The organism is Kitasatospora sp. NPDC033851 (assembly GCF_055576085.1).
This window is the reverse complement of record NZ_JBVIRL010000030.1, coordinates 1-55,884: the sequence shown is the minus strand read 5'-3', so window position 1 is coordinate 55,884 and position 55,884 is coordinate 1. Positions and strand designations below refer to the sequence as shown.

The following is a 55,884-nucleotide window of genomic DNA, read 5'->3' as shown; positions in this document are numbered from 1 at the left end:
GACCTCCCGCCGCCGGTTGTACCACTGCCCCGGGACTTCCATCCTGCGCCGGGAGGGACCGCGGCGCGCGGCGAGCCTCCGCGCACGCCCGCCGAGACGAAAGGGACAAACGGGGGTGACCCGATCAACCGGCACCAGGGCCGTGCCCTGGGCTGCAGGCTGTGCGCCGGCAAGGCCGCGAGTAGATCATCAGACCCTTGCGGGCAGCGGTTCCGGGCGAGGCTTCCGGGGGCCACCCGCCGAGCTGCAGGCGGCTGCCGCCGGGTGGCGGCCGGAGAGGTGGACGATGCCGTCACGGGCGGGGGCGAGGCACCCGAGGAAATGGCGGGTCTTTCGCCTGCCGGTCGGTGCTCCCGTAGGGTGCGCGGGTCGTGGTCGCGGGGAGGGCGGTTCGGAACGCGGTGGCACCGGGGGCGGTCGGGCGGCAGCGGTTGGCGGGGGCGGCGCGGGCCGCACTGGGTGGCGGGCGGCGGCTGGAGACCGTCGAGCGGCTTGCGGGTGGCAGCAAGAAGGGCGCGTACCGCCTGGTGATGGACGATGCGGCGACGGTGGTCGCCTACCTGTGGGATGACGCCGAGAACTACTGGCCGGCGGCCGAGGGCGACAGCGACCTCACCAACCCGTTCTCCCCCGGCCTCGGGCTCGACCTGTTCGAGGCCGCGCACGCGCGGCTGGACGCGCTCGGCGTCCGGGTCCCGGCGATCCGGCTCCTGGACCGCGACGGCGTCCACGGCCCGTCGGACCTCGCGATCGTCGAGGACCTCCCGGGCGGGAACCTGGAGGACCTGCTCGCGCGCGACCCACGCTCGGCCGCCCCGGTGGTCGCCCGGCTCGGGGAAGCGCTGGAGGCGATGCGAGGTCATCGGGCGTCCGGGTACGGCAAGGTGGCCGTGGTCGACGGAGGGGGAACCTCGCGCGGTACGTCCTGCGAGGCGGTCGTCCTGGACCGTGCGCTGCGCGACCTCGCCGAGGCTGCATCGCGCGACCGGCGGATCGCGCACACCCAAGGTCGGCTGGAGCAACGGCTGCTGGGCCTGACGGCGGCGGTGCGGCCGCGCGCGGAGTACGCGGTCGTGCACGGCGAACTCGGGCCCGACCACGTCCTGGTGGACGCGGACGGGCACCCGGTGCTGATCGACATCGAAGGCACGATGTACTTCGACGTCGAGTGGGAGCACGTCTTCCTGCGGATCCGCTTCCACGACGCCTACCGGCCGCCGGCGGTGGACGGGCTGGACGAGGCCCGGCTCGCCCTCTACACGCTGGCGCAGCGGCTGTCGCTGACGGCGGGCCCGCTGCGGCTGCTCGACGGCGACTTCCCCGACCGGTCGGCCATGGCCGGCATCGCCGAGTACAACCTCCGGCAGGCGCTGGCCCTGCTGTGACGTGGGCTCGGATCGGCTGGACGAGCAGCTCCGAAACCGGTCAGTGGTCGTAGGTGATCAGTGAGGTGATCAGTGAGCGGTCCGGCCCCCTGGTGATCATGTCGCCAGGTTCATCAGGTACGTCACGACCCCAACAGGGCCATCCGGCCCGGGGTGAGGACGGCGTTGTCACCGGGTCCGCCGGGTCCGCCGCGTTCGTCGGGTCCTCCGCGCTCGTCGGCTTCATCGGCTTCATCTGCTCCGTCGAGCAGGAGCGCGGCGACTGCCTGCGGCGCCTCGCGCATCGGGTTGTGGCCGGTCGGCACGTCGTGGACGGTCCATCCCGGGTCGGCGAGCAGCCGGGTGCGCTGGTCGGCAAACGGTGTGCGGTCCTCCCATCCCGAGCAGTAGACGAACTCGCGGCGGGTGACCTCGGCGAGGGCGCCCGTGAGGTGGACCGTCTGCAGGAAGGCGGCGAGCGGGTGCGGGCGGCGGCGCGGGTCGCCGTCCGGCCGCCACGGGGGTTGGACGGCGTAGCCGGTGGTGGCGGCGCCGGCGACGAACGACTGCCGGTAGCCCTCGTTCATGATGGACCAGCACGACTCGCCGTCGCGCGGCACGCAGGCGTCCAGGTACACCAGGCGGGAGACCCGGCCGCCGGCGCGGTCGGCGGCGGCGGTGATCACCATCCCGCCGTAGCTGTGACCGACGAGCGTCACGTCGCCGAGGTGGGCGCGCTCCAGCAGGCGCAGCACGTCCTCGGCGTGGGTGTCGAGGTTGGCGGCGGCGATCGTGGCGGGGTCGTCGTGGGGGCGCAGGCCGGTCAGGGTCAGGGTGTGGACGGTGTGGCCGGCCCGCTCCAGCAGCGGGACCACCGCCTCGAACGCCCAGGAGCCGTGCCAACCGCCGGGTACGAGAACGAACGTCGCCATGGGACTTCCCCTTTTCGTGCTCGGCCGTGGCACCGGGGGCCACGGCTCATGACGGAAAGTCTCGTCGGCGCGCACCGTGGCGTGCCACCGATAGGTTGCCAACCGATGCCCGTTCGCCGCCAAGCCCGCCCCGGACACCGGCACCTCACCGCGACGCTAGAGGCGTTCGTTCAGGAAGTCGTCGACGAGGGCGATGAAGCGCTCGGGCTCCTCGGCCCAGGGCCGGTGGCCGGAGCGATTCGCCGGATCGTGGGCGAATGGAACGACCGGACGGGAAATGCCGCTCCGGGTACACCCGTCGAGTGCGCACGTCGGCGCGTGCACCCGGAGCGGGGTCACCCGAGAGTCAGAGACCGACCTGGATCTCCGCGCGGTGCCGAATGTACTCGTCGGGGTGCGAGCGGGCGATCGCGACCGCCGCCTCGACCAGGCCGTGCAGTTCCGCCGGGTAGGCGCGCGGCACGAGCGGGAGGCCGGGGAGGATGCAGCGGCGGACGTCCAGGTCCTCGTTGGCGACGAACTCCCGCAGCGCGGTCTCGTACCAGGCGTCCCGGACGCTCGCACCCTCGTCGGCGGCGGCGCCGTTGCGCCCGTCCCCGATCGACAGGGCCGTCCAGTACCAGGCCCGCGCGGCGCCCGCCCGCTCCGGGCCGGTGCCGGTGCGCAGGTAGCCGAGCAGGGCGAGGCGGACCCGGCGCTGCCCGAAGGCGAGCAGGGCCGGCTCGACGAAGCGCCGGTTGAAGCTCGGGTTGGGGTCGTGGACCGCCGCCTCCAGCAGCGCCTCGAAGTACTCCTCGGGCAGCTCGGACCTTCCGGCGACCACCTTGTGGACCTCCCACCGGGCCGAACTCTGGTAGTCGGGACCGGGTGCGGCCTCGACCCCGAGCAGGCGGAGCAGTCGCGCGAGCCGAAGGTCGAACGCCTGAGATGCGTCCGCCGTACGCCCGGGCAACGGCTGGAGAATCCGCACCTCGCCGGCCGTGTCCTTGGTTTCCACGAACATCCTCCTCATTCTGAGTCACCGGCAGACTACTCGCTGATACACCAGTTCGGGGGTCGTTTTCGGCCAGGCCGGGAACCTGATCCGCTTCTGCTGCGGAAATTTGACGGAGACTCAGCCCTCAGGCTGCTCGAATGACGCGAGTCGGCCGTGATCAGGACGGCCGGCCGGGCGGGACCAGGCCGGACTGGTAGGCGATCGCGACGAGTTGGGCGCGGTCGCGGGCGTCGAGCTTGGCCATCGCCCGGTGCACGTGGGTGCGGACGGTGAACGGGCTGACGAACATCCGCTCGGCGATCTCCTCGTTGGTGAGGCCGGTGGCGGCCATCGACATCACCTCGCGCTCGCGGGCGGTGAGGACGGCGAGCCGCTCGCTCGCCGGGCCGGCGGCGCCCGGGTCGGGCTGGGCCAGGAACTGGTCGATCACGGCCCGGGTGGCGGCGGGCGAGAGCAGGGCGTCGCCGGCTGCGACGGTACGGACGGCGGCGAGCAGTTCCTTCGGGTCAGCGCCCTTGCCGAGGAAGCCGCCGGCGCCCGCGCGCAGCGCCTGGGCCACGTACTCGTCGATCTCGAAGGTGGTGAGGATGAGCACCCGGGTGCCCGACAGTTCCTCGTCGCCGCAGATCGCGGCGGTGGCGCCGAGGCCGTCGGCGCCGGGCATCCGGATGTCCATCAGGACGATGTCGGGCCTGGTGGCCCGGGCGAGCTCGACGGCCTCGCGCCCGTCGGCGGCCTCGCCGACCACCTCCATGTCCTCCTCCGCGTCGATCAGCATGCGGAAGGCGCCGCGCAGCAGGGCCTGGTCGTCGGCGAGGAGCACCCTGATGGTCATGCGTGGTCCCTGTCCTCTCGGACCGCGCGTGCCGGTCGGGCGGCGCGGTCCTGTCCTTCGGCGTCGTGCGTACGGGCGGCGCGGGCGGTTCGGGGGCTGCAGAGGGGCGCGGCGCCGCCTCCCCGAACGGCGTGATCCTGTCCACCGGCCCCCGGCGAGCCGACCCCGCGGGCACCGGCCCCTGGTGAGCCGGCCCCGTGTGCACCGGCCGGGTGCGGACCGGCCGCACCGGCATGGGCCGGGCCGTCGTCGAGGGCGCCGGTGCGCAGGGGCAGTTCGGCGGTGACCAGGAAGCCCCCGTCGGGCCGTCGGTCGGCGCTGAGCCGACCGCCCACCGCGCCGGCCCGCTCGCGCATGCCGATCAGGCCGAAGCCGCTCTCGCCCGGGGCGGGCTGGGGCAGCAGTGCGGCGCGGGGGCTCCCGGTCGCGGCCGGACGGCCGTTGGCGACGCTGACCGTCACCCGGCTCTCGCTGTAGGCGAGGGTGACCTCGGCGTCGGCGCCGTGGGCGTGCTTGGCGACGTTGGTCAGCGACTCCTGGACGATCCGGAAGGCGGTGAGGTCGACGCCGGGCGACAGCGGCCGGGCGTCACCGCGGACGGTGAGGCGGACCGGCAGCCCGGCCCGCTCGAAGGAGCCGAGCAGCTCGGGCAGCCGGTCCAGGCCCGGGGTGGGTTCGAGCGGGGCGGGCTCCTCGGCGCGGCGCAGCAGGCCGACGGTGGCGCGCAGCTCCTGCAGGGCCGAGCCGGTGGCGTCGGTGATGTGGCTGAGCACCTCGCGGGCCTGCACCGGGTGGTTGTCCATGAGGTGGACGGCGATGCCGGCCTGGGCGTTGGCCAAGGCGATGTGGTGGGCGACCACGTCGTGCAGGTCGCGGGCGATCCGGATCCGCTCGTCGGCGACCCGGCGGCGGGCCTCCTCCTCGCGGGTGCGTTCGGCGCGTTCGGCGCGTTCCTCGATGGCCGCGAGGTGGGCGCGGCGGTTGCGGATGGAGTCGCCGAGGGCGCCGGGCAGCAGGGCCCAGGCCAGGACGCTGATCCGCTCGCCGATCGGGCCGCCGGGGCCGAGCAGCAGGGAGATCCCGGTGAGCAGGACGGCGGTGGCGATCGAGGCGCGCAGGGCGGTGGCGCGGTCGGTGCGGACGGCGAGGAAGTAGAGCGCGAGCAGGAGGGGGGTGGCCAGCATGGGGGTGAGCCGGGGGCTCGTCCCGGCGAGCACCATCGTGCAGAGCAGTGTGACGGCGACGACCGCGCGCGGGAAGCGGCGGTGGGCGAACACGGCGACGGCGGAGACCAGGGCGATCACGCCGGTGGCCGGGTCGGGCATGGTGACGGGCCCGTTGGTCTGGTCGACGGTGGCGCCGAGCGCGGTGACCGTGATCAGGGCGGCTCCGCCGACCGCGTCGAGCAGCCGCGGGTGGTCGCGACGCAGGCGCTGCCAGGTGTCGGTCATGGTCGTGCTCTCCGGGTCGGGGGCCCTGGCCGCAGCCTCGCCGGGCTCGCCAGTTCGTGCCGCGCCGCGTCCGGGTGAGGGCGGCGGGCCGGACCGGGGACCTCCGCGCGGGCGGCGGCCCCCGACAGCAACGGTAACGGTAGGGGCTCGAACCAGTGTCGAGCCGGACGGGGCAAGCAGTGCCGAGCGAGGCGAGCTGTGCCGGCCGGCGCCAGCGGTGCCGACCGGGTCCGGACGGGTCCGGGCGTGTTCCGCCCGGCCCCGTCCTGCCTGCCTGCCTGCCTGCTTGCCTGCTTGCCTGCTTGCCTGCTTGCCTAGACGGTGACCGACTCCGGGGCCGGGGCCGGTTCGGCGGCGGGCGGCTGCAGCTTGCTGCCCTCGACGTCCACGTCCGGTATCAGCCGGTCGAGCCGACGCGGCAGCCACCAGGCACGGCGGCCGAGCAGGGCGAGGACGGCCGGGACGATGGCCATCCGGACCACGAAGGCGTCGAAGGCGACGGCCGCGGCGAGCCCCAGGCCCATCATCTTGATCATCGGCTCGCTCATCCCGATGAAGCCCGAGAAGACGGCGATCATGATGAAGGCGGCGGCGGTGACCACCCGGGCGTTGTGCCGGAAGCCGGTGACGATCGCCTCGCCGGGCTCCTCGCCGTGGACGTAGCCCTCCCGGATCCGGGTGACCAGGAACACCTCGTAGTCCATGGCGAGGCCGAAGACCACGCCGATCATGAAGATCGGCATCATGCTCATCACCGGGCCGGTCTGCTCCACGCCGATCAGGTCGGCCAGCCAGCCCCACTGGAAGACCGCGACCACGGCGCCGAGGGCGGCGGCCACCGAGAGCAGGAAGCCGAGCGCCGCCTTCAGCGGGACGAGCACGGAGCGGAAGACCACCAGCAGCAGGAGGACGGCGAGGCCGACCACCACGGCGAGGTAGGGCACCAGTGCGTCCGTGAGCTTCTGCGAGACGTCGATGTTCATCGCCGTCGTACCGCTGACCAGGACCGTCGCGCCGGTGGCCGACTTCAGGGCGGCCGCGTCGCCGCGGATGGCGTGCACGATGGCCTTGGTCTCGGCCTCGCTCGGGCCGGTCGCCGGTATCGCGTTGAGCAGGGCCGTGTCGCCGGCCTGGTTGAACATCGGCGGTGTCACGGTGACGACGCCCGGCAGGCCGGAGACCTTCTGGGAGACCTCGTTCGCCGCGGCCTTCGGGTCGGCGACGCCCTTGGCGTCCACCAGGACGGTCAGCGGGCCGTTGAAGCCCGGGCCGAAGCCCTCGGAGAGCAGGTCGTAGGCGCGGCGCTGGGTGGTGGAGGTGGGCTTGGCCTCGTCGCCCGGCAGGCCGAGCCGTAGGTCGAGCGCGGGGGCCGCGAGCACGCCGAGTCCGATCACGCCGCCGAGCAGCACCGCGAGCGGGCGGCGCAGCACGAACCGGGCCCAGCGGGCGCCGCCGTTCTCCTTGGTCGCCTCCCGGGCGGCGTCGCCGCGGGCCTTGCGGACCTTGCGCGGCAGCACCTTGCGGCCGAGGAAGCCGAGCAGCGCCGGGACCAGGGTGAGCGCGACCAGCACGGCGATGACGACCGTCCCGGCGGCGGCCATGCCCATCTTGGCGAGGATCGGGATGCCGACCACGGACAGCCCGGCGAGGGCGATCACCACGGTGAGGCCGGCGAACACCACGGCGGACCCGGCGGTGCCGACGGCCCGGCCGGCCGCCTCCTGGGGGGTCCGGCCCTCGGTGAGTTCGGCCCGGTAGCGGGAGACGATGAACACCGCGTAGTCGATGCCGACCGCGAGGCCGAGCATCATGGCGAGCGTGCCGGTGGTGCTGGACAGGCCGAGGGTGCTGCCGAGCGCGGTGATCAGCGCCATGCCGAGGCCGACGCCGACGACCGCCGTGAGCAGCGGCAGGCCGGCCGCGACCAGCGAGCCGAAGGTGATCACCAGCACGACGGCGGACAGTGCCATGCCGATCGTCTCGCTGCTGCCGCCCGCGCCGGGTTTGGCCGTCAGCGCGTTGCCGCCGATCTCGACCTTGAGCCCGGCGTCCCGGCCGTGCTGGGCGGCCTGCTCCAGGGCGTGGGTGGCGCCCTGGGACAGCTCGCCCGCCTTGACGGAGTAGTTCACGGTCGCGTACGCGGTGCTGCCGTCCTTGGAGACGGCGCCCGCCTTGAAGGGGCTGACCGCCCCGGTGACCTGCTCGGCGTGGGCGAGCTCGTCGACCGTCCGCTCCACCGCCTGCTGGTGGGGCGCGGCGGTGATCTTCTGCCCGGAGGGCGCGACGAACACCAACCTGGCCGAGGCGCCGTCGGCGTGACCGCCGGGGAAGCGCTCGTTCATCAGGTCGAAGGCCTTCTGCGCTTCCGTGCCGGGCATCGCGAAGCCGTCGTCGGGTGCGGCGGGCGCCTTGGCCGCCAGGACTCCGCCGACCGCCAGCACGGCGACCCAGAGCAAGGTCACCAGCCGGCGCCGGACGAAGGCCCATCGGCCCAGGCGGTAGAGGAACGTGGCCACGGGAGAGCGGACTCCTTCGGATGCGGCGTCTCGGTACAGGGCGCGCCGCGGGCGGGCCGTACGCCCCTGAGGACGCGGTCCGCCGCAGCGTGACCAATCCTTGATCGCCGACCCCTGCTCCGTCGTCGTCCCTGCGCAGGCCGTTTGCGTACTGCGGACGCAGTACGGCCGTCCCCCGGACGGAGGAGCGCACGCCCTGCGTCGGGAGTAGCCCTCCTACCTGCGGAGGAAGCAGCCGGGTCACCCGTGCGGGGGGCGACGACAGGCCGTGACCCGGCCGGGCGAAGTAGCGTGATGTGCCTGACCCGACCGCTTTTGTGCGGTTCGGGAGGATCCGACCCGATCGGTGCTGCGTCGGCAGCCCGCCGCCGGAGGTGCCCCATGGGCGTGCCAGCCGCCCGCATCGTGTTCGACGAGAGCGACCGCGCGGCCGTCGCCGAGGCGGTGACCGAGATGCTCACCACCGGTGCCCTGACCCTCGGTCCCTGGACCGAGCGCTTCGAGCAGGGCTTCGCCGCCGAGCACGGCGCCTCCCACGCCGTCGCGGTGAGCAGTGGCACGGCGGCGCTGGAGATGATCCTGCGCACCGTCGATGTCCGGGGCCGCGACGTGGTCGTCCCCGCCGTCACCTTCTACGCGACCGCCGGCGCGGTGCTCCACGCGGGCGGGCGCCCGGTGTTCGCCGACGTCGACCCGGCCACCCTCGCGCTCTCCCCCGAAACCCTCGAGGAGGCCCTCACCCCGGACACCGCCGCCGTCGTGCTGGTGCACATCGGCGGGCTGGTCACCCCGCAGGTCGACGCCCTGCGGGCACTCTGCGACCAACGCGGCATCCCGCTGGTCGAGGACGCCGCGCACGCCCACGGCAGCAGCGTCAACGGGCGCGCCGCCGGGACCTTCGGGCTGGCCGGAGCCTTCTCCTTCTACCCGACCAAGGTCACCACCAGCGGTGAGGGCGGCATGATCCTCACCGAGTCGCCGGAGCTGCGCGACGAGGCCCGGATCTACCGTGACCAGGGCAAGGGCTCCTTCACCACCAACCACCACGTGCTGCTCGGCTACTCCTGGCGGATGAGCGAGCTCCACGCGGCGGTCGGCGCCGTGCACCTGCGCCGGCTCAAGGAGTTCATCGAGGCCCGCCGGGCCGTCGCCCGTCGCTACGACGCGGCGCTGGCCGGGCCGGACGGCCTGCAGCCGGTGCTCGAACCGCCCGGCTGCCGTGGCAACTACTACAAGTACGTGGCGCTGCTGCCGCCCGGCACGGACCGTGCGGCGTTCAAGCGGGCGGTCGCCGAGGAGCACGGCGTGCGGCTGTCCGGCGAGGTCTACGACCTGCCGCTGCACCTGCAGCCCGTGCTCGCCCCGTACCGGCGCGGGCCCCTGCCCGTGGCCGAGGACCTCTGCGCACGGCAGGTCTGCCTGCCGGTGCACTCCGACATGACGGAGGACGAGACGGAGCAGGTCATCGAAGCCGTCTCGGCGGTGTACCGGCGGTCGGCCGGTTAGCCGGCCGGCCGGAGCGAAGGGAGCAAGAACGTGCGGATAGCCGTCACCGGGGGCTGCGGATTCATCGGCTCACACGTCGTGGACCACCTGATCGCGGCCGGCCACGACGTCCTCGCGGTGGACACCACCGACCAGTACCTCAACCCCGACGCCGAACACGCGCGGATCGACGTCCTCGACCTGAAGGCCCTCACCTCCGCACTGGCGGGCAGCGAAGTGGTCTACCACCTCGCCGCGATGGCCGACGTCGAACAGGTCTCCGCCGACCCGGTCCGCGCCGTGCGGACCAACATCGACGGCACCGAGGCCGTCCTGGAAGCCGCGCGGCGCAGCGGCCTCAGCCGCACCGTGCTCGCGAGTACCGTCTGGGTCTACGGCGCCGCCCTCGGCGGCGAGCAACTCGGCGGCGAAGAAGAGGAATTGGACGAGCACGTCCCGATCGAGCTGGAGCACAGCGGCCACCTCTACGTGGCCACCAAGCTCGCCGCCGAAATGCTGGTGCACAGCTACCGCGAGCTGTACGGGCAGCACTTCACCATCCTGCGCTACGGCATCCCGTACGGACCCCGGATGCGCGACGAACTGGTCGTCGCACGGTTCGTCCAGGCCGCGCTGGCCGGGCGGCCGATCACCATCGCCGGCGACGGACGCCAGAGCCGCAACTTCGTCTACGTCGAGGACCTCGCCGACGCCCACGTCCGGGCCCTGTCCCCCGCCGCCGAGGACCAGACCTTCGCCCTCGAAGGCTCCACCGCCGTCTCCGTACGCGACATCGCCGACACCGTCGACGAACTGCTCGGACCCGTCAGCATCGAACACATCGGGGGCCGGAAAGCCGACTACACGGGCCGTCGGATCTCGTCCGCTCAAGCGAAGCGACTGCTCGGCTGGTCTCCGCGGACCAACTTCGCGGACGGCGTGCGACGGTACGCCGACTGGTACCGGGCCGCCACCGCCGCGTCCACCACCACCTGACCGGGACCACCCGATGCCGCACGCCCTGCTGATCTCCGGCTCGCTCGGCCAGGGCCACGACGTGATGGCCCAGGCCTGCGCCGACACCCTGCGGGACCGCGGCTGGACCACCGACACCGTCGACGCCATGGCCCTGCTCGGCGAACGCTCGGGCGCCGCCGGGGAGGCGGTCTTCCGCCACCTGCTCGGCCTCCCCGGGGTGTACGACGCCTTCCACTTCTCGGCGCTGCGGCCGGGCACCCGGATCGCCCGGCTCACCGACGCGGCGGCCCGCACCCGGCTCGTCCCGGCACTGCGGAAACTGGTCGAGACCCAGCGGCCGCAGCTCGTGGTCTCGGTGTTCGCCACCGCGACCTCGGCGGTCAACCGGCTGCAGGGGTGGGGACAGGGACGGGAGTTCCGGCACTTCGTGTTCTGCACCGACGTGACGCCGCACCGGCTCTGGGTACAGGAGGGGACGGACCTGTTCCTGGTCACCTCCGAGGTCGCCGCCTGCGCGGTGCGGCGGTACCGCCCGGACGCCGACATCGCCGTCGTGCCCGCGCCGCTGCGGCAGCCGTTCTACCACCCGCCGGGACGCGCCGAAGCACGGAACGAGCTGGGCGTACCGGCGGACGCCCCCTGCGTCCTGCTGATGTCCGGCTCCTGGGGGCTCGGCCCGCTCGCCCGCACCGCCGCCTCACTCGCCGCCACCGGGCCGCACGTGCTCGCGGTCGCCGGACGCAACCGCGCACTCCAGCACCGCCTCCGAGCCGCCGCCCACCGGCAGCCCCGGCTGCACCCGTTCGGCTACACCGACCGGATCCCCGCGCTGATGACCGCCGCCGACCTCGTCGTCACCAGCTCCGGCGACACCTGCAGCGAAGCCCGCGCACTCGGCCGACGGCTGCTGCTCCTCGACGTCGTCCAGGGCCACGGGCGCGACAACCTCCAGCACGAACTCGAACTCGGCCACGCCGACGTCACCTCCGCCCGCCCGGCCGACGTCGTCCGCAACGCCCTCGCGGCCCTGAAACGGCCCTCCCCCGCGCCCTCGCCCGGCGCCACCCCGACGGGATGGCAGGCAGGGTTCGCGGAGGCACTGCGGCGGGTGGGGCTGGGGTAGGTCACGCGCACCGTGCCGACACGGGCGCGAGCCCGGCTAGCGGGGCGGCACCGCGTGGTCGCGGAGCGGGCCGAGGGTGAGGTGGCGGGTGCGGCAGTGGCCGGCGATCAGGGGTAGGGCGGCGAGGGTGGCGCGCCAGGAGTCGGGGGCGGAGGTGCAGTCGGAGTCGTGGAGGAGGAGGGTCGCGCCGCCGGTCAGGCCGGGGCGGGCGGTCGCGTAGACGGAGGCGCCGGTGGCCTCCGCCGTCCAGTCGCGGCCCCAGGCGGTCCACAGCACGCTGCGCAGGCCCAGGCGGCGGGCGGCCAGGGCCGGGCCGGCGGTCAGGACGCCGTACGGCGGGCGGTACCAGAGCGGGCGGGCGCCGCAGAGGTCGGTCACCGCCTCGCTGGCGCGGCGCAGTTCGCGCAGGTCGCGGGCGGGGGCCGGGTACCACTGCTGCCGGTGGTGCCAGCCGTGGACGGCGACCTCGTGGCCGCGCCGCACCAGCTCGCGGCCGAGCGCGGGGGCCCGTTCCAGCATCGCGCCCAGCAGGAAGAAGGTGGCACGGACGCCGAGTTCGTCCAGCGCGTCGAGGATGTACGGAGTGCTACGCGGGTCGGGGCCGTCGTCGAAGGTCAGGGCGATGTGGCCGGGGGCGGTGCCGTGGCCGGCCGTGCGGCGGGCCAGGGTGCGGCGCAGCGGCGGGAGGCGGACGGCGGCCGGGGCGAGGTGCAGCAACTCCACCCCGGCCACGGCGGCCCCGGTGAAGACGGCCTTCGTGATGACCGCCTCGGTGCTGACGGCCCCGGTGCTGACGGCCTCGGTGGCGACGCCCATCCGGCGCTCACCCGAAGCGGGAGGCCATCCGGCGGAACACGCCCGGCGCGACGCCGTGGATGCGGGCCGGGAAGCCGAGCCAGTGCGGCACGTACAGACGGTCGCGTTCGGTGCTGATGGTCGCGACCACGGTGTCCGCGACCCGCTCCGCCGAGACGGGGCGCGGCCGCTCCCGCTGGTACGGCGTGCCGCGCCGGTCGAAGAACGGGGTGTCCACCGCCCCCGGGAGTACCAGGCGCACCCCCACGCCCGTACCGCGCAGCTCGTACCAGAGGCTCTCCGCGAACATGGTCAGGCCGCCCTTGGTGGCCGAGTAGCCCGATTCGTCGCGCACGCCGACCTGGCCGGCCATCGAGCCGAGCAGCACGATCCGGCCGTGGCGGCGCTCCAGCATGCCGGGCAGGAGCAGGCGGACCAGGCGCAGCGGGGCGGCGAAGTTGACCTCGAACATCCGGTCCAGGGTGTCGAGGGGGGTGTCCGCGAACGGGCCGCGCCAGCCGAGGCCGGCGCTCGCGACCAGGGCGTCCACCCGGCCGGCCTCGGTCAGGGCGGCGTCGGCGAGGCGGCGCGGGCCGTCCGGCTTGCTCAGGTCCTCGGGCAGGGCCAGGCCGCCGGTGCGGTCGGCGACCTCGTCGAGGCGGGCCCGGTCGGTGCCGGAGAGCAGGGTGTGCCAGCCGGCCTCGGCCAACCGGATGGCGGTGGCGAGGCCGATCCCGGAGGAGGCGCCGGTGATCAGCGCGACGGGACGCTCGGTCGGTACCGACCGCCGAGATCCGGGGTGGGGTTCCGATCGGGGTTCCTCCGCCATCGCGCACCTGCCGCTCTGAGGCCGTGTCGCCGTCCGATTTGTCCGGCAAGTCACCTTCGCACGGCGGAGTCGTCCGGGCTACCGGGGCGGGACGGCCGGCTCCGCCTCGGCGCCCGGGTACGGCATCGACAGCTCGGCCGACCCGCCCTCGAGTTCACCGAAACGGGACAGCAGGAAAGTGCCGCCCACCGCCACCGCGAAGCCCGTCAGCGCGCACCACTCGAACCCGGGGCGCGCGGCGTCGCCGAGCGCCGCCACGCCGACCAGGGCCGGGCCGAAGGTCTCGGCCACCGTCCCGGCGGCGGTCGCGGCCGTCACCGTGCCGCGCTGCAGGGCCAGTGCGTACGCGAGATAGCCGCCGAGGCCGCCGACGGCCAAGGCGTAGGCGGCCGGGTCGGAGAGGACCGCGAGCGGGCCGGAGGCATCCAGGACGCGCACCGCGAGGCTGGTCACCCCGAAACCGACCCCGGCCAGCAGGCCCAACCCGGCGGCCGCCACGGTGCCGTCCCGGCGCACCAGCACGAGGGTGGCCAGCAGCATGACGGCGGTGGTGGCGAGCAGCGACCAGTGGAACGCCGCCGGGGCGTCGTTCCGGCCCTCCTTGCCCGAGCCGAGCGCCAGCAGGGTGAGGCCGACGACGACGACAACGATGCCCGCGACGTCCCCCCGGCGCAGGCGCGCTCCCAGCAGCCAGACGGCGGCCAGGGCGGTGACGGCCAGGCTGGCGTTGGTGACGGCCTGCACCAGGAAGAGCGGAAGGCTGCGCAGGGCCACGATGCTCAGCACGAAGCCGGCGATGTCCAGCACCGTCCCGACCAGGAACTGCCACGACCGCACCAGCGCGGCCAGCAGCCCCGCCCGCACCCGGTCGGCACGCGGGGCCGACCGCGCCCCGCGCGCCTGGAAGACCGCCCCGAAGCCGAAGCAGACGGTCGCGACCAGCGCGGTGGTGAGTCCCAGCAGCATGCGTCTCCCAGCCTCGCGGGACAGCATCGGTCCACCACCAGTCTGTCCCCGGGGCGGCGCGGGCGCACAGGTGAGTAAGGGGCGTCAGCGAGTGGCAGCGGGTGGACCGCGCACGGGCGGGACGGGCGGTGCTGCGGGTCGGGGCACGGGAGAGCAGCCGCGGCCGCCGAGGGCGAGGCCGGGCGGCGACGGCGCGCAGCGCGTGGTGCGGGCCGTCGCCCGGCCGGTGCGGGGGTGGCACGTCGGGTGCGGGGTTACCCGAGGACGGGGGCGAGCAGGGCGGCGGTCTTCGCGACGAGGGGTTCGTCCTTGGGGGCGGCGGCGTCCGCGGGCTTGGTGGTGAGGACGGCGAGGAGGACGGGGGCTCCGGTCGGGGTCCAGGCGATGCCGACGTCGTTGGTGGTGCCGTAGCTGCCGGTGCCGGTCTTGTCGGCGAGGGTCCAGTCCTGCGGCAGGCCCTCGCGGAAGCGGTGGGTGCTGGTGGTGTTGGCCCGCAGCCAGGCGGTGAGCCGGTCGCGCTTGGCCGGTGGGAGCGTGCGGCCGAGGGCGAGGCGGCCGTAGGTGCGGCCGATGGCGTGCGGGCTGGTGGTGTCGGTGATGCGATCGGGCTCGGCCGTGTTGAGTTCGGGCTCCCAGCGGTCCAGCCGGGTGACGCGGTCACCGATCGAGCGGCAGAAGCGGGTGACGGCCGTCGGTCCGCCGAGTTCGCGGAGCAGCAGGTTGCCGGCGGTGTTGTCGCTGTGGTCGAGGGCGGCCGCGCAGAGTTCGGCGACGGTCATGCCGTTCGCCAGGTTGCCGGGCTCGCCGGTGATCGGTGCGCCGCCGGCCCGGTCGACGTCGGCCTGGGTGTACCGGATCCGCCGGGCGAGGAACTCGCCGTCGCGGTCGAGGTCGCGCAGGACGGCGGCGACGGCGACGGTCTTGAAGACCGAGCAGATCGGGAACAGTTCGTCGGCGCGGTAGTGGACGGTCCGGCCGGTGGTCAGGTTCCGGGCGTAGACGCCGAGCCGGGCGGAGTGCTCCTGTTCGAGGGCGGCGAGCCGGCGGTGGAGATCGGAGCCGTCGGGCGTACCCGGGGCGGATGCGGCGTAGGCCGGTCCGCCGCTGGTGGACGCGGCGCGGGCCGGTCCGCCGGTCGCGGCCGTGACGGCGACGGCCGCCCCGAGGCCGAGGACCGCGCGGCGGCTGTGACGGCGGTGGCGGGCTTCCGAAGGCTGCGAGTACATGGTGCCCCTCTGGTCGAGTGTCGCGGCGCGAACCGCCTTCTCGATCACAGGACGCTACGGGGGCCCGGGTGGTTCGTCGACCATGGGTCAGGGCCGGAGGGCCACCGCCGCGTACGCCGAGGCCTCCGGGGCGGAGACCGGGGGTTCGTCCGCCGAGGGCCGCCACTGGGGGGTGGGGACGACGCCCGGGGCGAGGAGGGTCCAGCCGTCGAAGAAGCGGGCGACCTCGGCGCGGGTGCGGGCCTGGACGGCGGTGCCGCCGGACCCGTAGATGCGGACCAGGTTGGCGATGTCCTCGGGGGCGAAGTCGGGGGTGGTGTGGGTCACCACCAGGGCGCTGCCGGGGGCCAGGACGGATTTGAGGTGCTCGATGATCTCGTACGCACCGCGGGCGTCGGGGACGAAGTGGAGCAGGGCGTTGAGGGAGAGCGCGACGGGGCGGTCCAGGTCGATGGTGTCGCGCAGCCCGGGGGCGGCGAGCAGCCGGGTGACGTCGGTGACGTCGGCCTCGACGTAGGCGGTGCGGCCCTCGGGGGTGCCGGTGAGCAGGGCCTGGGCGTGCGAGAGGACGATCGGGTCGTTGTCGGCGTAGACGACGCGGGCGTCCGGCCGGACGCGTTGGGCGACCTCGTGGAGGTTGGGCGAGGTGGGGATTCCGGTGCCGATGTCGAGGAACTGGTCGAGGCCGGCCTCGGCGAGGGCGCGGGTCGAGCGGTGCATGAAGGAGCGGTTGGCGCGGGCGCCGGTGCGCAGCCAGGGCGCGACGGCGAGGGCGTGTCCGGCGGCCTCGCGGTCGGCGGCGAAGTTGGTGAAACCGCCCAGGAAGTAGTCGTACATCCGGGCCGAGTGCGGCACGTTCAGCCGCAGGTCCACCCCGTCGTAGAGACCCATCGTTTCCCCCTCGGTACCTCGATCGCAACCGACCGATTGCTGCCCACGGTATCCGGGGACCAATCCCTGCGGGGCCAATCCCGGCGGGACCGATTCAACCAGTCGCCAGATCCCATGAGATGACAATCTGTATTCACTTTGCAGCCTGGAGTAACAGGCCTGATGGAATGAGGATGGGCACGGACAGCCCGACCCTCGGGTGGCCGGGTGAGCAGCCGACGGCCACGGAAAGCAGGATCGATGACGATCGACAGGGGTGCCCCGGTGCGCGGGTACCGGGGCGGGGCGGCAGTGGACTGCGCCGGCGGGAACGGGCCGGAGCGAGGGGTCGGCGGGGACCTCGGCCTCAGCCTGGACCTCACCTACGCCGCGTTCTGCGAGACGCATGAACCCGCTTGGCACGCCCTCGCGTTGACCAGGATAGGCAGCCAGGCCGACGCCGCGCTGGTGGTCAAGGTGGTGAAGGCCGACCTGGCCCGCTGCTGGCCACAGGTGCTGCGGTTCGAGGAACCGGCCGCGTACGCCTGGCGGTTGGCCAACCGGCAGGTCTCGGACTGGGTCGCCGCCGAGGAGCCGGTGGAGGTGGAGGCGGTCACCTTCGCGGCGGTGATCAATGCGTTCAAACAGGTGGCCAACGGGCTGCTGCACAGCGAGGCGGACGAGGTGCGGCTGTACGCGGCGATCCTCGAACTGCCGGACCGACAAAGGGATGTGGTGATCCTGCGCTACCTGCTGGGTCTGCACGTGAAGGTGATCGCGGCGTACCTGGGAGGGCCCGTGGCGACGGTGCACTCCAACCTGCGGCATGCCCGAGAACGGCTGGCGCGCCGGCTCGGGGTGGGCGAACTCCCGGACCGTGGCGACGAACTGTGACGGGCCGACGGACGACCGCGTCGCCGGGCGGGGCGTGCACCACGGGCGGGGGGCGTGCGGTCCTCCGCGTGCCACGGCCCCAACGCGCCCACGCCGAGCGGATCGCCGAGGTCCGCCAGGCCCGGCTGACGGCCGCGCCGACCCACCTGCCGTCAGAGCACGAGCAGGCCGCCTTCGAGCTGGGCCTGGTGGTGGCCCTGCTCCTGGGCGCGCCGGACGCCTCGCGCGGACTCGACCTGCTGGTGAACGCGCGCCGGATCCAGCCGGAGGGGGCGGAGGTGTTCGGCGCACTGCTGTACGCCACCGGCAAGGAGGAGGGCGCCGAGTTCTGGTGGCGCTTCGCGGCGGGCTCGGGCAGCGGGACGGCCGCGTACTGCCTGCACCTGCACCACCTGATGCTCGGCGAGACCGACGACGCGGACTACTGGCGGGCCTGGTCGGACCAGCTGTCCACGGCCGAACGCCCACCCGGGCCAAGGCCGTTGCGGATGAGCCGACCGCTACTGCCGGAGGACGTACGGCGCGACATCCTGTCCCGGGTGCACCGGGGGCTGGCGCCGCAGCTGCCGCCCGCCCTGGTCGCGGTGATCGACCGGCTGCCACTGCAGGGCGACGACGACGCGGAGGAGGTCCCGAGCCCGTGGGGGCTCACCTCGGGGGCGACCTCCGCATGTTCGTGGGACCTCCCGCGGGGGCTCGGCGACGACGGCGAGGGTTCGCCGAGGCACTCGCCGGAGTGAACGACGCGGCACTCGCGAGAGTGAGCGCCGACGATTCGCGAGAGTGAGCGGCGAAGACTCGTGAGGATGAGCGGCCCGTGGCTGCCCGCGATCATCCCTTCAGGTGAGTGCGGACAACCGGGCGACGATCTCCGGGTCGCGTCCGCTTCCGGCGTGGACCTCCTCGCCGTCCGGCGTCACCCGCCGGATGACGTAGTGGTGCGGCGCCATCGCGGTGTCGCGGCCGGGCAGGGCGGCGACGACGGCCGCGAGCACCGCGAGCAGCGCCCGGGCGAAGCCCTCCGCCTCCTCCGCGTCGAGCACCTGGGGGCAGGCGACGAGGACGAAGTCCAGGCTGCCGGTGACCCGCAGGACGGCGAGCATCAGCCGGACCGGCAGCGGCGGGCTGGGCAGCGCGGTCAGCTCGGGGTCGCCGGACGGGGGCGGCTGGGCGTCGGCAACGGCAGCCGGGACGGCGAGGCTCAGGTCGTTGACGACCACTTGGCGGGCGAACCGGGAGCCGCGCCGGTGGGCGACGTCCTCGACCAGCTGCCAGACCTGCCCGGCGTCCAGGATGCTGTTCCAATAGGCTTTCAGCGAAGCCGACTTGGCTCGGCCGATCAGCTGGTCGAGGTCGGCCGCGTCGGTGTCCAGCAGGATCAGCGCGTCCTGCGCGAGGGTGCCGACGTGGTCGATCAGCTCGGCCTGGTGGCGGTTGGCGGAGAGCGCCGACAGCACCAGTTCCCCCCGCCGGCCGGCGCGGTGGGCGACCAGCGCGGCGAAGGCGGCGAGCAGGACGACGGACGGGGCCGGCGCCGACGCGGCGGCAGACGGCGGCGAGCTGGTCGGCCGCCGAGCACGAGCGCACCATCAGCGCGGTGTGGTCGCGGGGCGGGCCGGTGACCCGCGCGTCGGCGAAGACGGTCTGCGGGCCGCTGCCCAGGACCCGGGCCCAGTGCCGCAGGCCGGCGGCCGCCTTGCGACGACCGCGGGCGCTCTGCTCCGCGACCGCGAGTTGCAGCGGCGTCGGGGCGGTGACCGGGGGCAGCTCCTTCCCGGCGGCGAGGGCGTGCCAGTCCTGGATCAGTACGGCGGTGGCGGCGCCGTCGGCGCCCGCATGGCAGACCACGGCGACCAGACGGAGCAGCCGCTCGCCGCGGGCGACCAGGGTGAACCGGATCCGCGACGGCAGCGCGAGATCCAGCGGGACGGCGAGATCTCTCCGCCCCAACTCGGCTGCCAGGGCGTCCAGTCGACTGTCCTCACGACCGTCCGCCTCGACCACCGTCACAGCGAAGCGCCCGCTCGGGTGCACCACCTGGCGGTCCGGGAAGCCGTCCGGTCCGGGGCCGGCCGGGAAGGAGGTCCGCAGCGACTCGTGCCGCTCGACCAGCAGTCGCAGGGCCACCAGGCCGGCCGGGACCGAGGTGCCGGCGGGCACCGGCCAGACGGAGTCCTTGTTGATCTGCTCGGGGCTTCGCTCCGGATGCAGCGGATCATGTTGTCCTGGCCGCGGGTGAGCGGACCGGAGCCGCTGCCGGCGGCGGCGAACCGGACGGTGACCAGCCTGGCGGCCGGTCGCGTGTCGTGCGGGGGCAGCTCGGGCGTTGTCGCATCGTGCGGAGCCGCCTCGCGCGGCGTCGTCTCGTGCGGCGTCGTCTCGTGCGGCGTCGTCTCGTGCGCGGTCGCCTTGGATGGAGCCGCCTCGCGGGAAATCAGGTCGTGCGGAGTCACGTCGTACGCGCCTTTCGGCTCGCCGGGAGGGGCTCAGCGGGGGGTGTGATCGGGACGCTACCAGCGGGGCCGCCGACTGGTCCAGACCAAAGTAGGCCGGATCCGACGAGGCATCAATCAGGCCGCCATACAAGCAAGTTGGCATGTAACGGCGGTTCGCCGAGCGCGGCCACGGCAGCCCGATGCCCCCGTTGACCGGACACGTAAACCCGGCCGCGGGCATCGCCGCCGAACTGACCGCGCGCGGCCACGAGGTCGCCTGGACCGGTACGGAGTCGGTGCTGCGGCCGCTGCTCGGCGGCGACGCCCGCGTGCTCGGCACCGGCACCCGGGCGTTCCGGGCACAGGGCGGGCACGGGCTGGCCGCGCTGCGCTCGCTCTGGGAGGGCTTCATCGTCCCGTACGCGCGGTTCACCGCGAAGCCGCTGGACGCGATCGTGCGGGAGTACCGGCCGGCCGTGCTGCTGGTCGACCAGCACACCCCGGCGGGCGCGCTGGTCGCGCACCGGCACGGCCTGCCGTGGGCGAGCTTCGCGCCCGGGGCGATGGAGCTGGGCCGGCCGTACCGCGCGTTGCCGCAGGTCGAGGCGTGGATGACGGGGCTGCTGCGCGGGTTGTGGGAGCGCGCCCGGCTGCCCGAGGCGGAGTACGTCGACCCGCGCTTCTCCCCCGCCCTGATGCCGGCCACCACCGGTCCGGCGCTGACCGGCTGCACTGCGCCGCCGCACTGCGCGACGGTCGGTCCGGTGCTCGCGGCGCGGCCGCACGCTCCGGGGTTCCCGTGGGAGCGGCTGCTGCCGGGCCGGCGGCGGGTACTCGTGACCATGGGGACGCTGGCCGGCGAGCTGGGCACGGACTTCCTCGCCCGGGCTGTGCGGGCGCTGGAGCTGTGCGGCGAGGACGTGCAGCCGGTGTTCGCGGCGCCGCGCGAGCTGCTGCCCGAACTCCCGGTGCGAGCGGTCGCGGTGGACCGCGCGCCGGTGCTGGAGCTGATGGCGCGCGGCGAGCTGGACGCGGTGCTGTGCCACGGCGGGATGAACACCGTCGGCGAGGCGCTCGCGCCCGGCCCGCCGCCCCGCGGACCCGGGCGGCGAGCCTGGCCGGCAGCACCACCGTGCTCAGGTACCCCTCGCCGCGGAACCCCTCGACCGTCCAGCACACCCACGGCAGCGGATAGTTGGCGGCCGGGCTGAAGAACACCGGGCGGCGCCCCTGGAAGCTCACCCGGTAGGCGCCGAAGCGGCTCCAGTTGGAGAAGCTGAACCGGCGCGCCCGCGGATCGAAGCCCAGCGGTACGCACTCGCGCAGCCGCGAACGGCCGAGCGCGGCCAGGACGCCCAGGTTGGACCGGAGGTTGAGGTGCGCGGTCGGGAACTCCTCTGCCGCCGTCCGCAGCGCCCGCGAGCGCCGCCGGGCCGTCCTCGGGCCGGTGCGGTACGTGGACCTCGCTCAGCAGGTTGCCGACCAGGGCGGGTGAGAGGCCGAGCGGGCGGCGCACGTTGACCGGGACGGTCAGCATCCGCTCGGCGTCGTCGCCGTCCAACTCCCGCAGGGTGCCGAGGAGATGGGCGCAGAGCACGTCGCCACAGGAGAGCCGGCGTCCGGTCGTCGCACCGAACTCCTCGCACATCCGCGCCACTTCGGCATCGGTGAAGGCGATCTGGACCGTCCGGTTGGCGCGCGGCCCGGCCGCCACCTCGCAGGCCAGCAGCTCCGCCTCCTCCGCCGAGGGCACCCGGAAGCCGGGGCGCCCGCAGTCCTCGGCGGGGAGCGTATCGTCCAGCAACTCGTCATGGTCGCCGATGAGTTCGGCCTCCGGGAGCGGCTCTCCCTCGACCGCCGCCGACCAGATCCGCAGCAGCAGCATGAAGCTGTGCAGGTCGCCGATCGCGTGGTGCCAGGAGCAGCCGAGCACCGTCCCGCCGTCGGCGGTGCGGGTGATCCGGACGGTGACCAGCGGGGCGCCGCCGGCGCGTGCGGCCGGGGCGTCCACCCGGTCGACCAGTTCGGAGCCGGCCGCCGTCACCCGGCCCATCGCCTCGGCGAGCGTGCCGTCCACGGTGTAGACGTCGAGCGGTACGCCGGAGTCGTCGCAGACCGCCTCCAGGACGCCGTCGACGGTGCGCGGCCGTCCGGCGAAAACCGGTACCCGTTCCAGGGCGCGGGCCAGCCCGGCGGCGAGCCGGTCGTCGTCCAGCGGCCGCTCGAAGCAGAGCACGAGCGAGACGGCGAGGTCGGCGAGCATGGTGTCCATCAGGCCGCAGCGCAGCACCCGCCCAGTGGCGGTCCCGGCTCGGACCGTCCGGGACCGGCGCAACTGGGGCCAGAGGCTCATGGGTTCCGTTCCGAAGCACTCGATGACGCTCGGCGACGCCCGACGCTCGGCGGCGCCCGACGCTCGGCGGCGCCCGACGCTCGGCGGCGCGCGCGGGCACGCCGAACGATAGTGCCGCCTCGGCACAGTGGTCCAGTCCAATCCCGCAATCCGGAAAGGCCCTTCGCGGCCTCCGGCGATAGAATTCGCAGCATGGGAGAGCGCCCCGGCGCAACCATCGCGCCACCCCTCGTCCTGGTCACCGACACCGACTCCCAGCTGATCGACCCGGCCCGGGCCTACCACGTCGGCCGCGACCCGACCAGCGAGATCGTGCTGGACGACCCCCGGGTCTCCTGGCACCACGCGATCCTGCGCGCCACCGACGGCCACTGGCTGCTGGAGGACGTCGGCAGCACCAACGGCACCTACGACCAGGGCCACCGGGTCAGCCGCGAGGACGTCGGCCCGGGCACCCGGCTGCGCTTCGGCGATCCGGCCGACGGCCCGTCCGCGACCTTCGCCGGCGTGCCCGCCCCCGGGCCGCACGAGCGCCCGTCCCTGGTCGCCCCGCAGAGCTCCGGCACCTTCCGCAGCCCGAGCGCCGTCCTCCAGCTGCCCGGGCACACGGTGCGGATCGGCCGCTCGGACGACAACGACCTGGTACTGGACGACCTGGTGGTCTCCCGGCACCACGCCGAGCTGCGCGAACTGCCCGACGGCGGCCACGAGATCGTCGACCTGGGCAGCCACAACGGCACCTACCTCAACGGCCGCCCGGTCCAGCGGGCCCCGGTCGGCCCGGCCGACATCGTCGGCATCGGCCACTCCGCGCTCTGTCTCTCCGACGGCCACCTGGTCGAGTACACCGACACCGGCGAGATCTCCCTGGACGTCCAGCAACTGGTGGTCCGGGTCGGCCGCGACCGGCGGGTGCTGCTGGACGGCGTCGGCTTCCCGCTCGCCCAGAAGGCCCTGCTCGCGGTGGCCGGCCCGAGCGGCGCGGGCAAGTCCACCCTGCTCAACGCGCTCACCGGGCTGCGCCCCGCCGACGAGGGCACGGTGCTGTACGACGGACGCGACCTGTACCGCGACTACGCCGAGCTGCGCAGCCGGATCGGCCTGGTGCCGCAGGACGACATCCTGCACACCCAGCTCACCGTCCGCCGCGCGCTGTCCTACGCGGCCGAGCTGCGCTTCCCCGGTGACACGGCCCCGCACGAGCGGGAGGCCCGGGTCCTGGAGGTGATCCACGAACTGGGCCTGGACAACCGGGCCGACCAGATGATCGCCAGCCTCTCCGGCGGCCAGCGCAAGCGGGTCAGCGTCGCCCTGGAGCTGCTCACCAAGCCGTCCCTGCTCTTCCTCGACGAGCCGACGTCCGGTCTGGACCCGGGCATGGAGCGCTCGGTGATGCACATGCTGCGCGGGCTGGCCGACGACGGCCGCACGGTGGTCGTGGTGACGCACAGTGTGCTCAGCCTGAACGTCTGCGACCGTCTGCTGGTGCTGGCCCCGGGCGGTCGGACGGCGTACTACGGGCCGCCCGGCGAGGCGCTCGGCTACTTCGGCTACGAGGAGTGGCCGGAGGCCTTCGAGGCCTTCGAGAACGAGGACCACGCCGCCTGGCAGACCCGCTTCCGCGCCTCCCCGGAGTACCGGCGGTACGTGGCGGCCGAGGCCGTCCCGTCGGTGCCCCTGCCCGCACTGACACCCGCACCGGAGCGGGCACCGGCGATCGGCCGGGAGAAGCCACAGGGCTGGTTCTCCCAGCTGGGCACCCTGGTGCGCCGGTACGCCGCCGTGCTGGCCGCCGACCGGCTGTTCCTCACCATCATGGTGGTGCTGCCGTTCGTCATCGGCCTGATGTGCCGGGCGATGGCCGGCTCCCGCCTCACCCCCGTCAACGCCGTCAACTGCCTGCTCACCCTCTGCATCGGCGGCCTGCTGACCGGCTCCGCCAACTCGGTGCGCGAACTGGTCAAGGAACGCGCGATCTACCAGCGGGAACGGGTGGTCGGGCTGTCCAGATCGGCCTACCTGGTCTCCAAGGTGGTGATCCTCGGTATCGTCACGGTCGGTCAGGCCGCGGTGCTCACCGTGGTCGGCCTGGCCGGAGTGGACCTCTCCTCGGCGGTGCCGACCGGCATCGTGATGCCCCAGCTCCCCGAACTGATCATCGCCGTCGCGCTGCTCGCGTTCTCCGCGATGATGCTCGGCCTGGTGGTCTCCGCGCTCGTGGACAAGGAGGAGGCCACCATGCCGCTGCTGGTGCTCCTCTCCGTCGTCCAGATCGTCTTCAGCGGCCTGATGCTCAAGCTCTACGGCGTCCCCGGGCTGGAGCAGTTCGCCTGGCTGATCCCGTCCCGCTGGGGCATGTCCGCGATGGCCCGCACGGTGGAACTGCACACGCTCTTCCCGAACGAGATCACCAAGGACCCGATGTTCCGCCACGAACGGCCCGGATGGGAGCTGAGCATGATCATGCTGCCGCTGCTCTCGGCCGCATACGGGCTGGTGGTGCTGGGCCTGCTGCGGCGCCACGAGCCCGCGATCATGCGCAAGTAGCACCCGGATCGCGCACGGCGCACGGCGATCGCCTAGGTAGCATCCGATCGCATGCGTAGCACCCCGAGCCCGCACGTCGCACACCCCGCTCAGGCAGGGAGCACCGTGATGGCGCGAGGGTCCCGGTGATCATGCGCCGGTCGCGACGCCGGGTCGGTCCGGGCCGTCGCCGGTAGAGTGGGAACAGCCCTGTGGTGCGAGTCGTGCCGCGCGCGGCGGGGGTCGCGCGGCGGAGGAAATGTAGCCGCCCATGGACGAGTTCGCGTTCCACCCCACCCACGTCGCCCCGCCGGGCGGGATGGCCTCCTGGACGGCCCCGGACCCGGCACGGCCCACCGCCCGGCTCGACCCGCTGCTCCCCGTGCAGCTGCTCGGCCACCAGGGCGACTGGGCCCAGGTCCTCTGCTCCAACGGCTGGACCACCTGGGTCGACGGCCGTCTGCTGGTCGCCCTCCCGCAGCCGCCGCCCGCCGCCGGGGGACCGCCCGCCCGGACCGCCGACCCGCGCCCGGCGCTCGCCGAGGCCGAGACCGCGCTGGCCCGCTACCGCGCCCTGCTCGAGGACCTCGCGGCGGGCACGCTCGACCTGGAGGCCTTCCGGGAGCACACGCGCGGCCTGCGGGTGGGTCTGGTGGTGGACGGCGAGGCGCTCTGGGTGTTCGATCCGGTGCACGACCGCTGGTGCTACTGCGACGGGCTGCAGCTCCAGACGTACGCGGCCACCGACCGGCCCCCGCCGCACTCGACGCCGAAGCCCGCCTCGACACCGACGCCGACCCCGAAGCCGACGCCCACACCCGGGGCCTCGCCGTCGCCCGCGCACAGCCCGTACGCCCCGACCCAGGCCGGCGAGCCGTGACCTCGGCCGGACAGCCGTCCGCCCCCAGCCTGCCCGCCGGCCTGGTCGGGCGGAAGGTCGCGGGCTACCGGCTGGAGAGCGAGATCGGGCGCGGCGGCATGGCCGTGGTCTACCGGGCCAAGGACCTGCGGCTCGGCCGGACCGTCGCGGTCAAGCTGCTGGCCCCCGAACTGGCCCGCAACGAGGTGTTCCGGCAGCGCTTCATGCACGAGTCCGAGGCCGCCGCCGCGATCGACCACCCGCACATCATCCCGGTGTTCGAGGCGGGCGAGCAGGACGGCATCCTGTTCATCGCGATGCGCTACGTCGAGGGCGGCGACCTGCGGGCCCTGCTCAACCGCAGCGGCCCCTTCCCGGTCGAGCGGACCACCCGGCTGGCCCTGCAGATCGCCTCCGCGCTGGACGCCGCGCACGACCGCGACCTGGTGCACCGGGACGTCAAGCCGGGCAACGTGCTGGTCGCCGCCGGAACGGACAGCGAGCACCCCGAGCACCTGTACCTGGCGGACTTCGGGCTCACCAAGAAGTCCCTCTCGCTCAGCGGGCTGACCAGCGTCGGCCAGATCGTCGGCACGCTCGACTACGCGGCGCCCGAACAGATCTCCGGAAGGCCGCTGGACGGGCGCTGCGACCAATACAGCCTCGGCTGCGTGGTCTTCGAGATGCTCGCGGGCGCCCCGCCGTTCCGCCGGGAGAGCGACCTCGCGCTGCTCTGGGCCCACCTCAACGACCCGCCGCCCGCGCTGGACGAGCACCGGCCCGACCTGCCCGCCGCCCTGGCGGCGGTGGTCGCCCGGTCGCTCGCCAAGACGCCCGAGGAGCGGTACGCGAGCTGCCTGCAGTTCGTCGCCGAGCTGCGCGCGGCGACCACCGCCGCCGGCGCTCCCGCCCCGGGCCGGTGGGGCGGGGCGGGGCCGCCCACCCAGGTCGTCCCGGCGGTCTCCGCGGGCGGGCCCCACGCGGTGCCGGAGCCGCCCGTCTGGGCCGCGCCGGTCGTCCACCCGCCGTCCGCACCCCTGTCACCGTCCGCGCCGCTGTCACCGTCCGCGCCAGGAGGGAGCCGCCCGCCATGAACGCCGTGAGCCAGGTCTTCGCCATGATCGCCGCCGCGATCCACCTCGTCGTGTGGCCACTGGAGAGCTTCCTGTACGGACACCCCCGGGTGCGCTACCTGCTCACCGGCAACACGGCGGACGCCCCGGAGGTCCGGCTCTGGCGCTTCAACGTGGGCTTCTACAACCTGTTCCTGGCACTCGGCCTGGTCACGGGCCTGGTCCTGCTGCACACCGGGCACAGCAGCTCGGGCCGGCCGGTGATCCTCTACATCGCCGCGTTCATGGTCGCGGGCGGCATCACCCTCGCCGTCTCGGAGCCCAGGCTGTGGCGCGGCGCGCTCGGCCAGGCGGTCCCGGCGGCGGTGATTCTTCTCGCCGAAGCCTTTTGACCGACAGTCATCTGTTCGACCGCCCCCGACGGGAATACAATCCGCCTACCCCGCGACGGTCGCGGCGGCGTCCAGGGGGTGGCAGGGTGGCGCGGTCCTCGATCGGTGACCGGTACGTCGTGAGCATCGGCTGCAGAGCGGGCGTGGAACACGGGCTCACCACGACGACGGTCAAGTGGAGCATCTCCCACCTGCCGCCCGGCGGCTCGCCCCGGCCGGCGAGCGGCGACCAGGAGATCGCCCTCATCTGCCCGCGCTGCACCCTGGCGTTCGCGGTCCGGGTGGAGAGCGCCACCCGGGCGCGGGCCAAGCAGCTGCTGCACCGGAGCCTGGGCTGGCTGCTGCTGCTCTCGCTCCTGGTCACCGTCCCGATGCTGATCCACCTGGGCGGCCAGACCGTCGAGGAGGGCGACCAGCAAAGCACCGACAACATCGGCATGCTCGTCGCCCTGGCCGCCGTGGGCGTGATCGTCGGCCCGTCGCTGCTGGTCAGCGCGAAGATGCACAGCGGCGTCAAGAAGCTCCGGCTCGTCCGGGACGACGGCACCAAGACCGCCCTGGTCCAGGGCCACCGGCTGTTCTGAGCTTCCGAGCCCCCGGCCGCGCCGCCCGTCACCCCGCACCGCCTGTCACCCCTCTTCGCCCGCGTCTGCCGACACCTCGCCCCGGTGCCGCACCCGGGTGGCGAGCAGTGCGCCGAGCGTGCCGGTGAGCAGGCCCCAGCCCGCCGCGAGCGGAACGGCCATCCAGAGCACCGGACGCAGCGTGAGGCTGCCCCCGGCGAGGCCGGCCAACGGGTTCGAGCCGCCGAGGACGGAGCCGAGCAGGTCACCGAGGCCGCCCTGACCGAGACCGACACCGAGGACGGACAGCCCGTAGGCGGCGTCCATCCGGGTCCACAGGCCCACCAGCAGCACGGTGACGGCGGTGGCCAGCGCGAACCGTACGGCGTGCTGCCAGAGCCGGACGGTACGGGGCGAGCGGCGGGCCGCCAGGAAGGCGGCCGCGAGCAGCAGGACGGCGGCCAGCGGCAGCAGCAGCCAGGCGCGCGCGTCCTGGTCGGCCAGGGTGCCGAGGTCGACCGTCGCCGACTGCCCGTGCGGCGCGCGCAGCACGTCGGCGAGCGGCTTGGGCACGGGCAGGCCGAGCCCGCCGACCAACCGGCCCTGCCACTCGGCGCCGAGGCCGACACCGAAGGCCAGCCAGACCAGGTCGGGCAGCGCGAGCAGCACCACGGCCAGGGTCTGCCGGGCGTTGCCGTGCACGATCGCGGTCAGCACCCCGGCCACCGCGCCGAGCGCCAGGTACGCCAGCAGCACCAGCCAGAGCGCGAACGCGGCAGGTCGGACCGCGAGTTGGTAGCGCACCAGGGCGGGCGGCAGCGGCGCCCGCCGGGACACCGCGAAAGTCGCCGCGAGCACCAGCAGCAGCCAGGCCAGGCCGATGCCGACGGTGCTCGGGCCGTCCGCGTGGAAGCCCACCTCCGGGGTCAGCCCGAGTGCGCCACCGATCGACTGCACGAGGTCGCCGCCGAGCGGGACGACGAAGCTGTGCCGGGCGCCGAGGGTCAGCAGGACGAGCGCGAGCAGCCAGACCACGACCGTCCGGGCGATCCGGCCGAGCAGTTCGCCCCCGCCGGCCACCGCGCGGAAGCGCAGCTGACGTAGGAACACCTCGGCCATCGCGACCGCGCCGACCAGCGAGACGGTCAGCGGCATCGCGCTGATCCCGGCGTCCAGGGCGGCGAAGTTGCCCGCACCGCCGTCGAGTTGGACGGATCCGCCGACGGCGAGCGCCAGCGTCGCGGCGAGCACCGAGGGGAAGCCGCCGTCCGGGAGGTCGTCGGCACCGGCCAGCCAGAGGCCCAACGCGGCCACCGCCGCCATCGCGGCCACTCCGGCCAGCACGACGGCGAGCGCGTCCAGCCAGCCGCGGATGGCGCCGGGCGGGCCCACGGCCCGGGTCGTGGGCTGCTGCATGCCGCCTCCTGGTCGCTCGATGGGGCCCGCCCGCTCTCCGGGCCCGGCCGGTTTCCAGGGTGGCCGACGGGCGCTGCGCACGCTCGGCGACGGCCGGGGCACCTGCTGTTGCGGCGGACGGGGCACCGGGGGAGAAAGGAACCAATGGCAGGAGCTTCCTGTGCCGGCCGTGATCGCCGGCCGCCTGCGAAACGGAGCCTCGATGACCCCCCAACCGCCTCCGTCCGGCCCGCCGAGCGAGCCGCCGTACGGCCCTCCCTCCGGTCCCCCGTCCGGCCCGTTGGCCGGTCGGCCGTCCGGTGGGGGAACGGCCGGACCGCCGTCCGTCCCCCCACCGCCCTCGGGCCCGCCCGGGGCCTCCGGGCCGCCCTCCGACGGTCGCGGCGGATCCAGTGGATCCAGCGGCAGGCCGCGCACGCCGTGGTGGCGCTCCGGCAAGGGGCTGGCCCTGGCGGCGGGCACCCTGGTGGTGGCCGTCGTGGCCACCGTGCTGATCGTCAACAACCAGGGCAGTCACACCGAGGCCGTCCCGGCCGCGAACGAGGTCGCGCTGCAGGCGCCGGCCGACCCCGGGCCGGACCCGTTCACCCCATCGGTGGAAACCCAGGGCATGACCGCCTCCGCTCCCGCCACCTCGGCGGCGGCGCAGCAGCCGGGCGGCGCGACCTCCCACCCCGGCGGCGCAACGTCCAAGAGCAGCTCACCGGCCGCCCTCCACAGCGTCGAGGGCAGCTCCACCGGGCTGTACGCCGGGACGATGGGCAAGTCCAGCTGCGACACCGAGCGCCTGATCGGCATGGTGTCGGCCGGGGACACCGGCCGCGCCTGGGCCTCCGCCGTGGGCATCGCGCAGGCCGACATCCCCGGCTACCTGCGCTCGCTGACCCCGACGTACCTGCGGGTGGACGCCCGGGTGACCAACCACAACTACAAGAGCGGCGCCGTGGTCGAGTACCAGTCCGCGCTGCAGGCGGGCACCGCCGTCCTGGTGGACTCCCAGGGCGTGCCCCGGGTGCGCTGCGCCTGCGGCAACCCGCTGAAGCCGCCGAAACTGGTGAGCAACGCCAAGTACACCGGGAAGGCCTGGGCCGGCTTCCAGCCGACCACGCTGATCGTGGTGGTGCCGGCGCCGCAGCCGGTGACCGAGATCATCCTGGTGAACGTCGAGACCGGCGGCTGGTTCTCCCGGCTGACCGGGCGGATCGAGATCGTGGACAAGCCCGTCGAGCCGCCGAAGGGCCCACTGGTGCCGGGCGTCCCGCCGCCGGGGCCGTGGACGCCGTCCACGCCGTCGGGCACGGCGACCACGTCGACCAAGGGGGCCACGACGTCCGGTCCGACGACCTCGGGCTCGACCACCTCCGGTTCGACGACGTCAGGCTCCACGACGTCCGGTTCGACCACGTCGGGTTCCACGACCTCGGGCTCGACCACGTCGTCGGGCGGGCCGTCGTCCTCCTCGGCGACCTCCTCCACCTCCTCCGGCACTCCGTCCGAGACGAAGGCGACGTCGAGCACCTCGGCCTCGACCGCCACCGGCACGACGACGAGCGCCGGCAGCACCACGAGCACCAGTAAGCCGACCGTCACCAGCACCTCGGCCGCGAGCACCACCACCGTCCCGAAGACGCCGGCCGCGACCTGCGCGACCACGCCGCCGTCGACCCTGCCACCCTGCCCGACCACGCTGACCGCCACGCCGAGCTGACCCGGCGTCCGGCCTCGTCCCGCTGCCACCGCCCGCACCCCCGGCCGGTGGCAGCGGCACGCCCCAGGGGCGCAGCACCGTCGGCGCTCTGGCCGATGCCTTACGTACCCATGCCGATCCCCTCGTGTTCCCCGACGCCTTTCGTGTTCGTGTACGACGGATACTTGCACACGCCACTGACAATCACGCCACTGACAGTCACGCCACCGGCAGTCCACCGAGCGGACGGATATTCGCTGGTCAGCGGGGTACCGGTGGGGCAGAGTGCCCCCATGACCACCACTCAGGGACTGGACGCCGACGGGTTCATCGCACGGGAGGGCTCGCTCGCCCGCGTGCCGGCGGAGTTCGCGCCGGTAGTGGACGCCGCCCGTGAGCGGATCGCCGGTGCCTTCGGCCCCGCCCGGCTGCACAGTGCCTACCTCTACGGCAGCATCCCGCGCGGCACCGCGGTCCCCGGGGTCTCCGACCTGGACCTGCTCGTGGCCCTGCGCCACGAGCCCACGGCGGCGGACCGGGCGGAAGCGGACGCCCTCGAGGCCGCGCTCGACGCCGAGTTCGCGCAGGTCGACGGGGTCGGTGTGCTGCTCTTCAGCACCGGCACGCTGCTCAGCGAGCTCGAACTCCACGACCTGGGCTGGTTCGTGGCCTGCCTCTGCACCCCGCTGCTCGGCGAGGACCTCGCCGCACGGCTCCCCCGCTACCGCCCCACCTCCCTGCTCGCCCGGGAGACCAACGGCGACCTGGCCCTGGCCCTCCCGGGCTGGCGCGCACGCGCGGCCGCCGCCACCAGTGACGCCGACCTGCGCGCCCTCAGCCGCGCGGTCACCCGCCGCATCGTCCGCACCGGCTTCACCCTGGTCATGCCCCGCTGGGGCGGCTGGACCAGCGACCTCACCGCCTCCGCCAAGGCCTTCTCCGACCACTACCCCGAGCGTGCCGCCCAGATGCACCTGGCCGCCGCCACCGCCCGCACGCCCGCCACGGATCGGACCGTCCTCGCCCTGCTCATCGACGACCTGGGCCCGTGGCTCGCCGCGGAGTACGCCGCCGTCCACGGCGAGAAGGCCCCGCGCCCTGAGCAGCCGAGGTCCTCGACCGGCGCCCCTTCGGGACGCGCGCCTCAGTCCACGCAGGGGATCCCGCCCGCCTTCACCGCGGGTCCCTGCATGGGCAGGCCCGCCGCCGGGTCGGCGGACGGGTCGCCCGATGCGGCGGTGCCGGAGGGCGCGGCGGTGGGGGTCGGGGTGCGGGTGGCGGCGAGGGTGAGCAGGACGTGGCCCGGTGGAACGGCACCGGAGGGCGCGGCGGTGACGCCGTAGCGGCCGGCGAGCTGCTGGGCGTCGGCCTTGGCCCCGGTGCCGTAGGCCACGGTGGTCATCCGGGTCCTGGCGGGGGCGTCGCCGATCTTCCCCGCCTGGTAACCGAGTTCGGCCAGCGCCTTGGACTCGGTGGAGGCGGCACCGGCGCCGGCCGCCGCGTTGATGTCGACCACCGCCTTGGCCGACCCGCTCGGCGAGGCCGGGGCGGAGCCGGCGGAGGCCAGGGGTGAAGCGGCCGAATCGCCCGCCGTGTCGCCGGGGGCCGGGGCCGGAGCGGCCGGCGCCGTCTCGTGGTTGAACAGCTGTCGGACGATCTTCTTGATCAGGTCCGGGTTGACGGTGTTGACCTCCTGTCCGCCGACCGTCTTGAACCCCGAGATCGGCAGGGTGTTGAACTCGACGTTGCCGCCCGTCAGGTTGGGCGCCTGCTGGGCGAAGTCGAGGATGTTCCACTCGTTGTCGATGACGACGTCCTTCTTCACCACCCCGAACAGCTTCTGCATCTGCCCGAAGTCGTTCAGGATCCCCTGCTGTTTGAGCTTGTACTCGACGGAGGAGATGAACGCCTGCTGCCGGTGGGTGCGGTCGAGGTCGCCGTTGGTGAGGTGGTGGCGCTGGCGGACGAAGGAGAGCGCCTGGGCGGCGTCGAGGGAGCTGATCCCGGCCGGGAGCTTGAGGCCGGTGCCGCCGCCCTCGTGGGTGGCGGTCCGGGCGGTGATCGGATCGTCCACGGGGTGGTTGAGGCAGACCTGGATCGGCTCGACCGCCTTGGCGATGTCGTAGAAACCGATCAGGTTCACCTCCGCGAAGTGGTCGATCGGAACGTCCAGGAAGCTCTGCACGGTCTGGATGGTGGCCGAGCGGCCGGCCTCCCGGCTCTGCCGCTCCAGCTCCGCTTTGGAGAGCCCCTTGCCGCCCAGCTTCAGCTCGGCGGCGTCCTTGGCGATGCCGTACGCCTCCTTGATCTTGTGCATCTTGCCGTCGGCGCCGACGGTCTGCACGTAGTCGTCGCGCGGGACGGACAGCGCGGTGACCTTGCCGCCGTTGGCCGGGATGTGCAGCACGATCAGCGCGTTGGTGTTGTAGCCGCCGATCTCGCTGGAGCCGGCGTGCAGTTCGTCCTCGACGAACTGCTTGGGCAGGTCGTTGCCGTCCATGTCCTTGCGACTGTCCAGGCCGATCAGCAGCAGGTTGACGGACTTGTCGAGGTGCGGCGGGGCGTTCTTCTTGGCCTCGCTCAGCGCGGTGGACTTGATCATGCCGTCGTCCAGGCTTCGGTACTCGTACCAGGTGAAGCCGCTGGCCCCGAGCACGGCGACGGAGACGGTGCAGGCCAGCGTGCGCCCGGCGACGGTCAGCGGGGCGGCGCCGCGCCGCGGGGCGCGGCCGCGCGGACTGCCGGTACGGCCGGTACGACCAGCGGCGCCGCCGCCGTCGGTACGGCTCCGGCTCCGGCTCCGGTTGCGCTCAGCCACGGCGGCTCCCTCCGGTCGGGACGCCCGAACTGTCGGGTCGTCGGCCGTCGGCCACCGCCCGGCGGCGGTCGGCCACTGCCCGGCGGCGGTCGGCCACTGCCCGGCCGACGACCACCGCCAGCGCCACGCCCACCGCGGCGGCCATCACCGGGAACGCCCCGACCACCCAGCGCAGCGCGCCGGTGCCGAGGTTCTTGCCCTGGTACTTGTGGGGATGCGCCACGTACTCCACGCCCGACGCGGCGAGCAGCACCACGATCGGAGCCGCCGTCACCACCCACCACCGGCCCGGCCGGCTGCACAGCGCCGCCGCGATGCCCGGTCCGAGCACCGAGCCCACCGCGAACAGGAGTCCGACGCCGGGCCCGCCCAACTCGTCCGCCACACCGCCCAGCACGGGCAGTCCGACCGCCGAGAGCGCGGCCACCAGCCCGCCGCGCCACCGCGCCTGCTGCCGACGGCGCGCCACTCCCGCCCGCTGCGCCCGCGCCGACCGCTCCGCGCCGGCGCCCCCTGCGTCCGCCGCGCCCCCCTCACCGGCCGCGCCCCCGGCCGGGTGGGAGCGCTGGGCGGGGAAAGCACGGTCCTCGGTGCGCGGTCCCGCGTCCTGGTACGGCGTTCTCGCCCGCTGGCCGGCCATGCGCACTTCCCTCGATCGTTGCGGCTGCGGCGGCGCGGTCGCACCGGCGCGGATGCCGGGACGCCTTCGGTCCTGGCGGCGGCCCCGCCCTCTACATCTCTGTAGAAGTCGGGCTGGAGCATACAAACCCGTGTCACCGAAAGTCACCCGCTGCCGACCGACAGCAGGCGAACCGTTCGGTGGGCCGTCGTTAGGATGGCCATGATCCCCGCCACGTCGGCACACCATCAGGAACGCATCGGAGGAGCAGAGCGTAACCATGTCTGAGAGTCTGAAGGACCTCGCGGACAAGGCCACCGACCTCGCCCGCGAGCACGGCGACGTGATCGGACAGGGCCTGGACAAGGTCGGCGACGCGATCGACGATCGCACGGACGGCAAGTACAGCGGGCAGATCGACACCGGCGTCGAGAAGGCGAAGGACCTCTTCCGCAACCTCGACGGCGACCGGAAGCCCGCCGAGTAACCTGCCGCCGGACACGATCGACCGTACGGCGGTCGAACGAGCGCACGGACGAACGGGGAGGGCCGGCAGCGGTGAGCGAGGAACAGAAGGGGCCGGGCTGGGGACGCCGGCTGGTGATCGGCGTCGTGGTCGTGGCCGTACTGGGCCTCATCCGCGGCAACGGCCACGACGGCGCGACCTCCGCCGACCCCGCCCCGTCCGGCGCCGCGTCGGCCCACTCGTCCGGGGCCCCGTCGTCCGGCGCCACACCGTCGGCCGGCCCCTCGGCCGCGCCGTCGAAGCCCTCCGCCGGGTACGACCCCGCCGACTACGCGGCGCCGGTCCGCCAGTACGCCGCCGAGGCCGGGGTCAACCCGCAGCTGCTGATGGCGATCCTCTACAACGAGTCGTACAAGCCGCACGACCCCGAGCTGGAACGGGCCTGGCAGCGCAGCAAACCGGACGCCTCCTTCGGCATCGCCAACATGCACCGCGCCGCGTTCGACGACACCAAGCCGGGCCGCCCGTTCGCCTCCCGCCAGTGGGAGGAGCTCCCGGACGACCGCAACCTCGCCGTCCAGGCGGCCGCGTGGCACCTGCACGACCTCGCCGCGCAGCTCCCGGCCCACCCGAGCGTGTCGCTGAGCCGCGACGAACTCGTCGCCCTCGGCTACAACGCGGGCGCGGGCAACATGCTGGCCTTCGCCCGGGGCGTCAAGATCGGTTCCCAGGCGCAGTCCTACCTGGACCGGCTGCGCGACAACTGGACGAAGTCCGGCGAGGCCGTGAAGTGAGACCGTGACATGAGGCCGTGCCGCGAGGCCGAGACGTGGCCGTGAGGAAGGGCCTGCCCGCGAACCGCCGCCGCCGGGCGCCGGCCGGAGGACTGACGGGCCGCCGGAGGACTGACGGGCGGCCGGAGGGACTGACCAGCAGTCGGAGGCAGGCCCCGAACTCCCGAAGGATCAGACGCCCAGGCGGGCAGCCCACTTGGCGCGCCAGGCGAGCGCGTCGGTGACCCCCTCCGCGATGCCGCGCCGGGGCTGCCAGTCCAGCAGCTCGCGGGCGGTGTCGACGGCGGCGTAGCAGCCGATCACGTCGCCGGGGCGCGGGTCCGCCTCCCGGACGTCGAGCCGGGCGCCGACGGCCTGTTCGAAGGCGGCGATCAACTCGCGGACGGTGGTGCCGTCGCCCGTCCCGACGTTGATCACGCGGTAGCGGTCCGCCGCGCCCGGGGCGATCACCTCGTCGAAGCGGAGCAGCGCCGCGACGTGTGCCTCGGCGAGGTCCTGGACGTGGACGTAGTCGCGGATGCCGGAGCCGTCGCGGGTCTCCCACTCGACGCCGGTCACGGTGAACGGCGCGCCGGTGGTGTGCGCCTCGATCAGCTTGCCGAGGGCATGGGTCGGGTTGAGGTCCTGCAGTCCGGTGCGCAGCTGCGGGTCGGCGCCGATCGGGTTGAAGTAGCGCAGGGTGATGACGCGCTGCCGCTCGGCCCCCTCGCCCCGGGTCCAGTCCTGGAGTACCTGCTCCATCATCTGCTTGGTGCGCGCGTACGGGCTGTTGGCGTCGACCGGGCTGCGCTCGTCGACCCGGGCGTCGGGGGTGGGCGCGTAGATGGAGGCGGAGCTGCTGAAGACGATGCGGGTGCAGCCGTGTCGCTGGAGGGAGTCCAGGAGTTCGACCGTCTTGGCGACGTTCTCCCGGTAGTAGTACAGCGGTTTGGCCACCGACTCCGGTACGACGATCTTCGCGGCGCAGTGCACGGTGGCGTCGATGTCAGGGTGGTCGGCGAAGATCCGGTCGAGCACGGCGGCGTCGGCGATGTCGCCCTGGTAGAAGATCCGGTCCTCGACGAACTCGGCCCGGCCCTTCGACAGGTCGTCCAGCACGACCGGGGTGATCCCCCGGTCGAGCAGGGCGGACGCCACCGTGCTGCCGATGAACCCCGCTCCGCCGGTGATCAGGACCTTCTTCATCCGCGAATGCTCCCTTGCGATCGGCCGGGCACCCGGCGGCACCCGATGATCGGAGAGGACGCCGGTTCGTGCCCTGCCGGTTCCCGGGTCGGCAGTACCGGCAGCTCAGGGGCGGTGAGGCGGGCTCGGCGGCTCGGGTACTGCGGCTCATGGGTGGTGGCCCCCGGACCCGGCCGCTCAGGCCCGGCGACGACGGAGCCAGAGGCCGGCGACGGTCAGCAGGACGGCTGCGGCGGCGGTGCCGATGGCGGCCCAGGTGGTGCTGTCGGTGGTGGTCTCGCCGGCGGGTGCGGCCGTGGTCGCGCGGACGGGCCCGGCGGTGGCCGCCTGCGCGGGGGCGGGCGCGGGTGCGGACGCCGCCCCTGCGGTGGCCTCGGCCGACGGCGGTGAGGCCGCCGTGCCCGCGGGCACCGGGTCGTTGATGACGGCGGCCTCGACGTCGAGCTCGCGCTGGGCGTGGCCCAGCGAGGGGAAGGCGCAGTCGACGGTCACCTGCCAGTGCCCGGCGGGGAGGATCTCCCGGGTGGTGTACGTCCCCGGGTGGCCGGGGACGGTGATCAGGCGCCAGGGGCCGACCGCGCGGCCGTCCGCGGCGGTGGCGGAGAGCGTGCCGGCGAACTCCTCGGTGACCGGATCGTGGTCGTTCTCCCAGGTGGCGACGGTGCTGACGTGGCCGTTCTGCTGGCCGGTGACGTCGAGGTGGACGCTGTCGCCGTGGGCGGCCGCGGGCGCGGCGGCGGGCAGGACGGCCGCCGCGACGAGGGCGGCGACGGCGAGGATCGGGCGGGCAGCGAGGATCGGGCGGGTTCGCATGACGGGCATTCCTCGTGGCGGTGTGGGGGACGGGCGCGGGAAGCGGGTGCGCCGGGCGCGGCCGCCTCAGGGGGCGGCCACGCCCGGCGAACGGGGCGAAACGACTGACGTGCTTCGCGACTTACGGGCTTCGCGACGTGCGGGCTTGTGGAGGGACCGACCTACGAGGTCTTCAGCAGCGACCAGTTCTGGTACGGCCGGCCGTTCGCCTGCTGCAGTTCCAGCAGCCAACCACCGTAGTACCAACGGTCGCTGAGCCCCAGCACCAGCGAACCACCGTCCGCCGTGATGGTGAACCCGCCGTCCGCGGCGGTGAGTTGCCACTTCTGCGCGGCCGCGTCGGAGCACGGCTGCTGGGCGACGTACTGACCGGCGACCGGGGTGCCGCCGAGCTGCAGGCACTTGCCGGAGCGCGCGGACTTGATCCGCACCGCGCCGTTCCCGGCGTCATCGAACTGCCACTTCTGGTTGGCGTAGCCGGTGCGCTGGTAGGCGATGGCCACGGTGCCGTCGTTCATCGAGCTGCCCCACAGGTCGGCCGCCTGGCCGGTGAGGCCGTTGACCATGGTGTAGTTCGCGCTCGGCTGCGGGCGTCCGCTGTCGGAGACCGTACGGAAGGTGGCGGCCCGGCCGGGCTTGCCGACCGCACCGGCGGCGTCGCGGACGGCGACGGCCACGGTGTAGGAGGTGCCGGGGGCGAGGCGGACCACGCCGACCACGGTCGAACGGACGGTCCCGATCGTCTGGCCGTTCAGCAGGACGTCGTAGCCGGCCGCCGCGGGGGCCGCCTTCCAGCTCAGCATCACGGAATTCTGGGTGATCTGGCTGGTGCTCACATCAGGTCCGGCGTTGCCCGGAGTCGGGGTCGCGGTCGGCGACGGGGAGCCGGTCGGCGTGGCGGTGGGGCTGCCGGTGGGCGTCGGGGACGGCGAGGGCGTGCGGGTCGGGGAAGCCGTCGCAGTCGGGGTCGGGGTCGGCGTGGGCGTCGGGGTCGGCGTGGGCGTGGGGTTCGGGCCGCTGCCGCCGCCGGCGATGAGGAACCGGTTGTTGGCGACGTTCCAGTGCGTGGTGAGGTAACTTCCGGGCGCGGGCGCGGTGTTGTAGTAGTCGTCGTGGTTGCAGTCGAGCCGGTCGTCATGGGCGCGGTCCGGGCAGACGGTCCGCATCTGCGGGTAGTTGGGGGCGTCCGAGTAGCACATGATGTCCCACTCGTCGACGCAGTGCCCGGCCTTGCTGGAGTTCGGCGCGCTGTTGTTCACCGCGCCCAGGTTGTGGCCGAGCTCGTGCGCGGCGGTGCTGCCGCTCCAGCAGCCGGAGTCCGTCCGGCCGTACGAGGGACCGAAGTTGCTGAGGTTGTCCTGGCTGGGGCGCTCGTCCCCGGCGAAGGTGCCGATCCCGCAGTACACCTTGGCGTCGGTGAACATCATGTACTTGCGGTCCTTGCGGTTGAACCCCTGCGCGGCGAGGGCCCGGTTGGTCGCGTTGAAGTCCTGGATCTCGGCGTCGGAGATCTGCACGTTCAGCACCGAGGCGGTGCAGTCGGCTTCGGTGACGAAGCGGACGTGCCGCTCGCCGCCGGTCTCGCCGGCGCTGGCGTTGTAGATGACGTCGACGTCCGCGGCCCACTTCTTGAACGAGGGCAGGTACTGGGCGAAGCGGTCGTTGCCCGGGCTGTGCACGTACACCACCTGGACGCGGTTGCCGCTGCTGCCGTCGCCCTCGCAGACCAGCTTCGATCCGGCGGGCGCGGCCGCCGCCGCGCCCGGGGCGGGCTCCGCGGCGGCGCTGCCGGAGCCGCCGAGCAGCGCCTTCTGCGTGGCGTCCAGGACGGGCGCGGCGCCCTTCAGCAGGTCGGCGGCGGCGGGCGGCTGAGCCCCGGCCGCGGGGGTGAGCGCGGGCGCCTGGGCGGCCGGTGCCGCGACCGGCGCGACGTCCTGGTGGATGTCCACGCCCTTGGGCGGCACGTCCGGACCGTGGCTGCACTGGGTGCTACCGGTGACCTCCAGCGTGCCGCCGCAGCGGTCGCTGCCCGGCAGGCTCAATCCCGCGTAGACCAGGCCGCGGTCGGGCTGGTCCTTGGGTATCGCCTTGAGCGGCACGGCCTTCTCGTCCCGCTTCGGGGCGGGTGCCTGGGTGGCCCCCTCGGCGGTGCCGGTCTCGCCCGGTCCGCCGTCGTCGCCGACCAGTCCGGCCTGCGACCCCGAATTGTCGACCACGTCCGCCGCGGCCGTGACGGCGCTGTGCATGGCCGCCGGCTCCAGCGCGGTGCGGATGCCGAGCGTCCCCGCCACCAACCCTGCCGCCACCGCTGCGGCGACCAGGGCGCTCCTGCGGGTGAGCCTGCGGCGCTTGCGCCGACGAAGCTCGCTGCTCCGGTGTCCCATCGCGTTCCTTTCCTCGTGCGACGACCCGTGCCCTGTGGTGAAAGGGGGCTCGGGCCTTCCGACACTCCGGAGAGCGGACGGGACGGCCGGGAATAACAGAAACCTTTTACGAATTTCTTCGACCCGTTCGATCGGGCGGTCGCGGTCGCCGACTCGCTCGGCCGGATCGAGCGCTCGCGGTGTCCGACTCGCTCCGCCGGATCGGGCGGTCGCGGCGGGCGAGGCCGCGGAACGGTTCGGGACAGGAAGAGCGGCCCGGAACAGGAAGAGCCGGGGAGCGCACTCGGGGGGTGTGCGCTCCCCGGCATGGGGTGGTGGCGGCCACCCGGCCGGAGTCGCGGGGCCTTGCGACTCCGTCGGCCGTGACGGAATGCTAGACCCGTCGAGGGGTGCTGACCAGAGCCCTGGGAAGGTCGCTTTCCATCCCGGACAGGCCATCCTCGTCAGGCATATGACGGCTCATCAGCAAAGTGCGGCGGCCAGGCCGCCGAGCAGCGGCAGCAGGTCCGCGACCGCGGCGGGCAGCCACCGGGCGAAGGGGGTGGGCCGGGCCAGGACGCGCAGCAGCGCCCGCTCGGCCGCGGTGATCCGGACGGTCAGCATGACCTCGTCGCAGTCCGTGGTCCCTGCTCCCGGTCGGCACAAACGGGTCATCAGGCTCCTCCTTCTCCGCCACCATTGCCGGCCCTCGCACGGCTCTGCGGCGAGGGTCCGAAGACCCTCCGGCCCGGCCCTGCCGCGGACCTTTCAGCCCGGGACATCCGCGCAGGTCACCCCGGCTCTCGGGGCGGGCACGGGAGGGCCGGGGAGATCCGCCGTTGGAGTGATCCCCGCGTGTTCGGCGCAACGCCCGTGGGAACGGCGCGTTTGCCATGGCATGCGCCCTCCGGTGGGGGTGCGCGCGGGTCCGCGCTGGCCCGTCCCCCGACTCGCGGCCGGTGTGCCGGTGCCCGCCCGGCACCGCCCGCACCGGCCCTCCCGTGAGAGGTAATGTCATGAACCTGCAGACCGAGACCCGGAAACGGATCGTCGCCCCGAGATCCGCGGCGCACCCGTCCCCCCTGACCCGTGCGGCCGTGCCCCCGCTCGCCCCCGGCGCGCTCCCCGGCCTCGGGCACGCCGCCGCCCTGCTGCGCGACCCGCTCGGCTTCCTCGGCTCCCTCTCCCGCCACGGCGGCGTGGTGCGCATCCGCCTCGGGCCGCGCACCGTCTGCGTCGTCACCGATGCCCGGCTGGTCCACACCCTGCTCGTCGCGCTCGCCTACGACTGCCCGCGCGGCGCCGTCCAGGACACCCTCAAGACGGCGTTCGGCGACGGCCTGCTGATGTCCGAGGGGCAGGCCCACCGCGACCGGCGCCGGATCATCCAGCCCGCGTTCGGCCCGGACCGGATGGGCGAATACCTGGCCGTGATGCACCAGGTCACCGAGGAGCGCGCCGGGCGCTGGCGCCCCGGTCAGGTCCTCGACGTCGCCAAGGAGATGAACCACCTGGCACTGGAGATCGTCACCCGCTCACTGTTCGACGCCCGGCTCAGCGAGGACGCCACCCTCGCCTTCCAGCAGGCGCTGCCGGACATGGTGAAGGGCCAGATCGTCCAGTCCCTCTACCCGCACCCGGCGCTCGCTCGGCTGCCGCTGCCCGTCAACCGGCGCTTCGACGCCGCCGTGCGGGTGCTCAACCGGGTCGTCGACCAGGCCGTCAACGGCCGTACCGCGAACACCCGTTCCGACCAGAGTCAGGGTCGGGGCCGGGGCCGGGGCCGGGGCACCCTGCCCGGCCTGCTGCGCGCCGCGACCGACCCGGGCACCGGCCGCCCGCTCACCGAAGCCGACGTCCGGTCCGAGGCCATCACCATGTTCGGCGCGGGCACCGAGACCGTCTCCACCACACTGACCTGGCTGCTCGACGAACTGCTGCGCCACCCCGAGGTGGAGGCCCGCGTCCTGGCCGAACTGGACGAGCACCTGCCCGCCGGCACCATCCCCACCCCCGAGGCACTGGCCCGGCTCACGTACACCCGCAACGTCACCCAGGAGGTGGTGCGCCTGCACGCGCCCAACGCCTTCCTGATGCGCACCGCCCAGGTCCCGGTCGACCTCGGCCCGTACCGGATCCCGGCCGGCACCGAACTGCTGTACAGCCTCACCGCGCTGCACCGCGACCCGGTCCGCTACCCCGAGCCGCTCGGCTTCCGCCCCGAGCGCTGGCAGGACGGCGGCGGCACCGGGCGGCCGTCCTTCCTGCCCTTCGGAGCGGGCAAGCACAAGTGCATCGGGGAGGCCTTCGCCTGGGCCGAGCTGACGGTCGCGGCAGCCGCGATCCTGCGCCGCTGGCGCCCTGAGGCCGTGCCCGGAGCGCGGGCCCGGGAGGTGGTCTGGACGACGGTCCAGGCGCAGGGGCTGCGCGTCCGGCTGGCGCCGCGCGAGCAGCGGTCGACCGACGCGGGGCCGGCGGGCGGCGCGGGCCGGGCCGCGCGCAGCGAACGGACCGCGCGGGCGAGCGGTGCGGCGCCCTCGCGCGACGAACCGGCGGTACCAGGCGGCTGCCCGTTCACCGGCACCCCCACGGCCGCCCTGCCGGCACGCCCGCCCGGCGAGCTGCGCGCCGCCGCGGACCGGCACACCGACTGGGCGGTCCACCACGGCCTGCTCACCCCCGCAGAGCTGCCCGGCTACCGGGCCTACGCCCTGCACGAGCTGATCGGCCACGCCTTCCCCACCGCCCGCGGCACCGAACTCGACCTGCTGGTGGACATGCTGGGCTGGTTCACCATCCTGGACGACCGCTTCGACGGCACGCCCGGACGCCGCCCGGCCGAGGCACACGCCCTGGTCGACCCGCTGATCGCCGTCCTCGACGGCAGAAGCACCCCTCCGGACTGCCAACTCCTGGGCTCCTGGCGGGAACTGTGGAAACGTCAGACGGCGTCGATGTCCCCCGCCTGGCGCGCCCGCGCCGCCCGCGAATGGCAGGCCTGCCTGGCCACCTTCCCCGCCGAAGCCGACCACCGCGCCCGCGGCACCGTGCCCGCCCTCGGCCTGGCGGACACCATGCGGCTGCGCCGACACGGCAGCTGCCTCTACCCGTTCATGAACATACTGGAACGGGTCCACGGCGCCGACGCCCCCGCCGCCCTCCACGCGGAGCCCGCGCTGCACCGCCTGCGCGCCAACACCGCCGACACCGCCACGCTGATCAACGACCTCTACTCGCTGGAGCGGGAGGAACGGCAGACCGCGGCCGCCTTCAACACCGTGCTCACCCTGCAACGGGCCCGCCGCTGCACCCGGAGCCGCGCCGTCCGCGCCGTCCGCGACCGGGTGGCGCGACTGCGGCAGGAGAGCGAGGACCTGCGCCGCGACCTGCAGCGCCGCCACCCGGCGGGGCGCTGGTACCTGGACGGCACCCGGGAGCTCGTCGCCGGCGTACAGGCCTGGACCAGCACCAGCGACCGCTACCTGGTGCCGGACGGCGGGCGGCAGCGCTGAACGGAGAACAACCTTGAACGGAGGGCAGCGCTGAACGGAGAGCAGCCTTGAACGGAGGGCAGCGCTGAGCCGGCGCACCGATGAGCGGGGGCACCGGACAGCCGCCCGCTCGCGCCCCGCTACTTCCGGCCGCCGAGCGCGAACAGCAGCAGCACAAAGCCGGCGAACAGGTGCGTGGCGAAGATGTAGATGCCCGCGCGGATCAGCATCGCCTTGCGGCGCCTCTTCTCCTCGCTCGTGCCGTCGTTCATGGTGGGTGGTGCTCCTCGGGTCGGGCGGACGGGCCGGGCGCGGCTCAGCGGGACCGCCGGCCGCCGGACACACGCAGCTCGGTGAGCAGCGCGCCCTGGTCGGTGATCAGCTCGGTCAGGATCCGGCGCGCCGCGCGCAGCAGCTCGGCCACGTCCGGGGTGCTGAGCGCGTACACCACCGTGTTGCCCTCACGGGTGGCCGTGACCAGCTGGGTGCGGCGTAGCACCGCGAGCTGCTGGGAGAGGTTGGACGGTTCGACCTCGATCTCCGCCAGCAGCTCGCGCACCGGCCTGGGTCCGTCCTGGAGCAGCTCCAGGACCCGGATCCGCACGGGGTGGCCGAGGGTGCGGAAGAACTCCGCCTTGGCCTGGTACAGCGGGACCGGCATCGTCCGCGCGCCTCCCTCGAATCCGGCTCGGTGGTCGTCCCGGCCGGGCGGGTGCGCGCCACGGCCGGTAGGCATCATCGCGGACAGATGAAGATTTCTTCAAGTCGTCACAGCTCGACGACTCCCGGGCGACGCGCGCAGGTGACCCACCTCACACCGGCGCGCCGCGCCCGGACATGCGAACGCCGAGCCCGGGACGCTGCCAACTCCCGGGCTCGGCGGTCACGGTGATGAGCCGTCAGCAGACTACAGGCACATCGACCGTCACCGGGGACGGCCCCCACCACATCGTCTCGACCGAGAAGGATGCGTGCACGGTCGAACCGCACGGCGCGGTCGCCGTGATCCCGTCGACCCGCACGGTGCTGACCGTGAACACGGTGCGACCGTTCACCGCGCCGAGCGAGTTACCGCCGGTCACGTCGGCCGACACCCGGGTGAGCAGCTCCTGCGGCGCCGGCGGCCACGGGGTGCCCGGCGACGGCGGGCCGGCCAGCCCGATCTGCCCGTACAGCACGACGCTGTTGCCGGTGACGTCGGCGCAGACCTTGGTGGACAGCCCGGCCTGCAGGCCGGACCACCCGCAGGTGGTGACGGTGGTGGCAGCGGCAGCCGTCGGGGCCGAGGCGAACGCCGGTACGGGCACCGCGAACAGGGCGACGGCGCCGGCGGCGCCGGCCGCGATCTTGGCGATGCGGTTCATGAGTTCCTCCTGGGAGGGTACGAGGACGGTCAGAGACAGGTGGCGTGGCACATATGACATTTCATAGGCCCACAGACAGATACTTTGTCATGCGATTCCTATGCGACGAGCCAGTTTTACCCTTGGAACTACCGGCTCGACCGAAACCAGACCTTCGATGGCGCAATCACCCTTGAGTGACCCAACCCGCGCAAGCCCCCAGGCAACGCCCACGTTGCCCCCAGGTGAACCGCCTCCGCACCGCCTCCGCGACCGGTCAGCCGAGGGAGGCGCGCAGGGCGTCGACCCGGGCGACGGCGGCGGCGAAGGCGTCGCGATCGAGCCGACCGGAGTCGAGGGCATCGGCCAGGGCCTCGGTGGCGTCCTCGGCCTGCTGCGGGTCGCGGACGGAGCAGAGCAACAGGTCCATGCCGGCCTCGGCGGCGGCCACCGCGCGGTCGCCGGTGTCGCCGTACGGAGCGAGCGCGCCGGCCTCCATCGCGTCGGTGACGGTCACGCCGTCGAAGCCCAGCCGGCCGCGGAGCTCGCCCTGGATGACAGTGGGCGACAGTCCGGCCGGGCGCTCCGGGTCCAGTGCCGGGTATACCGCCCAGGAGGCCATCACCAGCCGGACACCCGCCGCGATCGCGGACCGGTAGGGCGCCTCGCCGCGGGTCCGCAGCTGCTCCAGCGGGACGGTGAGGGTGACCGGGCGGTCGTCGGTGTTCTCCTCGCGGGCGGCGGCGCCGAGGCCCGGGAAGTGCTTGGCGGTCGCGGCCACGCCGAGGCTCTGCTGGGCGGCGAGGAAGGCGCTGCCCAACCTCCCGACCGTGGCGGGGTCCTGGCTGTAGGAACGCTCGAAGTGGTCGATGAAGTTGTCCGGGGTGTCGTAGACGTCGAGCACCGGGGCGAGGTTGACGTTCAGCCCGGCGTCCGTGAGGGTCCGGGCGGCGCCGGTGCCGGAGTCCACCGCGGCGGCCGCCGGGTTCGGAGCCGACCCGGTGCGGCGGGCGGAGAGTTCGGGCGCACCGGGCAGCCGGCGGATCCTGCCGCCCTCCTGGTCGGTCATCAGCAGCAGCGCGCGCGGGTTCGGCGCCTCGGCGGCCGCCTGCTTCAACTCGGCGACGGCCTCGGCGAGCTGCTCCGGGCCGGTGACGTTCTCGCCGAACAGGATCACCCCGGCCGCCCGGCCCTCCCGGATCGTCCGCAGCACCCCGGGCGGCGGCGTCGGGCCCGCGTACGAGAGGACGATCCGCCGTCCGGCGAGCAAGCGCGACTCCTCCTGGTCCTGGGCGGCCATCGCTACGGTCCTCTCCGGGTGGGTGCTGCGGGGCGCGGACGCCGACCCGATCGGGGCGGGCCCGAACGCGGCCCCCAGGACCGTCAGCACCGCCCCGAACCGGGCGACTCGCCGGAGCGGGGCCATCACGCCTCCTGGGTCAGCAGCGGTCTACGGCCCGTCAGCGTACCCAGGACCCCGATCCGCCATTCCACCCCACACCGGGTCCAGCCGATATTCCGACAGACGATGCCCCGCAGGGCCCTAGGCTGGCCGGATGTTCGATCGACTGGAGATCAGGATCCTGCCGCCCGGCCCGCGCCTCCCCGCCGAGGTGCGGGTCTGGGTCAACGGCGAGGACCTGGTGGCCCAGGCGGCCGGGGCCGCCGGCCAGGGCCGGTGGGCCGGCCTGCTGCTCCCTCGCGACCGCCCGAGCCCGCTGCAGGCGACCGCCGAGCCGCACCGCGTGGAGCTGGGCGAGCCCGACTGCACCGGCGGCTGCTGCGGCTACCTCTCCGCCGACGTGCAGCGCTTCGGGAACGTCATCCGCTGGTCGGACTGGGAGGTGCCATATCTGGAGGCCCGCCCGCCGGAGTTCGACTTCGAAGCCGAGCAGTACGACGCCGAACTCGCCCGCGCCGCGGCCGACCCCTGGTGGCACGGCGCTCTGTAACGGAAGCCGACTCCGGCGCTCGGGCCCGGCACACAGGCTCGGCGCTCGGGCCCGGCCTGGCTTCGGCGGCGCCCGCCCTCACCCCGCGTGGCGGACCAACTGCCCGAGGACGGCGATGCCTTCGGTGATCTCGGGCGGTGAGCCCGCCGCGTAGCCGAGGACCAGGCCGGGTGGGTACGGGAGGCGGGCGTGCCAGGAGAGGGGCTGGACCTTCACGCCCCGGGCCAGTGCGGCGGTGGCCAACTCGGTGTCGGTGCAGCCGAGTTCCGGCGGCAGGGTGAGCATCAGGTGGAGGCCTGCCGCCGCACCGTGGACGGTGGCGCCGGGGAGGTGGGTGCGGATGGCGGTGATCATGGCATCCCGGCGGCGGCGGTGGCGGCGGCGCAGCAGCCGTAGGTGGCGGTCGAGTTCGCCGGACTCCATCAGGTGGGCGAGGACGAGCTGGGGCAGGACCGGGTTGCCGAGGTCGGCGAAGCGTTTGGCGTCGAGGACGGCGCCGCGGAGGCGGGCGGGTACCAGCAGCCAGCCGGTTCGCAGGGCCGGGGCGAGCAGCTTGGAGATGCTGCCCGCATAGCAGACCCGGTCCGGCAGGGTGGCGCGCAGCGCCGCGACGGGCGGGCGGTCGTAGCGGTGCTCGGCGTCGTAGTCGTCCTCGATGACCAGGCCGCCCTCCGCCGCCCAGCGCAACACGTCGCGTCGGCGGTCGCCGCCGAGGACGACGCCGGTCGGGTACTGGTGGGCGGGGGTGAGCAGCACGGCCTGCGCGCCGGTGGCACGCAGGGCGTCGACCCGGATGCCGTCGGCATCGACCGGGACGGGCGGGGTGGCGGCGAGCCAGTGGGCGAGGTGCTGGCGGGCGCCGAGGGAGCCGGGGTCCTCGACCGCGACCTCGGTGATGCCCGTCCGTTCGAGGGCGCGGCCGAGCAGGGCGAGGGCCTGAGCCGTCCCGGCGACGATCAGCACCTCGTCGGGGTCGGCGCGGATGCCCCGGTTGCGGGCGAGCCAGTGGGCGACGGCCCGGCGCAGGGCCGGGGTGCCGCGGACGTCGCCGTAGCCGAGGTCGTGTGCGGCGAGGCCGTCGAGGACGGCGCGTTCGGCGCGCAGCCAGGCGGTGCGGGGGAAGGCGGCGAGGTCGGGTACGCCGGGGGTGAGGTCGATCCGGGCGGGGGTGCCGCGCAGCAGGTCGAACACCTCGGAGTCGGGGTCGTCCCGGAAGAGGGCGGGCGCCGCCGACCGGGGGCGGGGAGGTTCGGGGTCGGGCGCGGCGGGAGGGGCCGGGGCCTCGACCACGACGGTGCCGCCCCGGCCGCGCCCGGCGACCCGCCCCTCCTCGGCGAGGCGACGGTAGGCGTCGGTCACCACCCCACGGGAGACGCCGAGTTCGGCCGCCAGCACCCGACTGGCGGGCAGCCGACTGCCGGCCGGGAGCCGCCCGTCGGCGACGGCCTCGCGCAGCCGGCGGGCGAGCCAGTCGGCGAGGCCGCCGGGCGGGGCGTCGGCGGTGTCGAGCTGGAGGAAGTCGGCGCCGAGCTCTTTGGGCCTGTCGGATGCGGCAGCTTTGGACCTGTCGGACGTGGTGGCTTTGGACCTGTTCACCGGACCATAGTGGCGCGAGGGTGGGGGCCATGACCACGGAAACGGCACCGCCAGAGAACACGACCGACGTCCACGGCCATTCGGACTACGTCCACGGCTATTCGGACGCCGAGGCGCAGCGCCTCGGTGACCAGGCGGACACCCTCGCCGAGTTGCTGCACGCGGGCACGGCCTACCCGGCGGGCAGCCGGGTGCTGGAGGCAGGCTGCGGGGTGGGGGCTCAGACGGTGCACCTGCTGGCCGCCGGCCCGGGGGCGCTGCTCACCGCGATGGACCTCTCGGCGGAGTCGCTCGCGCAGGCCCGCGCCCGGGTGGCGGCGCAGATGCCCGACGCGAAGGTCACCTGGCACCACGGCGACCTGCACCGGATGCCGTTCCCGGACGGCGCGTTCGACCACGTCTTCCTCTGCTTCGTGCTGGAGCACCTGCCCGATCCGGCGGCCGGGCTCGCGGCGCTGCGGCGGGTGCTGCGGCCGGGCGGGACGATCACGGTGATCGAGGGCGACCACGGCTCGGCCTTCTTCCACCCGCAGAGCCTGGCGGCCGGCCGGACGATCGACCACCTGGTCCGGCTCCAGGCCGAGGCGGGCGGCGACGGGCTGATCGGCCGCCGCCTCTACCCGCTGCTGACGGCGGCCGGGTTCACCGAGGTGACGGTCCGGCCGCGGACGGTCTACGCCGACGGCGGCCGCCCGGCGCTGGTGGAGGGCTTCACCCTGCGGACCTTCGTCGCGATGGTCGAGGCCGTGCGGGCGGAGGCGCTGGCCGCCGGGCTGGCCACGGCGGAGGACTTCGACCGGGGCATCGCGGAGCTGCGCCGCGCGGCCGAGCCGGGCGGGACCTTCCACTACACCTTCTTCAAGGCGGTCGCCGTCAATCCCTGAGGCAGAAGGGCCGGGGCCAGGACCGGGGCCGGGGCCGGAGGCGTTACTCGGGGGTGTCTCCGAGGGCCGCCAGCATGGTGCGCATCGCGTCGACCAGCGCGGCGGTCCGGGCGTCGTCCAGTCCCTCGAGGAGGCCGAACTCGGTGGCGAGGTGGTCGGGCAGCGCGCGCTCGATCAGGGCGTGGCCCTCGGGGGTGAGGGCGACCTCGCGGCTGCGGCCGTCCTGGTCGCTGCGGGTCCGGGTGACCAGGCCGCGGGCCTCCAGCCGGTCGAGGCGCTGGGTGATGGCGCCGGAGGTGACCATGGCGGACTGCATCAGGCCGGTGGGGGTGAGGCGGTAGGGCGGGCCGCTGCGTTTCAGGGTGGCGAGGACGTCGAAGGAGGCGGCGTCCAGGCCGTGCTCGGCGAAGGTGCGGTTGAGCGCCGCGTCCACCAGGCGGTAGAGGCGCTTGAGCCGGCCGAACACCTCCATCGGGGAAACGTCCAGGTCGGGGCGCTCGGCGGCCCACTGCGCGACTACGCGGTCCACATGATCTGCCACGGCTCCAGGGTAGGCGATCGGGCTCGGGTTCCTTAGCGGTGAGGTACAGGATTCCTTAGCGGTGAGATAACTGTGAGCCACGTCACCGGTCGGCTCCGATGGAAAATACCTTAGCGCTGAGATACATTGGCTTAGTGCTAAGACATCGCCTCGCCGTCGTACTGGTGACGGCCCTCGCCCCCGCCATCTGGGGGACGACCTACCTCGTCACCACCGAGCTGCTCCCGCCCCACCGTCCCCTCCTCGCCGCCGTCATCCGCTGCCTGCCCGCCGGGCTCCTCCTGATCGCCCTCACCCGCCGACTGCCGCAGGGCAGCTGGTGGTGGCGATCGCTGGTCCTCGGCGCGCTCAACATCGGGGCGTTCCAGGCCCTGCTCTTCATCGCCGCCTACCGCCTGCCCGGCGGCATCGCGGCCACCGTCGGCGCCGTCCAGCCGCTGATCACCGCCGGACTCTCCGCCGCCGTCCTCGGCGACCGGCTCACCCTGCGGACCGTGCTGTCCGGCATCGCCGGCGTGGCGGGCGTGAGCCTGCTGGTCCTGCGGGCCAACGCGCAGCTGGACGCCCTCGGGGTGGCCGCCGCGCTCGGCGGCGCGGTGGTCATGGCCGCCGGCGTCGTCCTCTCCAAGCTCTGGGTGTCCCCCGCCCCGCTGCTCGCCACCACCGGCTGGCAACTCACCACCGGCGGAATGCTGTTGGTTCCGCTCACGCTGCTCACCGAGGGAGCGCCGCCGTCCCACTACACGGCCGCCAACGTGCTCGGCTACACCTACCTGTGCCTGATCGGCGCGGCCTTCACCTACGTGCTGTGGTTCCGCGGGATCCAGGCGCTGACGCCGACCTCGGTCTCCTTCCTCGCCCTGCTCAGCCCGGTGGTCGCCACCGCGATCGGCTGGCTGGCGCTCGGACAGGACCTCAGTCCGCTGCAGGCGCTGGGCGCCCTGGTCGTGCTCGGCTCGCTCGTCGTCGCCCAGACCCGGCGGCCCGGCGCCGCCACCGGGTCGACGCCGGTGGCCCGATCGGCCTCCACGCCACCGGTGCGCGAGAACGCCTGACCCGCCTCATCCGCACCCCGCGCCCACATCCCACATCCCGAAAATCCGCATCCCGCATCCCGCATCCCGCATCCAGTCCAGCCCGGTTCAAGGAGAACTCCCCATGCGTATCACCGTGTTCGGCGCCACCGGCAACGTCGGCAGCCGGGTCGTGACCGAGGCACTCGCCCGCGGCCACGAGGTCACCGCCGTCGTACGGGACCCGGCCAAGCCGCACGGCCTGCCGTCCGCCGCCGCCATCGCCGTCGGTGACGCCCGCAACCCCGAGGACGTCGCCCGGATAGCTCCCGGGCAGGACGCGGTCATCACCGCCACCCGCCCGGTGCCCGGCAGCGAGCACGAACTGGCCGTCGCCACCAAGGGCCTGCTGGCGGGCATCGCCGGCACCGGCGTCCGGCTGCTGGCCGTCGGCGGCGCGGGCAGCCTCACCGTCCCGGGCACCGACGGGATGACCCTCGTGGAGGACCCCGGGTTCCCCGCCGCGATCCGGCCGATCGCGCTGGCCTGCAACGAGCAACTCGCGCACTACCGCGCGGCCGACGCCGATGTCGACTGGACCTACCTGAGCCCGGCCGCGCTGCTCGAGCCCGGTGTGCGCACCGGCCGGTTCCGGCTCGGACGGGACGAACTGCTGGTCGACACCGACGGCAACTCGGCGATCTCCATGGAGGACCTCGCCATCGCCCTCCTCGACGAGGTCGAGAGGCCCGCCCACCGCCGCGCGCGGTTCACCGCCGGCTACTGACCGGCCGCGGCGGCCTCGACGGGGGTGAGGCCGCCGCGGTCCACCACAGACCGGATGCTGGGGCTCCCACCCGGACGGGGGTGTAGCCAGCACCACCCCGAAGACGGGGGTACGGGTGATCGATCGTCAGGGCGGGTTTCGGACAGGATCGTTTCCGTGACCAACACCGCATCGACCGACACCGCGCCGACGAGCACCGCAGCGACGAGCACCGCAGCGACCGACACCGTCCCGGCCACGGCCAAGCCCCGCCTCCGGCGCGCCGCACTGGCCGTGGCCGCCGCCGTCCTCGCCGGCCTCGCCGCACCCGCCACCGCCGGCGCCGACACCGCCCGCGACCCGGGCGACGCCGACCCGGCACCCGCCCGCTACACCCACCAGACCCTGAACTGGCAGCCCTGCGCCGGGCAGCCCACCCTGGACTGCGCCACCATGGCCGCCCCGCGCGACTGGCACCACCCCGGCGTCGGGGCCGACCTGAGCATCGCCGTCTCCCGGCACCGCGCCACCGACCCGGCCAAGCGCAGGGGCACCCTGCTGATGGCGGCCGGCGGCCCCGGCGCCTCGGGCCTGCCGCGCCCGGCCGGGCTGGCCGAGACGGCCCCGGCCGTCGCCGCCGCCTACGACATCGTGGGCTTCGACCAGCGCGGGGTCGGCGCGAGCACCAAGGCCGTGTGCCAGACGCCGGAGGAGTACCAGGAGTTCCTGGCCGGCGACTACCGCGACCAGTCCCCCGCCGCGATCGACGGCGTCATCGCCAACGCCAGGAAGCTGGCCGCCAGTTGCCAGGAGCGCAGCGGCGACCTGATCCCCTACCTGAACACCGAGCAGACCGCCCACGACATCGACCTGTTCCGCGCCCTGCTCGGCGAGCGCAAGCTCAGCTACTTCGGCCCGTCCTACGCCACGATGATCGGCGCCTACTACGGCACGCTCTTCCCGCACCGGGTCGAGCGGATGGTGCTGGACAGCAACATCGGCTTCGAGGGCACCTGGGAGAAGTTCGAACTGGGCCAGCCGATGAGCTTCCAGCGCCGCTTCGACGAGGACTTCGTCCCCTGGCTCGCGGCCCGGGACGCCACCTACCACTGGGGCTCGACGCCGGAGCAGGTACAGGCGCACTGGGAGCAGCGGCGCGCCGCACTGCACGACTCGCCCATCGTCGAGGGCTCGGTGACGATCGGCCCGAACCAGTTGGACAACGTGGCGATCGGGGCGATCTACGAGGCCGCCAACTTCCCGATCCTCGCCCGGATCCTGACCACCGTCGACAACTGGCAGACCGCCGACCCGGCGGCCAAGGCCATGGCCGGGAAAGCCTTCAGCCACTACCTCAGCCCGGACTTCCTCGCCGAGTACTTCTCGGTGACCTGCTCCGACACCCCGTGGACCAGGGATATGGACACCTGGATCGCGCGCGGCGCCGAGAACACCGCCCGTTGGCCGCTGGCCGGCTCCCGGACACTCGCCTTCAGCGCGGTCTGCGCCTCCTGGCCGGTCGCCCCGGCGCCCAAGGTCAAGGTCACCGGCGCCCATCTGCCGACCACGCTGATGCTCAACTCGGTGCACGATCCGGCGACTTACTACGAGGCGGCGCTCGGCGCCCACCGCGCGCTGCGCGGCTCGAGGCTGGTCACCGTCACCGGGAACGGCGACCACGGCCAGTACCCCGGTCCCAACGCCTGCGTCACCGACGTGGTCGAGCGCTACCTGCTGGACGACCAGGCACCCGCGCACGACCTCACCTGCGCTTCACCGCAGGCGGGTTGACGGCTGCCAGGTCAGCGCCGGGGCCGGGTCCGCAGCCCGGACCCCAGCCTGGAGCGGAGCCAGGTGAGGCCGACGGCCAGCCCGGCGAAGCCGCCGACGGCGAGCTTGATCCCGGCCTTGGCGACGATCCAGCCGATCCCCGGGACGGTCCACCCCAGCCAGTGGAAGACGGCCAGCAGCATCGCCGAACCGCACAGCGCGGCCAGGACGGTGACCGTGACGGCGGCGGCCCGCGAGAGCTCCTGCGGGCCGTCGGCGTCGGCGGTGCTTGCGGTGTCGTTCATCATGTCGTTCGTACCCCCCTCATCCATGGAGTCGATGATACGACCTCAGTGCCGGGAGTGGTGGGTGTCCCCGAGGTGCTCGCCGGTCTCGTCGTCGGGGAAGCTGACGGCCATGGTGACGCGGTACTCGTGGACGTCCTCCCGGTGCCCCGGCACCCGGGCCCAGGCGAGCGAGTGCACCTCGGCCTCGGGGGCCTGCCGGCACCAGGCGGCCGCCTCCTCCAGGGCGCGGGCGGCCGACAGTCCGGTGCACACCACCGCGGTGTAGGCGGCGACCGCGACGTCCCCACCGGAGCGACAGTTCCGCGACACCGCCCGGACGGCGGCGGCGGCCTGGGTCAGGTCACGGGCCAGGTCGTCCACGACCCGAGGGGGCGCCGGCAGGACGACCGCTCCCTCGGCGACGGTATCCGGCAGGTTCGCGCTCACGGTCTGGACCTCCATCCGCATCATCACGCGGCACAGCATGCCGGGCGGCGATACCTGGCATGCCCACTTTCACCAGAACGTCACCCGTCCAGGGCCGAGTTGGGGACGCACCCTGGCGCCCGCAGGCTCGTCCTGCTAGGGGAGGCCGCCCCGAGCGGCGGACGTTCCGGCAGGTCAGAGGGGTCGGTCGCGGGCGCCGCCGGGGAGCCCGAACCGCCGCACACGTACCACCCCCGTGCTCCGAACCGCCGGTCCGGCGCCCGGGGCGTCCGTCCCACCGCCGTTGGGGCCTTGGTCAACTCCCCGTACCGGAACCGGAGATGCCGCCGGAAGCGGGCCGGACGACCGCAGGCCACCGGCCTCGCGCGACGCCCCGGGAAGCGGCCGCACCCCCGCTGAAGTGCCGAGTCAACCCCTCGGTGGGCGTCGGGCCGCCTCCCGGTCACCCTGTCCCTGTCAGATCGTCGTGATACTAATCGTCCCGGCGACGGCTCCCGTTATCAGATGGACGGGCACGATGACGGGCACGATGCCGACAACTCAACCGTTCCGGGATGGTCCGGACGGCGACGGGGAGGGGAAACGGATGACGGCGAGGTTCGGCAGCACCCAGGGCGGGCGCAAGGTCCGGGTCGGCAAGCGGGTCACGGGGACGGCGGCCGCCTTCGCCGCACTGGCCGCACTGACCGGCTCTCAGGTGACGGGTCTCGGGCTCGCGCCGGTCGCGGCCGCCGACACCGGTCCGACGAGCGGCACCACCGCCCGGGGCGACGACCGCTACGGGACCGGCACCCTGGACGGCACCCCCTCACCCGGCACCCCCGGCACCGCAGTCCCGGCCGACGGCGGCAGCACCCTCCTGTTCCCGCAGCCGCCCGGCACGCTGCCCGGCGCACCCGACGCCGGCCCGTTCGCGGCCACCGGGCCCGCACTGCCCAGCACGGTGCTCACCGCCTACCACCAGGCCGAGGCCTCGGTGGCACAGCGCTCCCCCGGCTGCCACCTGCCCTGGCAGCTGCTGGCCGCGATCGGCCAGGTCGAGTCCGGGCAGGCCAACGGCGGCCAGGTGGACGCCTTCGGCACGACCCTGACCCCGATCCTCGGCCCGGCACTGGACGGCAACGGCTTCGCCGCGATAGCCGACACCGACGGCGGCCGTTACGACGGCGACGCCCGCTGGGACCGCGCCGTCGGACCGATGCAGTTCATCCCGTCCACCTGGGCCTCCTGGGGCGTGGACGCCAACGGCGACGGCAAGGCCGACCCGAACAACGTCTTCGACGCCGCCGAGGCCGCCGGGCGCTACCTGTGCGCGGGCGGCCGCGACCTCGCCGACCCGGCGCAGCTCGACCGCGCGGTGCTCAGCTACAACAACTCGGGCGAGTACCTGCGGACCGTCCGCAACTGGATGGCCCACTACGGCAGCGGCACGGTGACCACCGTCCCGGACCGCGCGGGGTCCTCGGTCCCGACGTCCTCGCTGCCCTCGCCGTACCTCCCGGTCGTCGGCGACCCGACGGTCGGCGGCGGGACGGGCAGCGGCACGACCGGTGCCGGCACGACGCCGACCGCTCCCCCGGCTCCGACACCGACACCGACTCCGACGCAGGAGCCGACGACGCCGGTGACGCCCACCCCGAACCCGTCGCCGACCGCGCAGCCGACGCCGACGACGACGCCCACGCCCACCGGTTCGCCGTCGCCGACCGGCACGCCGACGACCACCCCGAGCGGCACCCCGACCACGACGCCCACGGGCACCCCGACCGGCACGCCCACGGCCTGCCCGGACCCGACGGCCACGGCCACCCCGACCGGCACGCCCACCGGCACGCCCACCGGCACGCCCACGGGTACGCCCACCCCGACGGGCTCCCCGTCCCCGACCGCGACGCCCACCGGCACCCCGACGGCGACGCCCACCGGCACCCCCGGCTGCCCGACCCCCGCCCCGACCGGCTCCCCGAGCGCCGCGCCCAGCACCACCCTCAGCGCCTCGTTCTCGCCGTCGGCCGCCCCGAAGAAGTGACCAGGAAGAAGTGACAGGACGGGGGCGGGGGGGGGCCCCGGGGGGCCCCCCCCCCCCCCCGCCCCCCCCCCCCCCCCGCCCCGGCCCGGGGGCGGCGGGATAACAACCCAAACCGGCGGGGAAGTTCCGCCCCCGGGGCCGC

General features: G+C 74.1%; 48 protein-coding genes and 3 pseudogenes. 23 read left to right on the top strand and 28 right to left on the bottom strand.

Going from position 1 to position 55,884, the window contains the following annotated elements; all coding sequences use genetic code 11:
- Nucleotides 1–431 precede the first annotated feature (431 nt).
- Nucleotides 432–1,385: a phosphotransferase family protein gene (locus ACZ51D_RS36600; protein ID WP_465664703.1), complete on the top strand. Its 954-nt coding sequence runs from the start codon at nt 432–434 to the stop codon at nt 1,383–1,385.
- A 122-nt stretch (nt 1,386–1,507) separates the two neighbouring features.
- Here the strand turns inward: ACZ51D_RS36600 and ACZ51D_RS36595 are convergent, their stop codons facing one another.
- From ACZ51D_RS36595 to ACZ51D_RS36575, 5 genes are all read right to left on the bottom strand, one after another.
- Nucleotides 1,508–2,296, bottom strand: a complete 789-nt coding sequence (locus ACZ51D_RS36595; protein ID WP_465618215.1) for an alpha/beta fold hydrolase — start codon at nt 2,294–2,296, stop codon at nt 1,508–1,510.
- 346 nt (nt 2,297–2,642) lie between these two features.
- Nucleotides 2,643–3,299, bottom strand: coding sequence for a hypothetical protein (locus tag ACZ51D_RS36590; RefSeq protein ID WP_465618213.1), 657 nt, complete (start codon nt 3,297–3,299; stop codon nt 2,643–2,645).
- 151 nt (nt 3,300–3,450) lie between these two features.
- The gene (locus ACZ51D_RS36585; RefSeq protein WP_465618211.1) at nt 3,451–4,128 is read right to left on the bottom strand and encodes a response regulator transcription factor; all 678 of its coding nucleotides are present in this window, start codon (nt 4,126–4,128) and stop codon (nt 3,451–3,453) included.
- Complete coding sequence (locus tag ACZ51D_RS36580; RefSeq protein WP_465618209.1) at nt 4,125–5,579, bottom strand: sensor histidine kinase; 1,455 nt, start codon at nt 5,577–5,579, stop codon at nt 4,125–4,127. The genes ACZ51D_RS36585 and ACZ51D_RS36580 overlap by 4 nt, the downstream gene beginning before the upstream one ends.
- Before the next feature lie 314 nt (nt 5,580–5,893).
- The gene (locus ACZ51D_RS36575; RefSeq protein ID WP_465618207.1) at nt 5,894–8,095 is read right to left on the bottom strand and encodes an MMPL family transporter; all 2,202 of its coding nucleotides are present in this window, start codon (nt 8,093–8,095) and stop codon (nt 5,894–5,896) included.
- Nucleotides 8,096–8,476: 381 nt separating this feature from the next.
- Between ACZ51D_RS36575 and ACZ51D_RS36570 the strand changes: the two genes are divergently transcribed.
- Genes ACZ51D_RS36570 through ACZ51D_RS36560 form a run of 3 tightly spaced genes read left to right on the top strand, consistent with a single transcriptional unit; the run spans nt 8,477 to nt 11,681 of the window.
- The gene (locus tag ACZ51D_RS36570) at nt 8,477–9,601 is read left to right on the top strand and encodes a DegT/DnrJ/EryC1/StrS family aminotransferase (RefSeq protein WP_465618205.1); all 1,125 of its coding nucleotides are present in this window, start codon (nt 8,477–8,479) and stop codon (nt 9,599–9,601) included.
- A gap of 30 nt (nt 9,602–9,631) precedes the next feature.
- Nucleotides 9,632–10,576 (top strand): NAD-dependent epimerase/dehydratase family protein, encoded by a 945-nt coding sequence (locus tag ACZ51D_RS36565; RefSeq protein ID WP_465618203.1) that lies wholly within the window; start codon nt 9,632–9,634, stop codon nt 10,574–10,576.
- Nucleotides 10,577–10,589: 13 nt separating this feature from the next.
- Nucleotides 10,590–11,681 (top strand): glycosyltransferase family protein, encoded by a 1,092-nt coding sequence (locus ACZ51D_RS36560; protein ID WP_465618201.1) that lies wholly within the window; start codon nt 10,590–10,592, stop codon nt 11,679–11,681.
- Nucleotides 11,682–11,717: 36 nt separating this feature from the next.
- Here the strand turns inward: ACZ51D_RS36560 and ACZ51D_RS36555 are convergent, their stop codons facing one another.
- The 5 genes from ACZ51D_RS36555 to ACZ51D_RS36535 all read right to left on the bottom strand — a co-directional run bounded on the left by ACZ51D_RS36555 (nt 11,718) and on the right by ACZ51D_RS36535 (nt 16,388).
- On the bottom strand, nt 11,718–12,497 hold the full coding sequence (locus tag ACZ51D_RS36555; protein WP_465618199.1) for a polysaccharide deacetylase family protein: 780 nt from the start codon (nt 12,495–12,497) through the stop codon (nt 11,718–11,720).
- Between the two features lie 7 nt (nt 12,498–12,504).
- Nucleotides 12,505–13,305 (bottom strand): SDR family NAD(P)-dependent oxidoreductase, encoded by an 801-nt coding sequence (locus ACZ51D_RS36550; protein WP_360504543.1) that lies wholly within the window; start codon nt 13,303–13,305, stop codon nt 12,505–12,507.
- 78 nt (nt 13,306–13,383) lie between these two features.
- Nucleotides 13,384–14,271 carry a DMT family transporter gene (locus ACZ51D_RS36545; RefSeq protein WP_465618197.1) on the bottom strand — a complete coding sequence of 296 codons (888 nt, stop codon included), beginning with the start codon at nt 14,269–14,271 and terminating at the stop codon, nt 13,384–13,386.
- Nucleotides 14,272–14,525: 254 nt separating this feature from the next.
- On the bottom strand, nt 14,526–15,497 hold the full coding sequence (bla, locus tag ACZ51D_RS36540) for a class A beta-lactamase (protein ID WP_465618195.1): 972 nt from the start codon (nt 15,495–15,497) through the stop codon (nt 14,526–14,528).
- Nucleotides 15,498–15,584: 87 nt separating this feature from the next.
- Entirely contained in the window at nt 15,585–16,388 is an 804-nt protein-coding gene (locus ACZ51D_RS36535) for an SAM-dependent methyltransferase (RefSeq protein WP_360504549.1), read from the bottom strand.
- A 240-nt stretch (nt 16,389–16,628) separates the two neighbouring features.
- On the opposite strand from ACZ51D_RS36535, the gene ACZ51D_RS36530 reads away from it, so the two are divergent.
- Nucleotides 16,629–17,261, top strand: coding sequence for an RNA polymerase sigma factor (locus ACZ51D_RS36530; protein WP_360504551.1), 633 nt, complete (start codon nt 16,629–16,631; stop codon nt 17,259–17,261).
- 68 nt (nt 17,262–17,329) lie between these two features.
- Nucleotides 17,330–18,001, top strand: coding sequence for a hypothetical protein (locus ACZ51D_RS36525; protein ID WP_465618192.1), 672 nt, complete (start codon nt 17,330–17,332; stop codon nt 17,999–18,001).
- 99 nt (nt 18,002–18,100) lie between these two features.
- On the opposite strand, the gene ACZ51D_RS36520 is transcribed toward ACZ51D_RS36525, so the two are convergent.
- Together ACZ51D_RS36520 and ACZ51D_RS36515 are read right to left on the bottom strand one after the other, a co-directional pair.
- Entirely contained in the window at nt 18,101–18,718 is a 618-nt protein-coding gene (locus ACZ51D_RS36520; RefSeq protein ID WP_465618190.1) for a hypothetical protein, read from the bottom strand.
- Nucleotides 18,719–18,911: 193 nt separating this feature from the next.
- Nucleotides 18,912–19,373: pseudogene (locus ACZ51D_RS36515) on the bottom strand (condensation domain-containing protein); the annotation flags it as partial.
- A 523-nt stretch (nt 19,374–19,896) separates the two neighbouring features.
- Between ACZ51D_RS36515 and ACZ51D_RS36510 the strand changes: the two are divergent.
- Nucleotides 19,897–20,907, top strand: coding sequence for a glycosyltransferase (locus ACZ51D_RS36510; protein ID WP_465618188.1), 1,011 nt, complete (start codon nt 19,897–19,899; stop codon nt 20,905–20,907).
- A 668-nt stretch (nt 20,908–21,575) separates the two neighbouring features.
- Here ACZ51D_RS36510 and ACZ51D_RS36505 read toward each other — a convergent pair.
- Nucleotides 21,576–21,959 (bottom strand): annotated as a pseudogene (locus tag ACZ51D_RS36505) (acyltransferase); the annotation flags it as partial.
- Between the two features lie 282 nt (nt 21,960–22,241).
- Between ACZ51D_RS36505 and ACZ51D_RS36500 the strand changes: the two are divergent.
- The 5 genes from ACZ51D_RS36500 to ACZ51D_RS36480 all read left to right on the top strand — a co-directional run bounded on the left by ACZ51D_RS36500 (nt 22,242) and on the right by ACZ51D_RS36480 (nt 27,483).
- Nucleotides 22,242–24,596: an FHA domain-containing protein gene (locus ACZ51D_RS36500; protein ID WP_465618186.1), complete on the top strand. Its 2,355-nt coding sequence runs from the start codon at nt 22,242–22,244 to the stop codon at nt 24,594–24,596.
- Nucleotides 24,597–24,846: 250 nt separating this feature from the next.
- Nucleotides 24,847–25,455: a hypothetical protein gene (locus tag ACZ51D_RS36495; RefSeq protein WP_465618184.1), complete on the top strand. Its 609-nt coding sequence runs from the start codon at nt 24,847–24,849 to the stop codon at nt 25,453–25,455.
- The gene (locus ACZ51D_RS36490) at nt 25,452–26,528 is read left to right on the top strand and encodes a protein kinase domain-containing protein (protein ID WP_465664694.1); all 1,077 of its coding nucleotides are present in this window, start codon (nt 25,452–25,454) and stop codon (nt 26,526–26,528) included. Before ACZ51D_RS36495 ends, ACZ51D_RS36490 begins: the two co-directional genes overlap by 4 nt.
- Nucleotides 26,525–26,899, top strand: a complete 375-nt coding sequence (locus ACZ51D_RS36485) for a DUF1304 domain-containing protein (RefSeq protein ID WP_360504574.1) — start codon at nt 26,525–26,527, stop codon at nt 26,897–26,899. The genes ACZ51D_RS36490 and ACZ51D_RS36485 overlap by 4 nt, the downstream gene beginning before the upstream one ends.
- A gap of 143 nt (nt 26,900–27,042) precedes the next feature.
- Entirely contained in the window at nt 27,043–27,483 is a 441-nt protein-coding gene (locus tag ACZ51D_RS36480) for a hypothetical protein (RefSeq protein WP_465618180.1), read from the top strand.
- Between the two features lie 45 nt (nt 27,484–27,528).
- Here ACZ51D_RS36480 and ACZ51D_RS36475 read toward each other — a convergent pair whose 3' ends face one another.
- On the bottom strand, nt 27,529–28,878 hold the full coding sequence (locus ACZ51D_RS36475; RefSeq protein WP_465664693.1) for a streptophobe family protein: 1,350 nt from the start codon (nt 28,876–28,878) through the stop codon (nt 27,529–27,531).
- Nucleotides 28,879–29,356: 478 nt separating this feature from the next.
- Between ACZ51D_RS36475 and ACZ51D_RS36470 the strand changes: the two genes are divergently transcribed.
- A complete protein-coding gene (locus tag ACZ51D_RS36470; protein WP_465618176.1) occupies nt 29,357–30,586 on the top strand; it encodes a DUF6777 domain-containing protein in 1,230 nt (409 codons plus the stop codon).
- Between the two features lie 272 nt (nt 30,587–30,858).
- A pseudogene (locus ACZ51D_RS36465) lies at nt 30,859–31,665 on the top strand (nucleotidyltransferase domain-containing protein); the annotation flags it as partial.
- Nucleotides 31,666–31,709: 44 nt separating this feature from the next.
- On the opposite strand, the gene ACZ51D_RS36460 reads toward ACZ51D_RS36465, so the two are convergent.
- Both ACZ51D_RS36460 and ACZ51D_RS36455 read right to left on the bottom strand, forming a co-directional pair.
- Nucleotides 31,710–33,383 (bottom strand): LCP family protein, encoded by a 1,674-nt coding sequence (locus tag ACZ51D_RS36460; RefSeq protein ID WP_465664692.1) that lies wholly within the window; start codon nt 33,381–33,383, stop codon nt 31,710–31,712.
- Nucleotides 33,376–34,023, bottom strand: a complete 648-nt coding sequence (locus ACZ51D_RS36455) for a DUF6542 domain-containing protein (RefSeq protein WP_465664691.1) — start codon at nt 34,021–34,023, stop codon at nt 33,376–33,378. Before ACZ51D_RS36455 ends, ACZ51D_RS36460 begins: the two co-directional genes overlap by 8 nt.
- 259 nt (nt 34,024–34,282) lie before the next feature.
- Between ACZ51D_RS36455 and ACZ51D_RS36450 the strand changes: the two genes are divergently transcribed.
- Both ACZ51D_RS36450 and ACZ51D_RS36445 read left to right on the top strand, forming a co-directional pair.
- Nucleotides 34,283–34,489: an antitoxin gene (locus tag ACZ51D_RS36450; protein WP_465618168.1), complete on the top strand. Its 207-nt coding sequence runs from the start codon at nt 34,283–34,285 to the stop codon at nt 34,487–34,489.
- Between the two features lie 71 nt (nt 34,490–34,560).
- Complete coding sequence (locus tag ACZ51D_RS36445; protein WP_465664690.1) at nt 34,561–35,262, top strand: transglycosylase SLT domain-containing protein; 702 nt, start codon at nt 34,561–34,563, stop codon at nt 35,260–35,262.
- Nucleotides 35,263–35,433: 171 nt separating this feature from the next.
- On the opposite strand, the gene galE is transcribed toward ACZ51D_RS36445, so the two are convergent.
- The 4 genes from galE to ACZ51D_RS36425 form a co-directional block, all read right to left on the bottom strand.
- A complete protein-coding gene (gene galE / locus ACZ51D_RS36440) occupies nt 35,434–36,447 on the bottom strand; it encodes a UDP-glucose 4-epimerase GalE (protein WP_465664689.1) in 1,014 nt (337 codons plus the stop codon).
- Between the two features lie 177 nt (nt 36,448–36,624).
- Complete coding sequence (locus tag ACZ51D_RS36435; RefSeq protein WP_465664688.1) at nt 36,625–37,260, bottom strand: hypothetical protein; 636 nt, start codon at nt 37,258–37,260, stop codon at nt 36,625–36,627.
- A gap of 161 nt (nt 37,261–37,421) precedes the next feature.
- On the bottom strand, nt 37,422–39,644 hold the full coding sequence (locus tag ACZ51D_RS36430) for an RICIN domain-containing protein (RefSeq protein WP_465664687.1): 2,223 nt from the start codon (nt 39,642–39,644) through the stop codon (nt 37,422–37,424).
- A gap of 462 nt (nt 39,645–40,106) precedes the next feature.
- A complete protein-coding gene (locus tag ACZ51D_RS36425; RefSeq protein WP_465664686.1) occupies nt 40,107–40,298 on the bottom strand; it encodes a hypothetical protein in 192 nt (63 codons plus the stop codon).
- A 341-nt stretch (nt 40,299–40,639) separates the two neighbouring features.
- On the opposite strand from ACZ51D_RS36425, the gene ACZ51D_RS36420 reads away from it, so the two are divergent.
- Nucleotides 40,640–43,135: a cytochrome P450 gene (locus tag ACZ51D_RS36420; protein WP_465664685.1), complete on the top strand. Its 2,496-nt coding sequence runs from the start codon at nt 40,640–40,642 to the stop codon at nt 43,133–43,135.
- A gap of 119 nt (nt 43,136–43,254) precedes the next feature.
- Here the strand turns inward: ACZ51D_RS36420 and ACZ51D_RS36415 are convergent, their stop codons facing one another.
- The 4 genes from ACZ51D_RS36415 to ACZ51D_RS36400 all read right to left on the bottom strand — a co-directional run bounded on the left by ACZ51D_RS36415 (nt 43,255) and on the right by ACZ51D_RS36400 (nt 45,883).
- The gene (locus ACZ51D_RS36415; protein ID WP_360494147.1) at nt 43,255–43,386 is read right to left on the bottom strand and encodes a DUF6126 family protein; all 132 of its coding nucleotides are present in this window, start codon (nt 43,384–43,386) and stop codon (nt 43,255–43,257) included.
- 44 nt (nt 43,387–43,430) lie between these two features.
- Complete coding sequence (locus ACZ51D_RS36410) at nt 43,431–43,775, bottom strand: ArsR/SmtB family transcription factor (RefSeq protein ID WP_465618154.1); 345 nt, start codon at nt 43,773–43,775, stop codon at nt 43,431–43,433.
- Between the two features lie 238 nt (nt 43,776–44,013).
- On the bottom strand, nt 44,014–44,478 hold the full coding sequence (locus ACZ51D_RS36405; protein ID WP_465664684.1) for a hypothetical protein: 465 nt from the start codon (nt 44,476–44,478) through the stop codon (nt 44,014–44,016).
- A 256-nt stretch (nt 44,479–44,734) separates the two neighbouring features.
- Nucleotides 44,735–45,883, bottom strand: a complete 1,149-nt coding sequence (locus ACZ51D_RS36400; RefSeq protein WP_465618150.1) for a glycoside hydrolase family 3 N-terminal domain-containing protein — start codon at nt 45,881–45,883, stop codon at nt 44,735–44,737.
- 130 nt (nt 45,884–46,013) lie between these two features.
- Between ACZ51D_RS36400 and ACZ51D_RS36395 the strand changes: the two genes are divergently transcribed.
- The gene (locus ACZ51D_RS36395; RefSeq protein WP_465618148.1) at nt 46,014–46,409 is read left to right on the top strand and encodes a hypothetical protein; all 396 of its coding nucleotides are present in this window, start codon (nt 46,014–46,016) and stop codon (nt 46,407–46,409) included.
- Between the two features lie 78 nt (nt 46,410–46,487).
- On the opposite strand, the gene pdxR is transcribed toward ACZ51D_RS36395, so the two are convergent.
- Nucleotides 46,488–48,005 carry a MocR-like pyridoxine biosynthesis transcription factor PdxR gene (gene pdxR, locus ACZ51D_RS36390; RefSeq protein WP_465618146.1) on the bottom strand — a complete coding sequence of 506 codons (1,518 nt, stop codon included), beginning with the start codon at nt 48,003–48,005 and terminating at the stop codon, nt 46,488–46,490.
- 29 nt (nt 48,006–48,034) lie between these two features.
- Between pdxR and ACZ51D_RS36385 the strand changes: the two genes are divergently transcribed.
- On the top strand, nt 48,035–48,889 hold the full coding sequence (locus tag ACZ51D_RS36385) for a methyltransferase domain-containing protein (protein WP_465664683.1): 855 nt from the start codon (nt 48,035–48,037) through the stop codon (nt 48,887–48,889).
- Nucleotides 48,890–48,932: 43 nt separating this feature from the next.
- Here the strand turns inward: ACZ51D_RS36385 and ACZ51D_RS36380 are convergent, their stop codons facing one another.
- Complete coding sequence (locus tag ACZ51D_RS36380; RefSeq protein ID WP_360494126.1) at nt 48,933–49,430, bottom strand: MarR family winged helix-turn-helix transcriptional regulator; 498 nt, start codon at nt 49,428–49,430, stop codon at nt 48,933–48,935.
- A gap of 134 nt (nt 49,431–49,564) precedes the next feature.
- Between ACZ51D_RS36380 and ACZ51D_RS36375 the strand changes: the two genes are divergently transcribed.
- The 3 genes from ACZ51D_RS36375 (at nt 49,565) to ACZ51D_RS36365 (ending at nt 53,000) form a co-directional block, all read left to right on the top strand.
- A complete protein-coding gene (locus ACZ51D_RS36375) occupies nt 49,565–50,485 on the top strand; it encodes an EamA family transporter (protein ID WP_465618142.1) in 921 nt (306 codons plus the stop codon).
- A gap of 103 nt (nt 50,486–50,588) precedes the next feature.
- Nucleotides 50,589–51,230, top strand: a complete 642-nt coding sequence (locus ACZ51D_RS36370; protein WP_465618140.1) for an NAD(P)-dependent oxidoreductase — start codon at nt 50,589–50,591, stop codon at nt 51,228–51,230.
- A gap of 156 nt (nt 51,231–51,386) precedes the next feature.
- Nucleotides 51,387–53,000, top strand: a complete 1,614-nt coding sequence (locus ACZ51D_RS36365; RefSeq protein WP_465664682.1) for an alpha/beta hydrolase — start codon at nt 51,387–51,389, stop codon at nt 52,998–53,000.
- A gap of 11 nt (nt 53,001–53,011) precedes the next feature.
- Here ACZ51D_RS36365 and ACZ51D_RS36360 read toward each other — a convergent pair whose 3' ends face one another.
- Together ACZ51D_RS36360 and ACZ51D_RS36355 are read right to left on the bottom strand one after the other, a co-directional pair.
- On the bottom strand, nt 53,012–53,311 hold the full coding sequence (locus ACZ51D_RS36360) for a hypothetical protein (RefSeq protein ID WP_360494114.1): 300 nt from the start codon (nt 53,309–53,311) through the stop codon (nt 53,012–53,014).
- 18 nt (nt 53,312–53,329) lie between these two features.
- Entirely contained in the window at nt 53,330–53,713 is a 384-nt protein-coding gene (locus tag ACZ51D_RS36355; protein ID WP_465664681.1) for a hypothetical protein, read from the bottom strand.
- 586 nt (nt 53,714–54,299) lie between these two features.
- Here ACZ51D_RS36355 and ACZ51D_RS36350 point away from each other — a divergent pair.
- Nucleotides 54,300–55,742 (top strand): lytic transglycosylase domain-containing protein, encoded by a 1,443-nt coding sequence (locus tag ACZ51D_RS36350; protein ID WP_465664680.1) that lies wholly within the window; start codon nt 54,300–54,302, stop codon nt 55,740–55,742.
- Nucleotides 55,743–55,884: the final 142 nt, after the last annotated feature.

Excerpts from the sequence above, each read along its gene's own strand:
- ACZ51D_RS36595 (WP_465618215.1), bottom strand. The coding sequence starts at position 2,296 with ATGGCGACGTTCGTTCTCGTACCCGGCGGTTGGCACGGCTCCTGGGCG.
- ACZ51D_RS36590 (WP_465618213.1), bottom strand. The coding sequence starts at position 3,299 with ATGTTCGTGGAAACCAAGGACACGGCCGGCGAGGTGCGGATTCTCCAG.
- ACZ51D_RS36585 (WP_465618211.1), bottom strand. The coding sequence starts at position 4,128 with ATGACCATCAGGGTGCTCCTCGCCGACGACCAGGCCCTGCTGCGCGGC.
- ACZ51D_RS36580 (WP_465618209.1), bottom strand. The coding sequence starts at position 5,579 with ATGACCGACACCTGGCAGCGCCTGCGTCGCGACCACCCGCGGCTGCTC.
- ACZ51D_RS36570 (WP_465618205.1), top strand. The coding sequence starts at position 8,477 with ATGGGCGTGCCAGCCGCCCGCATCGTGTTCGACGAGAGCGACCGCGCG.
- ACZ51D_RS36560 (WP_465618201.1), top strand. The coding sequence starts at position 10,590 with ATGCCGCACGCCCTGCTGATCTCCGGCTCGCTCGGCCAGGGCCACGAC.
- ACZ51D_RS36555 (WP_465618199.1), bottom strand. The coding sequence starts at position 12,497 with ATGGGCGTCGCCACCGAGGCCGTCAGCACCGGGGCCGTCAGCACCGAG.
- ACZ51D_RS36550 (WP_360504543.1), bottom strand. The coding sequence starts at position 13,305 with ATGGCGGAGGAACCCCGATCGGAACCCCACCCCGGATCTCGGCGGTCG.
- ACZ51D_RS36545 (WP_465618197.1), bottom strand. The coding sequence starts at position 14,271 with ATGCTGCTGGGACTCACCACCGCGCTGGTCGCGACCGTCTGCTTCGGC.
- bla (WP_465618195.1), bottom strand. The coding sequence starts at position 15,497 with ATGTACTCGCAGCCTTCGGAAGCCCGCCACCGCCGTCACAGCCGCCGC.
- ACZ51D_RS36535 (WP_360504549.1), bottom strand. The coding sequence starts at position 16,388 with ATGGGTCTCTACGACGGGGTGGACCTGCGGCTGAACGTGCCGCACTCG.
- ACZ51D_RS36530 (WP_360504551.1), top strand. The coding sequence starts at position 16,629 with ATGACGATCGACAGGGGTGCCCCGGTGCGCGGGTACCGGGGCGGGGCG.
- ACZ51D_RS36510 (WP_465618188.1), top strand. The coding sequence starts at position 19,897 with ATGCCCCCGTTGACCGGACACGTAAACCCGGCCGCGGGCATCGCCGCC.
- ACZ51D_RS36500 (WP_465618186.1), top strand. The coding sequence starts at position 22,242 with ATGGGAGAGCGCCCCGGCGCAACCATCGCGCCACCCCTCGTCCTGGTC.
- ACZ51D_RS36495 (WP_465618184.1), top strand. The coding sequence starts at position 24,847 with ATGGACGAGTTCGCGTTCCACCCCACCCACGTCGCCCCGCCGGGCGGG.
- ACZ51D_RS36485 (WP_360504574.1), top strand. The coding sequence starts at position 26,525 with ATGAACGCCGTGAGCCAGGTCTTCGCCATGATCGCCGCCGCGATCCAC.
- ACZ51D_RS36475 (WP_465664693.1), bottom strand. The coding sequence starts at position 28,878 with ATGCAGCAGCCCACGACCCGGGCCGTGGGCCCGCCCGGCGCCATCCGC.
- ACZ51D_RS36455 (WP_465664691.1), bottom strand. The coding sequence starts at position 34,023 with ATGGCCGGCCAGCGGGCGAGAACGCCGTACCAGGACGCGGGACCGCGC.
- ACZ51D_RS36450 (WP_465618168.1), top strand. The coding sequence starts at position 34,283 with ATGTCTGAGAGTCTGAAGGACCTCGCGGACAAGGCCACCGACCTCGCC.
- galE (WP_465664689.1), bottom strand. The coding sequence starts at position 36,447 with ATGAAGAAGGTCCTGATCACCGGCGGAGCGGGGTTCATCGGCAGCACG.
- ACZ51D_RS36435 (WP_465664688.1), bottom strand. The coding sequence starts at position 37,260 with ATGCGAACCCGCCCGATCCTCGCTGCCCGCCCGATCCTCGCCGTCGCC.
- ACZ51D_RS36430 (WP_465664687.1), bottom strand. The coding sequence starts at position 39,644 with ATGGGACACCGGAGCAGCGAGCTTCGTCGGCGCAAGCGCCGCAGGCTC.
- ACZ51D_RS36425 (WP_465664686.1), bottom strand. The coding sequence starts at position 40,298 with ATGACCCGTTTGTGCCGACCGGGAGCAGGGACCACGGACTGCGACGAG.
- ACZ51D_RS36420 (WP_465664685.1), top strand. The coding sequence starts at position 40,640 with ATGAACCTGCAGACCGAGACCCGGAAACGGATCGTCGCCCCGAGATCC.
- ACZ51D_RS36415 (WP_360494147.1), bottom strand. The coding sequence starts at position 43,386 with ATGAACGACGGCACGAGCGAGGAGAAGAGGCGCCGCAAGGCGATGCTG.
- ACZ51D_RS36410 (WP_465618154.1), bottom strand. The coding sequence starts at position 43,775 with ATGCCGGTCCCGCTGTACCAGGCCAAGGCGGAGTTCTTCCGCACCCTC.
- ACZ51D_RS36405 (WP_465664684.1), bottom strand. The coding sequence starts at position 44,478 with ATGAACCGCATCGCCAAGATCGCGGCCGGCGCCGCCGGCGCCGTCGCC.
- ACZ51D_RS36400 (WP_465618150.1), bottom strand. The coding sequence starts at position 45,883 with ATGGCCCCGCTCCGGCGAGTCGCCCGGTTCGGGGCGGTGCTGACGGTC.
- ACZ51D_RS36395 (WP_465618148.1), top strand. The coding sequence starts at position 46,014 with ATGTTCGATCGACTGGAGATCAGGATCCTGCCGCCCGGCCCGCGCCTC.
- ACZ51D_RS36385 (WP_465664683.1), top strand. The coding sequence starts at position 48,035 with ATGACCACGGAAACGGCACCGCCAGAGAACACGACCGACGTCCACGGC.
- ACZ51D_RS36370 (WP_465618140.1), top strand. The coding sequence starts at position 50,589 with ATGCGTATCACCGTGTTCGGCGCCACCGGCAACGTCGGCAGCCGGGTC.
- ACZ51D_RS36360 (WP_360494114.1), bottom strand. The coding sequence starts at position 53,311 with ATGGATGAGGGGGGTACGAACGACATGATGAACGACACCGCAAGCACC.
- ACZ51D_RS36350 (WP_465664680.1), top strand. The coding sequence starts at position 54,300 with ATGACGGCGAGGTTCGGCAGCACCCAGGGCGGGCGCAAGGTCCGGGTC.